The following is a 48,911-nucleotide window of genomic DNA, read 5'->3' as shown; positions in this document are numbered from 1 at the left end:
CCACCCCGGCGCCGGCACCGTGCCGTCGCCACGAAAGGAAGCATGACTCCCGCACGCACGCGCACCACCGCCCGCCGCCGTACCGTCGCCGCTGCCGCCGCCGCGGTCCTCGGCCTCACGCTCGCCGCCTGCGCGTCGGACGCCGACGCCGGCGCCGCGCCCTCGGGCGACGGCTCCGACGAGACGAAGGTCGCGATCGGCATCCCGTCCGGCTGGGACGAGGGCATCGCGGTGTCCCACCTGTGGCAGGCGATCCTCGAGGACGAGGGCTACGACGTGTCGACGCAGACCGCTGACATCGGCGTCGTGTTCACCGGCCTGGCCGGCGGCGACTTCGACCTGCTGTTCGACGCCTGGCTGCCGCTGACGCACAAGTCGTACCTCGACAAGTACGGCGACGACGTCACCGACCTCGGCGTCTGGTACGACGACGCCAAGCTGACGATCGCCGTCAACGAGGACTCCCCCGCGAAGACGCTCGACGACCTCGTGACCATGGGCGACGCGTACGGCAACCGGCTCGTGGGCATCGAGGCGGGCGCCGGCCTCACCGAGGTCACGCAGGACGCCGTGATCCCCGACTACGGCCTCGAGGGGCTCGACTACGTGACGTCGTCGACGCCGGCCATGCTCGCCGAGCTCAAGAGCGCGACGGACGCGGGCCGCGACATCGCGGTGACGCTGTGGCGCCCGCACTGGGCGTACGACGCGTACCCGATCCGGGACCTCGAGGACCCGAAGGGCGCGCTCGGCGAGGCCGAGCAGATCCACACGTTCGGCACCGGCGACTTCGAGGAGCGCTACCCGACGCTCACCAAGCTCGTGGGCGCGTTCGAGCTGACGGACGAGCAGCTGTTCTCGCTCGAGAACCTGATGTTCAACTCGGACGAGCACGCCGACGAGCAGTCCGCGGTCGCCGCGTGGCTCGAGGAGAACCCGACGTTCGTCGACGACCTCAAGGAGAAGGCGGGCGTCTGAGCCCACCCGCACCCTGCAGCACGGCGCGAGGCCGGCACCCCCACGGGGTGCCGGCCTCGGTCGCGTGCGGGGCCACGACGTCAGACGGGGCGGGCCTCGTCGACGAGCAGCACCGGGATGCCGTCGACCACGGGGTACGCCAGCGGGCGCTGCGGGTCGGTCGACACGAGGACCGGGGAGCCGTCGTCCGCGACGGCGTCCACTAGCTCGGCACCCGTCACGGGGCAGCGCAGCAGCGCGCGGGCCCAGGGCTCGAGGTCGGTCGCGGGGCGGTCTGCGGTGGTCATGGCGCCTCCAGGGGGACGGGCGGGTGCGAGCGGGACCGGGCGTCCGCGCGGTGCACGGACCCGCAGGGCCCGGTGCCCCTCGCGCGGCGCACCGGGGTCAGTCGAGGGTACGCGGGGAGCCGTCCGGGCCGAGCGGCGTCCCGTCACCACCCAGGACGTACCACGCGGTGGTCTCGCAGCCGGCGCACGACGCGAAGACCGCGGGGCGCCCGTCGGGCAGCGCGAGGCGCACGCGCGTGAGGTCGGTACCCGCGCAGGCGTGGCACGCCGGGGCGGTCGCACGGTCGTCGACGACGGGCCGCGTCACCGACCCGAGCGGCTCGTCCGCGGGCGGACGCCGGCTGCGTGCCGCGCTCAACGACCGTCACCCGGTGCGGCGCCGGGGACCACGCGCAGGTGGCCGCGGCGACGCGTCGCCTCGGGGGCGGGAGCGGCACCCGCGGCGGGCGCGACGGGCGCCAGGTCGGGTGCGGGCTCGGCGGGCCGACGCCGACCCGCCTCGCGCACGGCCTCCGCGAGCGCCACGAGGTCGTCGTGGCTCGGTGCGGCCGCCTGCAGGTCGGGCAGCAGGCGCACGACCTCCCAGCCGCGCGGAGCGGTCAGACGCTCCGCGTGCTCGACGCACAGGTCGTACGAGTGCGGCTCGGCGTTCTGCGCGAGCGGACCGAGGACCGCCGTCGAGTCGGCGTAGACGTAGGTCAGCGTCGCGACCGCAGCGTGGGTGCACGCCGTGCGCGAGCACTGCCGGACGGATCTCACGTGCTGACCGTACCCTCCGTCGCGCGCACGGAGGCACCCGCCGACGCCGCGTGTCGGGCGGGCCGCACCGCGCGCCACGCCCGCGCCCGCCGCGCGCCCCCCGGCACCCGCGACCGCGCTGGCTACAGTGGCGGGGTGAGACCGTTCGGCCCGCACCGCCCCTCCACGCCCGACGGCGCAAGGCTGCCCTCCGGCCGCCGCCGCGGGGCCGCACCGGCGTCGCCGGCCGCCGCAGCAGCCGGGGTGCGCCGCCGCGACCGCCGCGGACGCGGTCCGCGCGGACCTCTGCTGCCCCTCGGCGCACCCGCGTACCGGACGCGCGCCGAGCGCTTCGACGACCTGGTGCTGGACACGGTCGAGGACCTCGAGCGGCGGTGGGCGCGCGAGCTCGAGGGCGCGGAGTTCGCGGTCGAGGACGTCCCACCGTCGAACCCGGCACCGTGGGAGCACGGCGGCGTCCCGCTCGGTCGGTACTTCCCCGCCGACGCCGGGCTGCCGCACCGCGTCGTGGTCTACCGCCGTCCGGTCGAGTCGCGCGCCGACGACCCCGCCGACCTCGCCGACCTCGTGCACGACGTCGTCGTCGAGCAGGTCGCGCAGCTGCTGGGCCGCAGCCCGCAGGACGTGGACCCGGGCTACGACGACGGGCACTGACCGGCGCGACTAGGGTGGGCGGACGATGAGCACGCCCCCCTCCCCCGGTCCGTCCGCAGCGTCGTCCGCAGCGTCGCACGCCGCGTCGCCCGCAGCGCAGCGCGCCGACGGCACCGACGCCCCGCGCGTCCGCGTGGTCTGCGTCGTCTACCACCCCGGCGACGAGCTGCTGCGGTTCGTCCGGACGCTCGCGGCCGCGTCCGCGCACCCCGTCGAGCTGGTCGTCGTCGACAACGGCACCGAGCACGACGTGGCCCGCGCGGCGACGGCCGAGGCCGGTGGCCGGCTCGTCGTGGCGGGCAGCAACCTGGGGTACGGCGCCGCCGCCAACCGCGGCGCGCAGGGGGCGCGCACCCCATGGCTCGTGATCGCCAACTCGGACCTCGAGTGGACCCCGGGCTCGCTCGACCGGCTGGTCGCCGCCGGCGACGAGCAGCCGAGCGCCGGCTCGCTCGGGCCCATGCTCCTCAACACGGACGGCACGACGTACCCCTCGGCGCGCGCGCTGCCGTCGCTGCGCCAGGGCGCGGGGCACGCGCTGTTCGGGCACGTCTGGCCCGGCAACCCGTGGACCCGCGCGTACCACGCGCGGCAGGAGTCCACGGGCGGCTACCTGCGCGAGGCGGGCTGGCTCTCGGGTGCGTGCCTGCTGCTGCGACGCACCGCGTTCGAGCAGGTCGGCGGGTTCGACGAGTCGTACTTCATGTTCTTCGAGGACGTCGACCTGGGCGAGCGCCTCGGCCGGGCGGGCTGGGAGAACCTCTACGTCCCGGACGTGCAGGTGACGCACGTCGGCGGCACGTCGTGGCGCGAGCGTCCGGCCCCGATGATCCGGGCCCACCACGCGAGCGCGCGCACCTACCTCGAACGGCGGTACTCGCGCTGGTACCAGGCCCCGGTGCGGCTCGCGCTGCGCATCGGCCTCGCCACGCGCGAGCGCGTGCAGCTGCGCACACCCTCGCGCTGACCGTCCACGCCGTGGAGCGGTCGGCGGCGGGCGTCAGCCACGAGCGGCCGACGGGTCCTCCCGGACGTCGCGGGCACCGGCCTGGCCGCTGAGCGGCACGGGCGCGAGCACGGCCGCGAGCTCACCGTCCTGCTGGACGTCCGTGAGCGTCACCCCCCACGCGAGCGGCGACCCCTCCCGCGGCTCGAGCTCGAGCGCGACCGCGGTCGCGGCGACGTCCGCGACGTCCCAGGACCCCGTCGTGCCCGCGTCCACGCTCACGGGCACCTCGGTCAGCACCCGGCCGCCCTCGTCGAACGCACGCAACGTCGCGCGGGCCTCGCCGCGGTCGTCGCCGTCGCGGCCGACCGCGGCGACCACGAGCCGGGCCGCGATCCCCCGCGGGAGGGCGACGACGCCGTGCACGTCCGTCGGCGTCGAGGCCGACCACGCCCGATCCACCCGGGGCTGGTCGTCGAGGTCGCCGGGCGTGCCCGTGCGGGACGCCACCGCGGCGGCCACCACGGGGACGTCGGCGTCGACCACGGCCGTCCACGAGCCGGCCGGCAGACCACCGAGGGGCACGTCCACGACCTCCCCGGCGGTCAGCGGCACCTCGTCGGCACCCGGCAGCGCGACGGGCCCGTCGGAACCGAGCAGCGTCACCCGGGCGGTCGTGTCGCCGTCGCCCGGCGCCAGGAGCCGCAGCACGGGCGCGTCGGGGGCGCCGACCGCCGACGCACGCGTCTCGACGCCCGTCACGACCTGCCGCGTGGCCGGCGCGGCCCCCGGGACGACGAGGTCGGTCCCGGCGGGGGTGAACCCGAGCACCGCGGTGTCCTGGACACGTGCGGAGACCTGGCCCCCGGTGACGCCGACGTGCACCACGAGCGCGGCCTGGTCGGCCGCGGCGCCGCCGAGGTCGACCAGGCGGGTCGCGCCGGGGCCGACGACGTGCTGCGCGGTGGTCTGCTCGACGGGCCCGTTGGGGCCGAACACCTCGAGCGTCACCTGGGCCGCCGTCAGCCCCGGGTTGCTGAGCACGAGCGTCGCGGTCGAGCCGACGCCGGTGGCACCGCCGACGAGCCAGTCGTCGCTCGACGGCGCCCGGCACGACGCGGCGGCGAGCCCGCGCGCGTCGCCGTCCGTGACGACGGACGCACCGGTGGCGGCGGCGACGGGCGCCTCGTCACCGGGCTGCGCGCGCACCACGAACGGCGCCGCGACGTCCGCGAGGTGGACGGCACGACCACCCGCCGCGACCTCGGCGACCGACCCGCCGCCCAGCGCGTGCACCTCGAGCGCGCCGGCGCCCGGACCCGCGGCCGTCACGGCGTCCACGGTGACGACGGGCGCGACCGGTGCGGGGTCGAACGCCGCGTCACCTCGCACCGAGCGCTGCGGCAGCTGCACGGGACCCGGGCACTCCAGCGTCACCGGTGTCGGTGCGACCTCGACGTCGGCGGCCGGCAGCGGGCGGGGCGGGGCGGTGCCCACCTGCGACGCGCCCGCGACCGCACCGGCCGTCAGGCCCAGCACGAGGACGCCGGAGGCGATGCGCAGCGACCGGCCCAGACGGCGCGCACGCCGGTCCGGTCGCGGCGCGGCGGTCTCCGGCGCGGTCGCGGCGCCCGCGGTCGGCTCGTCGACGGTCGGGGTCGGCTCGTCCGTGGTCACGTGCGCACCCCCCGTCGTCGCCGCAGCGGGAGGGCGAGCAGCACCGTCACGAGCGTCGTGAGGCCGAGCGCGACGACCCACGGCGTGCGGATCGGCTGGACGTGACGCACCTCGAGCCACCCGCCGTCCGCCCCGATCTCGAACGCCTGTCGCCAGCCGTCCTCGGCGGCCGGCAGGGGGCGCCCGTCGAGCCAGGCCCGCCACCCCGGGTCGGCCCGCTCCGCGAGCACGAGCAGACGGGCGCCCGCGCCGGGGTCCACGCGCGCGCCGCCGTCCCGGACCTCGGCGGCGACCGGCTCGGCCGGGGTCGTCACGTCGGCGACCTCGGCGTCGACGGGAAGGAGCCGCGCCCACGAGGTGACGGCGGTGCCCTGCGTCGCGCTCACGCGCCACAGCGTGCCGGACCCGTCGTGCGTGACGCGCTCGAGCCCGGCGGTCGCGTCGAGGACCCCCACGAGCGACGACCGGGCCGCACGCGAGGCGGGCGAGTCGTCGCGCGCGCCGGGCACGAGCACGTCCCCGACGCCCAGCGCCGCCACGTCCGGGGCGACGTCACCCGCCGCGCCCTGCGCGAGCCGCGCGGCGAGCGCGTCGACGACGGCCGTGGCGTCGTCGGGGCCGGACGTCGTCGGGGCGTCGAGCGGCCCCGTGAGGGCGCGCGTCGAGACCGCCGCCGCGTGGTCGACCTGCTGGTCGCCGTCGGCCCGCAGCAGCGCCCATCCCACGGTTCCGTCGGCGCGCGCCTCGAGGGACAGCACGCGCGAGCCGGCGTCGGACAGCGCACCCTGCTGTCCCACCACGGGGACCACGGGCGTGGTCGGGGCGCGCAGGGCGACCGCGTCCCCGGCCCGCGCGGTCCAGCCCCACCCGACGAGCGCGGTGGCGACCGCGACGACGCCGACCGCGGTGCCGAGCGCCACGACCGGCTGCCGCCACCCGAACGTCTGCCGCGCGAGCCGGTCGGTCATCCCGTCCGCACCGAGCACGGCCGCCCCGAGCAGCCCCAGGAACGTGAGCGAGACCGCCGCGCCCGTCCACGCGGGCCCCACGACGTCGGGCGCGGCGGACGCGGGCACTGCTGCGACCGCCGCGCCCGTGGCCACCCCCGCGGCAGCGACGACCCAGCACGTGCGCACGCCGCGCGCGACGGCGCGACCACGCAGCAGCGCGAGCGCGGCGAGCGCGAGCACCGCACCGCCGGTGAGGTACGGCCACACCTGGGCGAGCACGGCCGGAAGGCCCGCGGGGACGAGCGTCGCGGCGTCGGCCGGGACGCCCAGCAGCCGGTCCAGCGCCGGAGCCGGCTCGACCGTCGCCGCCGGCCCGGGGGCGGCGAGCAGGAGCCGGATCCCCGCGGACCCGCGCGAACCGGCCTCGACCAGCAGCGGCGCGAGCAGCACGAGCGACGGGACCGCGAGGGCGAGCACCCGCAGGCGCGCACGCGGCACGACGACGGCCACGAGCACGAGCAGCACGAGTGCGGGTACCAGCAGCACGGGGGCGGAGGCCGTGACCACCGCGAGCGCCAGCGCCGCACCGGCCGCGGCGGCCACAGACCCCGTGGGGTCGGGGGCACCGACGAGGGCCACGGTGGCCGACGGCGCTGCGACCGACGGCTCCGCGACCTGCGCCGTCGCCCCCGTGGCCCCACGGGCGGGGGCCGCGGAGACCGACGCGGTGACCGGCAGGGCGCCCGACGTCGGGCCGCGCGGAGAGGGCACCGCGGCCACGCCGCGCACCGGTGTCCGCACGTGCGCCTCGTCGGGGGTCGCCTCGTGGGGCGCGAGGTCGTGGGACGCGGGGTCGTGGGACGCAGGGTCGTCGGACGCGGGGGTGTCGGCCGCGACCTCGACGCGCACGTCCTGCCGGGTCCTGGGGGCGTCGGCCCCGAGGACGTGCGTGGCCTCGTCCCACCGGGCCGCGGCGGCCACCGCCCGTGCCTCCGCCTCGGCGTCGGCGTCGACGCGCACCTCGCGCCGCGCGGTCGACAGGCCGGAGAGCACCTGGTCGACGCGCTGCACCCCGACCGCGCGGACCAGACCGAGCGCGACCCAGGGCAGCGCGGCGTGCGCGAGCACCGCACCGACGCGACCGTCGCCGAGGGCCAGCAGGAGGGTCGGCGCCGACGCCCACACCAGGGCCGCCCACGCGCGCACCCCGACCGAGCGCGTCGCCGCGCCCGCCGCGGCCCACGCACCGAGCCCGGCGAGGACCGGGCCGCCGAGCACGACCACCGCGAGCGCGGCGCCGAGGTCGCCCCCGAGCAGGGCCGCCAGCGGTGTGAGCACCACGACGAGCGGATCGGCGGGCCCGGGGGCCCCGAGACCGGTCGTCACCCAGCCGGAGGTCGCCGCGGTCCACACGTCGTGCAGGTCGGTCGTCGCCCGGGCGAGCGCGGCGCCCACGAGCGGCGCACCCCCCACCACCGGGCCCACCAGGCGGCCGAGGGCGACGGCCGACAGGACCACCAGGCCGGCGGTGACCAGGGCGGCGGTCGTGCGGCGCCGTGAGGCGAGCGCCGCGAGCTCCCGCAGCTCGAGCTCGCTGGGGGCCGACGTGACGCGCCGGGCCTCGCGGCGCGCGAGCCGGCGGTCGCGCGCCTGGCGCCACACGTCGCGCCACCCCGCCTGCAGGGGGCGCAGCGTGCGGCGGGCGACCGCGCGGGTCGCACGCGCGCGGCGGCGCGCACGCACCACGGGGACGGGACGCAGCAGCACGAGCAGCGCCACGCGGAGCTCCGCGAGCGCGAGCCGGGGACGCTTCACGGCGATCTGGCCGAGGCAGCGCAGCAGCGCGGCCGCCACCACCATGACCGCGACGGCCGGCACGAGGGCGAGCGGCGCGCCGGCGAGCCGCGCGTGCAGCAGCGCGGACCGCCGGGCCGCGAACGAGCGGGTGGGGTCGGCCGAGTCGGGTTCGCCGTCCCCGTCGAGGTCCACCTCGTGCGCGGCCGCGTCCGCGGCCTGCGGCGCCCCGCCACGGGCCGGTCGCAGCCCGTGGTAGGCCGCCTGCGCGTGCCGGACGACGGCGGTGGGCACGACGACGACGCGGTGCCCCGCGAGGCGTGCGCGACGCGACAGGTCGAGCCCGTCGCCGAACGGCCCGAGCGCCGGGTCGGTGCCGCCGAGCGCGTCCCACACGTCGCGTCGCACCAGCGCACCGGCGACTCCCACCCCGAGCACGTCGGTGCGGCCGTCGTGCTGACCCTGGTCGAGCTCGCCGGGCTCCACGTCGGCGTGGCGCCGGCCCGAGCGGGTCGTGCGGACCCCCACCTCGAGGAGCCGCTCGGGGTCGGTCCAGGTGCGCTGCTTGCAGCCGGCCACCGCGACGGACGGTGCGTTGGACACGGTGCGCACGAGCCGGGCGAGCGCCTCGGGCGCGGGGGCGCTGTCGTCGTGCAGGAGCCACAGCCACGGCGTGGGACGCTCGTCGAACGCCTCGGCCAGCGTGGCCAGCCCGGCCGAGACCGCCTCGCCGAACGTGCGGGCGTGGGGCGCACGGACGGTCGCGAGCCGCGGCACGGGCTGCGGCGCCGACGCGAACACCTGGTCGAGCAGCAGCCCGACGTGCTGGTCCTCCCCCGGGGCCACGTCGACCACGAGCACGCGCAGGGGTCGCCGTGCCTGCGAGGCGACGGCTCGGAGCGTGGTGGCGAGGTACCCCGTGCGTCCGCGCGTGACGACCACGGCGGTCACCGGGGTCGTCACCGGCACCGCGGCCGTCGTCAGGAGGGGGTCCACGGGGGACAGCGTGTCAGTCATGCTCGCGCCATGATGCGTGACCGCACGTGCGTGGCACGGCAGGCGACCCCGGCGTGGCGGGACGTGCCGCGGCGCGCACGCGTCAGACGACGCGCCGCTTCAGCTTGCGCCGCTCACGCTCGGACAGCCCGCCCCAGATGCCGAACCGCTCGTCGTTCGCGAGCGCGTACTCGAGGCACTCGGAGCGCACGTCGCACTGCGTGCAGACCTTCTTGGCCTCGCGGGTCGAGCCGCCCTTCTCGGGGAAGAACGCCTCGGGGTCGGTCTGCGCGCACAGCGCGCGCTCCTGCCAGCCCATGGGCCCGTCGTCCTCGGGCGTCCCGAAGAGCGACAGCACGTTGCTGGTCGCCGGGGCGGGGGCGGGGGTCGTGGCGTCGGTCGGGAAGCTCTCGTCGTCGAGCAGGTGCCACATACGTGCCTCCGCGGATGTCGTGCTCGGTGCTGCTCGTGCTGGCCGGCGGCCTCGGTCGTCGTCCCTGATCCCGACGAGCCGGCCGGTGCGACCCGGTCCCCCGGCAGCCGCGTGCGACGTGCTCCATGAGTCAGTTCTCAGGGAATTACACGCGTGTCGTTCGCGATCGTCAACCGGAGGCGTGCTAGATGCCCGAGTTGTCCGGGTGAAAGTGCGGCCTGCACGGCGTGGCGTCCACGCGTGTCTAGATTGTGGGTCCATGGGCACACCCGCTGCAGGCCGACCGCTCGACGTCGCCACGGTCCTCGCGATCGTCACGCGCGACCCCGGACGCCCGCGCCTGACCTGGTACGGCGTCGACGGTGAACGCGTCGAGCTCTCGGGCGCGGTCGTCGACAACTGGGTGAGCAAGACGACGAACCTGCTCGTCGAGGAGTTCGACGCGGCCCCGGGGGCGCGGGTCCTGCTGGACCTCCCGCCGCACTGGCGCGCCGTGCTGTGGACGCTCGCGACGTGGCGGGCCGGCGCGTGCGCGACGCGAGCGGGCGACGCCGACGTCGTCGTCACCGACCGGCCGCAGGAGCACCCCGGCGCACCCGACCTCGTCGCCGTGGCGCTCCCCGCGCTGGCACGCGGGTTCCCCGGAGACCTCCCCGCCGGCGCGGTCGACGCGGCGACGGCCGTCATGACGTACGGCGACGCGCTCGGCCCGGTCCCGCCGACCCCGTCGACCGCACCGGCGGTCGACGGCGCCACCGCGGTGACCTTCGCCGACCTGATCGAGCCGCACCCGGCTCCGACGCGTCGGCTCGTGGACGCCGGCGCCCACGACGCCGTGTCGCTGGCCCGGCTCGCGCTGGCGTCGTGGGCGGTCGGCGGGTCGGTCGTCGTCGTCGACGCAGGCACCGCCTCGACGCTCCGGGCGGACCCGACGCGTCGCACGCGGCTCGTGACGGGCGAGAAGGTCGACGAGGACGCCCTCACGGACCGCTGACGGGTCCCGGCGTCGCGTCACGTCGCAGCCGCCGCGCGACCGTCCACCCGACGAGCGCGAGCACGAGGTCGGCCACCGTCTGCGCGACCCGGACCAGGAGCGCCACGGCGATCGCCCCGCCCGCGCCCAGGGCGGCGGGCAGGAGCGCAGCCAGGGCCGCCTCGCGCGCCCCGATGCCCGCGGGCAGGACGAAGACCAGGAAGCCCGCGATCCACGCCATCGCGTACGCCCCCGTGCACGACGCGAGCGCGCGCCAGGACGGCGTGGTGCCCAGCGCCACGGCGAGCAGCCACGTCTGGGCCCCCGCGGACGCCCAGGCGAGCGACGACCACACGGCCGCGCGAGCCACCCCTCCCGCGGTCAGCGGCTGCTCGAGCGGGGGGCGGCGCGCCCACCGCAGCGCCACCGCGAGGAGTCGGTTGAGGACCGGTGGGGCGAGCCCGACCGCCAGCACGGGGATCGCCGCCCACGCCCACGGCGTCACGGCCCCCTCGGCGCCCAGGAGCACCGTGGGCGCGCCGAGCGCGAGTCCTGTCACGACCGAGACCAGCGTCGCGACGGCCATCGCCGCGAGCGACCGCCGCCGCGGGACCGCCAGGTCCGCGGTCAGCTCGGCGACCGCGACGACGTTCCAGACCCCGCCGGGCAGGTACTTGCCCAGCTGGCCCACGAAGAAGGCGGCGAACGCGCGGGACAGCGGCAGGTTCGAGCCGAGGTCGGCGAGCACGGCGCGCCACCCCAGCATGCCGAGCACGAGGAAACCCGCGCCCGGGACCGCGGACGCGACCACGAGGCCCACGTCCGCGCGGCCGAGGGCCGCGCCCACCGCGTCGCGCTCGCGCACCACGGCGACGAGCGCGAGCGCGACCGCCGCGACGACGAGCCCGTGGCGCACCGCGCGCGAGCGCAGCACCGCGACCACGCGCGTCATGCGCCGGCGCCCAGCCGCGCGACGAGGTCCTGCACGACACCTGCCGGGGTGAACGCCGCGCGCGCGTGGTCGAGCGAGGCTCGCCGCAGGTCGCGCAGCAGGTCACGGTCCGCGTCGAGCCGGCGCAGGGCGTCGGCCAGCGCCGCGGCGTCCCCCGGGGGCACCAGCACGCCCGCGGGGCCGAGCAGACGACGCGCAGGGGCGGAGTCCTCGGTCACCACCACGCACCCGGCCGCAGCGCCCTGGAACGCCTTGTTGGGCAGCACCCGCAGCGCCTTGTCGCCGGTGCCGAAGATCCCGAGGCACACGTCGTGCGACGCGACCAGGGCGGGCAGGTCGTCCGCCTCGACCCACGTGTGGCGCACGACGCCGGGCACGCCCGCCAGGAGCGCGTCCACCTCGGCGCTCTGCTGCCCCTGCCCGACGACCGTGGCGCGCACCGCGCCGCCGAGCGACCGCAGCGCCTCACCGACCACCGTCGCGCCCTGCAGGGGCGTGAACGAGCCGAAGAACACCACGGACAGCGGCCCGCCGTCACTCCCCTGCTCGCGGGCCGCCTCGAACCACCGGCGGTCGGCGCCCACCGGCGCGACCACGGCCCTGCCCCGGGGTCGGGGCGGCAGCGTGGCCAGGTGCTCGGGGGTGTCCACGACGACGACGTCGGCCCGGGACAGGGCGAACGCGTCCAGCGCGCGCAGCAGCCGCTGCTTGACCCGGCCCCGCTCACCGCGGTCGCGGGCCGTGCCCGCGCCCGACACGAGGAAGTCGAGCACCACCGGGGCCCCCCGGGCGAGGAGCCGGACCAGCGCCACGTCGAAGTGCCCCAGGTGGCCGACGAGCACCGCGTCGGCACGCGACCGCCGTCGCAGCAGCCGGGGCACGAGGCGTGCGTGGGCCCGCACCAGGGCGACGACGAGACGTCCGACGTGCGACGGTCGCTGCAGCATCTCGACCCGCGCCGCCGTGTCGAGCCCGAGCGGCACGACAGCACGCTCGACCTGCCAGCCGTGCGCCTCCAGCCCCTCGAGCAGGACCCGGGCACGCGGGTGCACGTCCTCGTCGAACGTGCCCGCGGCGAGGACCGTGCGTCGCTCCCCCGTCGTCACCGCGGGTACTGGATCTCCTTGAGGCGCTGCAGCGCGTCCTCGATGAGGATGCGCTGCGTGCGCTGGAGCTCGGAGATCACGCCCAGCGCGGCGGCCAGCAACGCCGCCACCGCCATGATCGCCCCGAAGATGAGCGACTGGACGTGACCGGCGGCCGAGCCCTCGACCATCCACAGGACCAGGAACCGCACCATCGGGACCAGCGCGAGCACCGCGAACGTCGCCGTGAGGACGGCGAACACGACCTGAGGCTTGAACATGAGGTAGCTGCGCGTGATCGCCGAGGCCGAGCGGGCGATGTGGTGCCACATGCTCCGGAACAGCCGCGACTCCCGGGTCTTCGGGTTCGTGGTCACCGGCACGCTGACGATCCGCAGCCGCTTGTGGCCCGCCTGGATGATCGTCTCCATGCAGTAGGAGAACTCGGTGACGACGTTGAGGCGCAGGAGCGACGCGCGCGAGTACGCGCGGAACCCCGACGCGGCGTCGGGCAGCCGGGTGTCCGCCGCGCCGTTGACCACCGCGCTGCCGAGCCGCTGGAGGGCCTTCTTGAGCGGCGAGAAGTGGGCGATCGTGGCCGTCTGGCGGTCGGCGATGACGATGTCGGCGAGGCCCGCCACGATGGGCCCGACCAGGTCGGGGATCCGCTCCTGCGGGTACTGGTTGTCACCGTCGGTGTTCACGACGACGTCCGCGCCGTGGCGCAGCGCGTAGTCGACGCCGTCACGGAAGGAGCGCGCCAGGCCCTGCGTGCGGGTGTGCCGCAGCACGTGCCCGACGCCGTGCTCGCGCGCGACCTCGCTCGTGCGGTCGGACGAGCCGTCGTCGACGACGAGCACGTGGATCTCGTCCACACCCTCGATCGTCGTCGGGATGGACGAGAGCACCGCGGGGAGCGTGGTCTCCTCGTCGAGGCACGGGATCTGGATGAAGACCTTCATGGCTCCTGGTTCGGCTCGCGGCTGATCAGGCGAGGTCCCGACGATACCGGTCCCCGGGTCGACGGCCGTCGTCGGGTGCATGATGCCCCTGCACCGCCGTGCGGCGGGCGGCCCCACCCGAGGACGAGCGGACCCGGAGGACAGGTGAGCACGCAGCCCACGGCGAGCGCGCCGGCACGCGACGGGCTCGACGGCACCCTCACGCTGCTCGTCGGCGTCCTCGCGGCGGTGCTCGCCTGGCTGCGGCTCACGACGGTCACGCGGGACGTGGTGTGGGCGGAGGACGGCGCCGTGTTCCTGCGCGACGGCGTCGACCGGGGCCCGATCGGCGGCGCGCTGGAACCGTACGCGGGCTACCTGCACCTGGTGCCCCGCGTCGTCGCGGGCCTGGTGGTCGACCTCGTTCCCGCGACCTGGTGGGCGACCGCGCTGGCGGCCACCTCCTGCCTCGCCGTGGGCGCCGCGGCGGCGCTCGTGCACCGGTGCGCCCACGACCTGGTCGCGTCGCGCGTCGCGCGCGTCGCCCTCGCGGCGCTGACGGTCGCGGTGCCCACGCTCCCGCTCGAGGTCCTCGGCAACCTCGCCAACCTGCACTGGCTGGCGCTGTGGACCCTCCCCTGGCTGCTGGTGGCCCGCCCGCGGGGCCGCGTGGACCAGGGCGTGCTCGCGGCCGCGACCCTCGTCGCGACGCTCACCGAGGTGCAGTCGGTCCTGCTGGCACCCCTGCTCGCCTGGCGGTGGCGCGACGCGCACCGGCTCCCCACCCGCATCGCCTACTGCCTCGGGGTCGCGGCCCAGCTGGTCACCCTCGTCACCGCCGACCGCCCCGGCAACGGGGGGCTCGCCCCGGGCGCGGACGCGACCCTGCGCGCGTTCGGGCACGACGTGCTGATGACGCTGTGGCTGGGCACCGGCGCGCTCCTGCGCGACGCGCACGCGGGCCTGGGGCTGCTGCCGGCGGCGGCGGTCGCGCTCGTCGTGGGTGCCGCTGCCGTCGTCGTCCTCGTCCGCGGCGACGCGCTGCAGCGCGCGTGGGCCGTCGGCGCACCCGTCCTGGCGCTGGTGCTCTGGGTGGTCGCGGTCCGCCTCAACACGCCGACGCTGTTCGTCCCGGGGCAGGGCTGGGTGCTGCTGCGCTACGCCGTCGTCCCGTCGATGCTCGTCGCGTCGGTCGTCGTGCTGGGGGTCGCGCTCGTGCCGGCGCGCCCGCGGTGGCGCGTGCCCGCCCTGCTCGTCGTCGCACCGGCGCTCGTCGTGGCGGTCCTGGTGTGGCGTCCGCCGGACGGGACCACGCCCGAGGGGCCGCGGTGGTCGACGCAGGCCCGGGACGCGCACCGTGCGTGCGTCACGGACCCGGCACAGGGATCGACGGTGCTCGCGCTGGCACCCGCCCGGTGGTACGTCCGGCTGCCGTGCGAGGCGCTCGGCGGTTGACGCGCCGGGGTTCGGCACATCGGCGCGGATGCGCCACACTGTCTGCCCATGCGAGGAATCATCCTGGCCGGCGGGTCCGGCACGCGTCTGCACCCCATCACGCTCGGCGTCAGCAAGCAGCTGGTGCCGGTGTACGACAAGCCGATGATCTACTACCCGCTGTCGACGCTGCTGCTGGCCGGCATCCGCGACGTCCTCGTGATCACGACGCCGCACGACGCCGACCAGTTCCGGCGCCTGCTGGGTGACGGCAGCCAGTTCGGCGTGTCGATCGAGTACACGGTCCAGGAGGAGCCCAACGGTCTCGCTCAGGCCTTCGTGCTGGGTCGGCAGTTCGTGGGCCAGGAGTCGGTCGCCCTCGTGCTCGGCGACAACATCTTCTACGGGCCCGGCCTCGGCGAGCGCCTCCAGCGCTTCTCCGACATCGACGGCGCGGCGGTCTTCGCGTACCGCGTGGCCGACCCCACGAGCTACGGCGTCGTGGAGTTCGACGACACCGGGCGTGCACTGTCGCTCGAGGAGAAGCCGTCCGCGCCGCGCTCGAGCTACGCCGTGCCGGGCCTGTACTTCTACGACAACCAGGTGCTGGACATCGCGCGGGACCTGCAGCCCTCCGCGCGCGGCGAGTACGAGATCACCGACGTGAACCGCACCTACCTCGAGCAGGGGCGCCTGCAGGTCGAGATCCTGCCCCGGGGCACCGCGTGGCTCGACACGGGCACCTTCGACTCGCTCGTCGAGGCGTCGGACTACGTCCGCACCATCGAGCACCGGCAGGGCCTGAAGGTGGGCTCCCCCGAGGAGGTCGCCTGGCGCCGCGGGTTCCTGTCCGACGACGAGCTCGCCGAGCGCGCCCACAAGCTCGTCAAGTCCGGCTACGGCAGCTACCTGCTCGGGCTGCTCGAGCACGGACGCTGACCGCCGGTGGTCGCGGCCAGCCCCGTCGAGCACCCGCTCGACGTCCCCCGACGCGCCCGCGCCTGGCGCCCCCACCGGCTCGACCCCCGCGACAACTCCCTCAACGCGGTCCGGCTGGTCCTCGCGCTGCTCGTGCTGGTCGCCCACTCGTACTACATCGCGGGCGTGGGCAAGGGCCCCGAGCTGCACGGCGAGAACCTCGGCGGGTTCGCGGTGTTCGGGTTCTTCACGATCAGCGGCTACCTGATCACGGGCAGCCGGTTCAGCAACACCTTCGGGACCTACCTGCTGCACCGGCTCGCACGCCTCATGCCGGCGTTCTGGGTCTGCCTCGTCGTGATCGTCACGGTCTTCGCGCCGCTGGGGTTCTGGCGCGCCCACGGCACGCTCGACGGGTACCTGACCACGCCGCGCACGCCGTTGGACTTCCTGGTCTCGAACTGGTTCCTGCGCATGTCGTTCTTCGACGTGGCGGCCACGCCTTCCGGCGTGCCGTACCCCGGCGCGTGGAACGGCTCGCTGTGGAGCCTGTACGTCGAGTTCGTGTGCTACCTCGTCATCGGGGCGCTCGGCTTCGTCGGGATCGTGCGACGGTCGGCGACGGTCATGGGCGCCCTGTTCGCGCTGTCGGTGCTCGCGCAGGCCAACTCGGCGACCGTCCTGGCCTACTTCGGCGGGAACGGCGACGCCTTCTTCCAGATCAAGCTGCTGCCGTTCTTCCTCGGCGGCGCCCTGCTCCACATGCTGCGCGACCGCGTCCCGCTGCACTGGGCCGGGGCCGCGGTCGCGGCCGTCGGCACGACGCTGCTGGTCGTCAACGTCCAGGGCTGGGGCATGCAGGCGGCCGCACCGCTCGCGGTGTACGTCATCCTCTGGGTCGCGTCGGTCGTGCCCACGCCGTCGCTGATGCAGCGCCACGACGTGTCGTACGGCGTCTACATCTACGCCTTCCCCGTGCAGCAGCTGCTCGTGATCCTCGGGCTGCACACCCACGGCTTCCTGCTGTACAACCTGCTCGCCGTCGCGGTGACCCTGCCTTTCGCGATCGCCTCGTGGCTGCTCGTGGAACGACCGGTCATGCGGCGCGCACGGCGCGCCACCCGAAGGCCCGGTCCCGAGCCGGCGGCCCCGGTCGTCCCGGAGCGCGGCGCCGACGAGGTCCCGGCCCGGGCCGCGAACGAGCCGGTCGCGACGCCCTCCGCCTCGTCGGGCGGCTGACGGCGGGCACGCCCCGCCGTCGGGCGCGGCACGCCACGGCACGTCACAGCGGGGGCAGGTCCTGCGTCGCGATCCAGTCGACGAGCCGACCGACACCCGTCTCGAGGTCGTGCTCGGCGCGCCAGCCGAGCACCCGCGACGCCACCTCGGCGTCGGCCCAGGCGTGGCGCACGTCGCCCTCGCGGAACTGCCCCGTGACGTGCGGCGCCGGAGCCCCGTACCGCTGCGCCACCAGCCGTGCGACGCGCCCGACCGTCTGGTGCTCCCCGCTGCCGATGTCGACGGCGTCGTCACCCGGGTCGGGTGCGGTCGTCGCGGCGACCAGCGCACGGGCGACGTCGTCCACCAGGACGAAGTCCCGACGCACCTCCCCGTCCTCGTACAGGGGGATCGAGCGCCCCGCGTCCGCGAGCCGGCAGAAGAGCGAGACGATGCCGGTGTACGGGTTGGCGAGCGACTGGCCCGGCCCGTAGACGTTCTGCAGCCGCAGCACGACGGGCAGCACCCCGACGGCGCGCGCCCACGACCGCAGCACGTGCTCCTGGGCGAGCTTGGTGGCGCCGTAGACCGACACCGGTGCGGGCGCCACACGGTCGGCCCGCATGGCGGTGGGCTCCGCGTCCGGGAAGTCCCAGCGGCCCTCCCCCAGCGTCGCCGCCGTGCGCTGCGCGGGGTGGAACAGGGTCCCGTCGGCGCGTCGCCACACACCCTCGCCGTACACGGCGCGGCTGCTGGCCAGCACGACCCTGCGTGGCAGCGCGTCGTGCCGGACCAGGGCGTCCAGCATGCGCGTCGTGCCGACCACGTTGACCGACGCGTGCCGCGTGGCCTCGGTCAGCGACTGCCCCGTGCCCGTCTCCGCGGCGAGGTGGACGACGACGTCGGGACGCACGTCCCGCAGGAGCTCGTCCCACGCCGCCTCCTCGGTGACGTCACCGCGACGCAGCTCCACGCCGGACGCCAGGGCGGCCGGACGGCTCCGGCTCGGGTGCACCTGGGGGTGCAGCGAGTCGAGCGCGACGACGCGCTGGTAGCGCGCGACCAGCGCCGCGGACATCGCGCACCCGATGAACCCGGCACCCCCGGTGACCAGGACGGTGCCGCCCGACGCGCTCATCGCCGACCACCGGTGCGCACCGCGGGTGCGGGGCGGAACGCGTGCGCGAGCAGCGCGGGCACCTGGCCGCGGTGACTCACGATCGCCTGCGGGACGAGCGAGAGGGCGTGCAGCCGCGAGGTGGAGTGCCACGCCGCGGCCCGGCGCGCGCGGCGCCAGCCCCGACGCTCCATCTGATCGGCCGCCGCCGCGAAGTAGTCGCGCTCGCCGCGCAGGCGTGCCCCGTCGCCGCCGCCCGTCGACGAGGCGCTCGCGCCGTGGCGACGGTAGGAGAAGCAGACGGTCGGCTCGACGAGCAGCGCACCGCCCGCGGCGACGACGTCGATCACCAGCGCGAGGTCCTGGATGAGCGGCCGGTCGTCGTGGAACTCCGTGCGCTCCAGCACGTCGCGCCGGAACGCGAGCGACGGCCAGTACAGCCAGTCGCCGCGCAGCAGGCTGACGGCCAACGGCTCCCCGCGCAGCACCGTGGGACGTCGGACGTGCGGGGCGATCCAGGACTTCACGCGGTCGCCCAGCGGCCGCACGACCTCGCCGCGCCCGTCGATCACCCGGACACCGGGCTGGATGATCTCCACGTCGGGGTGCGCGGCGTGCGCCGCCAGCACGACACCCACGTAGTCGGGCAGCAGGACGTCGTCCGAGCCGAGGATCACCACGCGGTCCTGCGTCGCGAGCGACACGCACGTGCGGTAGTTGGCGGTGATCCCCTCGTTGCGGTCCTTGCGGACGTAGCGCACGCGCGGGTCGTCGATCGTCGCCATCCACTCGCCGAGGGCCCGGTCGGGGTACGCGTCGTCGACGACGGTCAGCAGCCAGTCGCCGTCACGCTGGTCGAGGACGCTCTGCACCGTCTGGCGCGCGAGAGCGGGGTCGCCCCAGTACGGGACGAGGATGTCGAGCGGCACTTGTCCTCCTCGGTCCCCCGGTCACGGTGGGACGCGGTGGGATGGTCGGGTCAGCGAGCGCGGGCGGCGGCCTCGTAGGCCGTCACGTGCGCACGAGCCGCAGCCTGCCACGTGAAGGTGCGGGCGCGGGCGAGCCCCGCGGCGGCCAGGGCGGACCGGCGCTCGGGGTCGTCGAGCAGCGCCCCCAGCGCGAGCGCGATGTCGTGGGCGCCGGTGCCGCAGTACGCGACCGCCTCGCCGCCGACCTCGGGCAGCGACAGCTCCCGGGTGGTCAGCACGGTCGCGCCGCACGCCATCGCCTCGAGCACCGGCAGGCCGAACCCCTCGCCGAGGCTCGGGTAGGCCACCACCCGCGCACCGGAGAGAAGGCCCGCCAGGTCGTCGAGCGGCAGGTACCCGGGCCGGCGGACGACCAGTCCGTCGGGGACCTCCGCGAGCGCGGCGTCGACGCCGTCGTCCCAGCCGGCGCCCCCGGCGAGCACGAGCGCGGGCGCGTCGGACCGCCCGCCGCACGCCTCGACCCACCCGCGCACGAGCGCCGGGACGTTCTTGCGCGGCTCGATCGTCCCGAGGAACGCGACGTACGGCCGGTCGCCGATGTCCAGCGTGCGGCGCACCCGCGCGCGGTCGGCGTCCCCGACCGGTCGGAAGCGCTCGGTGTCCACGCCGTGGTACGCGACCGTGAAGCGGCCCGCCGGCGCCCCCGTCCACCGCACGACCTCGTCACGCGTCGCCAGCGACGGCACCACCACGCCTGCGGCCCGCCGGACGGCGACGCGCGTGGCCGCGCGGAAGAACCGGGCCTTGGTGGCCACGTGCAGCCCGGGGTGGGAGAAGAACGTCGCGTCGTGCAGGGTCACCACGACCGGCGACCGCGACGCGAGCGGCACGGTGTAGTGCGGGCTGTGCACCACGTCGGGACGGCGACGCGCGATCACCAGGGGCAGGCCCGTCTGCTCCCACGCGAGGCGCACGGGGCGACGGCCCAGCGCCGCCGGTGCGGGCAGGACGCGCGCTCCCGGGGCGAGCGAGCGGAGCAGCTCGACGTCCCGCGGCTGTGCGACGACCTCGAGGTCCACGCCCTCGCGCACCAGCGCGGGCACGATCTCGTCGGTGTACCGACCGACACCACCGCGGTCGGCCGGCACGGCCGTCGCGTCGAGCAGGACGCGCACCGTCTCACCCCGTCCTCGTCCTCGGCGTCGGGACCGCGCGCCCCGACGGGCCGCTCGGCGAGCGCCCCAGGACGGCTAAGGTACTGGCTCGTGGCCGGACGAGATGAATCCAGGCTCCTCGTGATCGTTCCCGCGTGGAACGAGGAGGAGTCCCTCCCCGCGGTCCTCGCCGAGCTCAGGAGCTCGCTGCCCGAGGCGGACGTGCTCGTCGTCAACGACGGCTCCACCGACCGGACCGCGGCGGTGGCGCGCGCCGACGGTCGCACGATGGTGCTCGACCTCCCCCTCAACCTCGGGGTGGGCGGGGCGATGCGCGCCGGCTACCGCTTCGCGCTGCGACGCGGGTACTCGCGGACGGTCCAGGTCGACGCCGACGGCCAGCACGACCCGGCCGACGTGCGACGCGTCGTCGACGCGCTCGACGCCGAGGGCGCCGACGTCGTCATCGGCGCGCGGTTCGCCGGGCTGGGGACGTACGCGGTGCGTGGACCCCGCCGGTGGGCGATGACGGTGCTGTCGTGGTCGCTGTCGCGCGTGGCAGGGACACGCCTGACCGACACCACGTCAGGGTTCCGGGCGTCCAACCGGCGCGCGGTCGAGCTGTTCGCCCGCGAGTACCCCGCGGAGTACCTCGGCGACACCGTGGAGTCCCTGGTCATCGCGTGCCGCGCCGGCCTGCGGGTGCGCCAGGTGGGCGTCGAGATGCGGCCACGCTCCGCCGGGACCCCCTCGCACTCCCCCGCCAAGGCCGCGCTGTTCCTCGGGCGGGCGCTCGTGGCGCTGGTCATCGCCCTGTCCCGCCCGATGGGCCGACCCGTGAGCGAGACCCCCTGATGATGACCGGATACGCCTTCGCGCTCGGCGCGTGCCTCCTGCTCGTCGTGCTCCTCGTGGTGCTGCTGCGGACGCGGCGGCTGCGCGAGAAGTACGCGATCACCTGGATCGTCCTCGGTGCGGGCGTCTGCATCCTGGGCGCCTTCCCCCAGGCCGTCGCCTGGCTGTCGTCGCTCGTCGGGGTGCAGACGCCGAGCAACCTGCTGTTCGCGGTGGCCCTGGTCGTCCTGCTGTGCGTCTGCGTGCAGCTGAGCGTGGAGATCACGGCGCTCGAGGAGGAGACCCGGACGGTCGCGGAGGAGATCGCCCTGCTGCGGCTGGACGTCGAGACGGCCCTCGGACGGCACGATGGCGCCGTCACCGGGTCGCGTCCGGACCCCGCGGCCGCCCCGACGGCGACGGACGACGGCCCGACGCCCGTCTGACGGGCGTCGGTCAGCGCGCCGGCCGGCCCCGTCGCGCGCCGGAGCGGCGCAGGCGGCGCCGCAGCTCGACCACGCAGCGCACCAGCAGCAACCGCGACCGCAGCGCGGCCACGACGCCGCGGGGACGGTCGGGGCTGGCGTTGTCCCGGTGGTAGCGGCGGAGCACGACGACGTCGTCGACGTGCGCGATGCTGCCGGCGAGGTTCCCGTACAGCGCGAACCACAGGTCGTGCGACTCGCGCAGGCCGGCCGGGAACGGGGTCGCGACCTCCAGGGCCTCCCGGCGCAGGCCCATGGCGCATCCGAAGTACGGGCGGGCACCGGCCAGGACCCCCAGGACGTTGCGGACGTGGTGCCCGGAGTCGGACGCGCGCAGCCGCCACCCGGGACGACCGAGCGGGGAGTGGATCGAGTCGGGCCCGCCGAGCGTCGCCAGGTTGCCCGCGACGACGTCGTGGTCCTGCAGCGCGGCCAGCATCACCTCGACGCGACCCGGGACCCACACGTCGTCCTGGTCGCTGAGCAGCAGGTAGGCGCCCCGCGCGTGCTCGAGCGCGGTCGCGAACGCGCGTACGTAACCACCGTTGACGGCCTGCTCGACGATCCGCAGCCGAGGGTCGTCGATCTGCCGCAGGACGTCCGTCGTGCCGTCGGGCGACGCGTCGTCGACCACGACCAGCTCGTCGTCGGGGCCGATCTCGGCGAGCACCGAGGTCACCTGCTCGGCCACCCAGCGCTCGCCGCGGTAGGTCGCCATGCAGACGCTGACGCGGACGGCCGGGCGGGGTGCGGGGCTCATCGGGCGCTCCGGGGTCGGGTGAGGCGGGCGAGATGGACGACCAGACCGGCCGCGGGGCCGCCCAGGAGGGCGACCACGCACCGGGACTCGAGCGAGCCGGGCAGCAGGAGCAGCAGCAGCGTCACCGCGACGGCGACCAGCCACCCCGCGACGAACGCCGCGTGCTCCGTCAGCGCCTGGCTCAGCGCACCGGTCAGGGTCAGCGACGCCACGAGCACGGCGGCCGCGGCGAGCCCGGCGAGCACCGCGCCTCCGACCTCGTACTCGGGGCCGAGCACGACGCGCAGCAGCAACGGCCCCAGCAGGTAGGCACCCACCGCCACCACCGCACCGACGGCCGCGACGACGCGGACGATCGGGACGAGCGCACGCAGCCCCGCGTCGCGGTGCGCGACGAAGTGCGCGACCGCGACCCCCTGGTACGCGTTCAGCGGCACGAGCAGCGGCGCTCGGGTCAGCGCGACCGCCATGAGCAGCGGGGCGGCCTCGGCGTACGCGCCGGGGGGCGTCGTGAGCGAGAGCAGCACGGGGAAGCCCACCACCAGCAGCGAGCTGGCCCCTTGCGCGACCGACGTCGCGAGCACGCGACGGGCGAGCACCGGCACGGGCTCGTCGGTGCGCGCGAACGCGGCGTCCCGTGCGACGCGCGAGGTCAGCAGGACCAGGAGCCACGCGCTGGACCCGGCCACGACGCCACCGGCCAGGCCCGCGACGCCGGAGCCCGCCAGCGCTGCGGCGATCACGACGGCGGCACGCAGCAGCGCGTCGGCGCCGATCAGGCGCGTGTAGGTCCCCCAGGCCCGGCGGCCTGCGAGCGCCCCGACGACGACCGCGTGGCAGGCGTACGACGCCACCGCCAGGCTCACGAGCAGCGCGAGCCGGGGGCCACGCCCCGGAGGGAACACGGCCGCGCCCCACCACGTCGCCGTGGCGGCGCCCACCGCGCCGAGCAGCACGCCCGCGACCACCCCCACGGCCAGCACCCGGGGCCCGCCGCCACCTTCGCGCGGCGCCGCGCCCGCGGCGGCGGACGCGGTCGTGCGTGTCATCTCGACGGACAGACCGCTCAGCACGCCGAAGCACGCGAAGACCGTCGACCAGAACGTGACGAAGACGGTGTTCTCGGCCACCGGGAGCAGCCAGGTGGCGACCAGGAGCACGAGATAGCCGGTGCCGGCCGAGAGCGCCGCCGCGACGGCCACGCGCACCGAGTCGCGCCGCCCGATCGTCGTGCGCTCCCCCGCCGGTTCGGGTGCCACGTCCGGGCTGGTCATGTGGTCCTCTCGGTCGGCCGGGCGTGGTCGCCCCGGGCGGCACGTAGTGTACGTTGACGCCGTGACCCGCCAGCCCGACGACGGAGCGGACCGGGTCGACCACGGGACGGGCCGAGTGCCTCGGGTGGCCGCGGTGGTCACCGCCTTCCGACCGGGCTCCTCCCTGCCCCTCGTGTGCGAGAGCGTCGTCGAGCAGGTGGACGTGCTGGTGGTCGTGGACGACGGCTCACCCGCGGACGACGGCTCGACGCAGCGCCTGCTGGACGCGTGCCGTGCGCTCGGTGCGCACGTCGTGCGGCACGACGCGAACGAGGGCATCGGTGCCGCGCTCAACACCGGGACCCGCAGGGCGACGGAGCTGCTCGACGGCGAGGGGTACCTCCTCACCCTCGACCAGGACTCGACCGTGCCGCCCGGGTACGTCGCGTCGCTGGTCGAGGCCGGGCGGGCGGCGGGCCGGCACGGGTTGCGGGTCGGCCTGGTCGGCCCGGCGACCGTCGAGGGCATCGGGTCGATGGCGGCCCGCCGGACGCCTGCGGGCGACGTGGTGGGCGACGAGCCGATCCAGTCCGGGCTCCTCGTCCCCCTCGCGGCGCTCGACGCGCTGGGCGGCTTCGACGAGGGCCTGTTCATCGACGGGGTCGACTCGGACTTCTACCTGCGGGCGCGAGCGAGCGGTTGGGTGACCGTCGTCGCGCCGGGCACGCACCTGGGCCACCGCCTGGGGGCCGACCACGAGGTCGGGGGCGTGCACCTCACGCACGCCGCCGCGTTCCGCTACTACTACATCGCCCGCAACCGGGTGCTGCTGCTGCGGCGGTACGCGCGTACGGCCCCGGCGTGGTGCACGCGTGCCGTGCTGAAGGACCTGCGTCACCTCGCGGTCACGACGCTCGCGGTCCCCGGGCGCGGGGCACGGTGGAGGGCGACGCTCGCGGGTCTGCGCGACGGCGTGCGCGGCGTCACCGGACGCCGTCCCGGATTGCCCTGATACGTCGTCGGCCGGACGGGTGAGCCGCGGCGGACACGCCGCACGGGGCCCCGGACGGACCACCTCTCCCGGGTGACACTGGTCGCCCCTCGTCCCTTCATCGGAGCTGTCTCATGCGTGCCAGGTCGGTCGTGCTCGTGGTCCTCGGCGTCGCCGCCCTGGTCGGTGTCGGCGCGTGGGCCGCCGTGGTCGCTCTGCAGCCCGGCAACGAGCCCGGTGGCGCCACGGCGTCACCCACGCCGTCCGCGACCACGAGGGCCCCCGGCGCCACCACGACCCCACGCACCACCACCACGCCCTCGGCAGCCACGCCGTCGCCCGACGCGACGGACCCGGCGGCCCCCGACGACGGGACCACCCCGACGGCGGCGCCGTCCGCGCCGCCCACCGGCGCGCCCGACCAGCGACAGGAGACCGCCGTGACGATCGTGACGGCCGACACCGCACCGTCCGGCGACCTCGAGGTCGGCGCGTTCGTCGCCGCGATCGACGACGGCGGCACCTGCACCCTGACCGCCACGTCCGGGGCGCGCACGCTGTCGGCCACGACGTCGGCCGTGCCGGACGCGACGACCACGAGCTGCGGTGCGCTGTCGCTCGCGGCCGCGGACCTCGCACCCGGGACCTGGCGCCTGGCGGTGGCCTACGAGTCCGCGACGCTGCGCGGCACGTCGGCGCCCGTCCAGGTCACGGTCCGATGAGGCGGACGGCGGCCCTCCTGGCCGCGCTCACCACGATGCTCGCCACGCTGACCGTCGCCGCGCTCACGGCGACGTCCGCGACGGCCGCCCCCGTGACCGACTTCGAGCCGGGGCACATCATCAGCGACAGCGTGATGTACGACACCGCGACCATGACGCCCGAGGCGATCCAGGCGTTCGTCGCCGACAAGGGCTCGGGCTGCCGCGCGACCCAGTCCGGGTGGACCTGCCTCAAGGACTACCGCGAGACCACCCCGAGCCGCCCGGCGGACGCCCTGTGCGGACGCGCGTACGACGGCGCGCCCAACGAGTCCGCGGCGTGGATCGTCTGGAAGTCGGCGGTGGCCTGCGGGATCAACCCGCAGGTCCTGCTCGTCACGCTCCAGAAGGAGCAGGGCCTCGTGACGGCGACGGCGGGCAAGTCGGCGGCGACCTACTCGCGCGCGCTGGGCTTCGGTTGCCCCGACAACTCCGGCGGAGTCTGCAACCCCGAGTACGCGGGCTTCGCGAACCAGGTCTACTCGGCCGCCAAGCAGCTGCGCCGGTACGCCGCCAACCCGCAGAACTACGCGTACAAGGCCGGTCGGGACAACGCCGTGCTCTTCCACCCCGACCGGGCCTGCGGGTCCTCGGTGGTGCGGATCCAGAACCAGGCGACCGCGAGCCTGTACAACTACACGCCCTACCAGCCCAACGCGGCCGCACTGGCGGCGGGCAGCGGCTCGGGCGACGCGTGCTCCTCCTACGGGAACCGGAACTTCCACCTGTTCTTCACGTCGTGGTTCGGCTCGCCCAAGCAGCGCACCCCCCTCGGCGTGATCGACGTCGTGCGCCCGTTCGGCGCGGGCGCCGTGCAGGTCGCCGGCTGGGCGTTCGACCCGGACGTCGAGACCGCGATCGGCGTGCACGTCTACGTCGACGGCGTCGCGACCGCCGCCACGTCCGCCTCGGGCGCACGTCCCGACGTCAAGGGCATCTACGGCAAGGGCGCGATCTCGGGCTACGACGCCCGGTTCCCGGTGTCTCCCGGACGTCACGAGGTCTGCGTCTACGGCATCGACGCGAACGGGGGCACGAACGTCCTGCTGGGCTGCCGCTCGGTCGACGTCGTGAACCACACCCCGCTGGGCGTGGTCGACGTGGTGCGCGACCTCGGCAGCGGCACGGTCCAGGTGGCCGGGTGGGCCTTCGACCAGGACGTGACCACCGCGATCGACGTGCACGTGTACGTCGACGGCGTCGCCACGACCGGCGTCGCCGCGTCGGGCGCCCGTCCCGACGTCCAGGCGATCTACGGACACGGCGCCGTCAGCGGGTACGACGCGCGGTTCACGGCCGCCCCCGGGCGCCACGAGGTCTGCGTCTACGGCATCGACGCCAACGGCGGCATCAACGTGCTGCTCGGCTGCCGCACGCTCGACGTCGCCGGCAACCGCACGCCGCTGGGCGTGCTCGACGTCGTGCGCGACGCGGGCGGCGGCAACCTGCAGGTGGCCGGCTGGACGTTCGACCCCGACCTCACGACCCCGATCGGCGTGCACGTGTACGTCGACGGTGTCGCGACGATGGCGGCGCAGGCGGCCATCGCCCGCCCCGACGTCCTCGGCATCTACGGCAACGGCGCGACGAGCGGCTACGACCTGCGCGTCCCCGCCGCGCCCGGCCGCCACTCGGTGTGCACGTACGGCATCGACGGCAACGGCGGCATGAACGTGCTGCTGGGCTGCAAGGTCGCGGACGTCGCCGCGCCGTGAGGCACTAGGCTGTGCGCGCTCGTCCGTCGTCTGGAGCCCGTGTGAACCTGCCCGTACGCCTGCGGTCCCTGCCGTGGCGCATCGTCGGCCCCCTGCTCGCCTACCTCGTCCTGGTCCTGCTGGGGGTGAGCACCTCGTCGATCGGCATCGGGCCGATGCGGCAGGACCCGGCCCACCCGACCGGGATCCAGCTCGGCGAGTCGCTGTCCGTCCGGTCGGACGAGTTCCTCACCGGGACGCCGATGAACCTCGGGGTGCTGGCGACGGGCGAGGTGGACTCGCTCAACCCGCTCGTCGCGCCGCACGGGTTCACGTCCCAGCTGTCCTCGGGCGCCGTCTCGTCGGTGGTCTTCTTCGACAGCACGGTGCTGCGGCTCGGCCCGTTCCTGCCGGACGCCATGCTGCTCGCGGCGCGGTGGTGGCTGCCGTTCCTGCTGCTGGCGCTCGGCGCCCCGGCGTTCTTCCGTGCCGTCACGGGCGACCCCCGCATCGGCTGGTTCGCCGCTGCCCTGATGGTGACCTCACCGGGCGCCGCGTGGTGGTCGTTCGGGCCCATCAACATGCTCGGGTTCACGCTCGCCGGGACGGCCGCGCTGCAGAACGCCGCGGCACGCTGGGACGAGCGCCGCAAGGGCGTCGCCGTGGCGTGGGCCGCGGCTTCCGCCGTGCTGCTCGCGCGCACGCCGCTGCACTACCAGCCCTGGGCCATCGTCGTGGCCACCGCCATCCTGCTGGTGGGTGTGCTCGCGCTCGTCGTGCCTGCCGGGTCGCGGCGCACCCACCTGGCCGTGGTCGGTGCCACGGGCGCGTCCGCGGTGGCGCTCCTCGCCGGCGTGGTGCTCGAGAACCGCGCGTCGATCGAGGCGACGCTGGCGACCGTCTACCCGGGTGCACGCGTCGCGACGGGCGGACCGGTCTCGCTCGGGGAGATCTTCGGGGCGACCTCGCTCGGCAGCCTCGAGTACATGCCGATCGCGGGTGCGACCAACAACTCCGAGGTGTCCTCCTCGTTCGCCGTGGCCGCCGTCTGGGTCGTGCTGCTCCTGGCGCGGGGCATCCGCCCCGCCTCGGTCGGCCACCGCGTGGCGGTGTGGGCGGCCGGCGCCGCGTCGGCGTTCTGGTTCGCGTGGTCGCTCGTGGACTTCGGTGGGCTCGGCGAGCGCATCCCGATCGTCTCGATGGTGCCGCCGCAGCGCTCGGCCGACGTCCTGGGCTTCCTCTCGATCGTCCTGCTGTGCCTGGTCCTGCCGGCTGCGGCCGACCGTTCCCGCTGGACGTTCGCCGCGCTGTGCGGCGGCACGGTGGGCCTGGTCGCGGCGCACGGCGCGTCGATCCTGGCGGGTTCCTCGCTCCCGGAGCTCTCGACGAAGGCGATCTGGCTGACGAGCGCCGCGACGGCGCTCTGCGTGGGCCTCGTGACCTTCCGGCGCGCGTGGTGGGGCGGGTACGCCCTCACCCTGGTGCTCACGACGTTGCTCGTGTGGCGCGTCAACCCGATCCTCGTGGGGCTGGGCGACCTGCGGGGCACGCCCGTCGCCGAGGAGATGATCGCGACCGGGGCGCAGCTGCGCGCCGAGGACGAGGTGTGGGCGACCGACAGCCCGTACGTCGACAGCCTCTTCATGGCGACCGGGGTGCCGTCGCTGTCGGGCCGGCAGCTCTCGGGGCCCGACGTCGACGCCTGGCGCACCCTGGACCCGGACGGCGACGAGGTCGTCTGGAACCGTGGCGGCTCCTTCATCTGGTTCGACTGGACCGACGACGAGGACCTGAGCTTCAGCAACCCCAGCCCGGACATCATCAGCGTCACCGGCTCGCCCTGCACGGTCGCCGAGCGGGTGCCCGAGCTGACGGCCGTCGTCTCCGGCGAGCGGCTCGACCTCCCGTGCCTCGTCGAGGACGAGACCTTCCAGTGGGGCGGCGCCGAGCACCGGGTCTACGACGTCGTGCGCTGACCGCCGACACGCGCGGTGCCTGCCTCACGGGCGACACCGCCTGTGGGACCGTGTCTCCGTGGCCGCGCAGGGCGCGTCGACCATCGAAGGGGATGCACGATGACGCGAGGCACGACCGCCCGGACCGTCTCGAGGGGCGTCGTCGCCGCCCTGCTCGTCGCACTGGCCCCGGCCGCGGCGTCCACGAGCGCCGTCGCCGCCCCGGCGGGACCGTCGGTCGTCGAGCTCGACCTCGCCGGCGTCGACGAGGCGACGCTGCCGACCCTGCCGGACCCCGCGGCCGTGCCGCTGGCCGAGGCCGAGCCGGCGGCGCCGTCCGCGGCCGCCCCGGCGGCCGGTCCCGACGCACCGGTGCCGACACCCGAGCCGGCCGGCGCCGCCTCGCCGGAGGCAGCGGGCGACGCCCTCCCGGGCACCACGAGCGCCACGGACGCCACGGACGGCCCGACCGCCGAGACCACGCCCGACGCGGCCACGGACACCGACGCCACGGCCGCGGAGCCGCCGGCCGACGGCGCTCCGGCCGCGCGGACGATGCGCTCGGCCGCAGCGCCCGCGGCGACCGACGACGAGGCCCGGCCCGACGTGCTGACGCGCGAGCTCGACACGGCCCCGTTCTCGGTGCTCGGGATCACGTGGGAGTCGACCCCCGAGCTCGAGGACGTCGTCGTGCGCTACCGCGTGCGGGTGGACGGCACGTGGAGCACCTGGTCCGGGGTCGAGGGCACCGACGTGGCTCCGGACGCCGGCACCCGCGACGACGTCGACGGCCGCGACGGCACCGACCCGCTGGTCGCGGTCGGGGCGGACGGGCTGCAGGTGTGGGCCGAGGCCGCGAAGGGTGACGTGCGCGGCCTCAAGGCCGTGCTGGTCGACCCGGGCACCGACGCGGCCGCGGGAGCCGACGCCCGGCTGCTCGCCGCACCGGCGGCCCCCGGGCAGCCCGCGATCATCAGCCGCGCGGGCTGGGGCGCCGACGAGTCGCTGCGCACGTGCCAGCCCGACTACTCGCCGCAGATGCTCACGGCCGCGGTGCACCACACCGCCTCGACCAACAGCTACTCGGCCGCCGACGTCCCGGGCCTCCTGCGCGGGTTCTACGCGTACCACACCCGCCCGGAGTCCGCGGGTGGGCGCGGGTGGTGCGACATCGGCTACAACTTCCTCGTCGACCGGTTCGGCCGCGTGTTCGAGGGCCGTGCCGGGGGCGTCGCCAGCACCGTGGTCGGCGTCCACACCGGAGGCTTCAACAGCCGGACGATCGGGGTGGCCGCCATCGGGAACCTCGACACCGCCGCCCCCTCGAACGAGATGGTGGTCGGCATCGCGGACCTCATCGCCTGGAAGTTCTCGGTGCACGGGATCCTCGCCAACACGAGCGTGTCGATGGTCTCGGGCGGGGGCGCCTCGCGGTACCCCGCGGGGACACGCGTCACCTTCCCCACCGTGTACGGGCACCGTGATGCGGCCTTGACGTCCTGCCCGGGCCAACGGCTCTACGACCTGCTGCCGGCGATCCGCGACCGGGTCGCGGCACTCGCGAACGCCTCGGTCGCGCGCTCCCCCCAGGCGTCGCTCGACGTGCTGCGCGGCACCTCGACCGGCGTCGTGGTCAGCGGGTGGGCGTTCGACCCGGACTCGGCGGCCGCCCTGCGCATCGACGTCTCGGTCGACGGGGCCGTGACCTCGCTGACCGCCGACCGGCCGCGCCCCGACGTCGCCGCGGCGTTCGGCGTCGGTCCCGATCACGGCTTCTCCGGCACGGTGCCCGCCGGTGCCGGCCGGCACGTGGTCTGCGTGACCGCCGTCAACGTCGGCAGCGGTGCGGACGTGGTGCTCGGCTGCGACACGGTCCGTGTCGACAACGCGACACCGTTCGGCTCGCTCGACGTCGTGCGCTCGACGGGCACCGGGGTGCTCGTCGCGGGGTGGGCGCTCGATCCCGACACGCTCGACCCGATCGACGTCCACGTGTACGTCGACGGCGTCGGCTCGGTGCTCCGGGCGAGCGGCAGCCGGCCCGACGTGGCCGCCGCGTACGGCCGTGACGACCACCACGGGTTCTCGACCGTGCTGCCGACGAGCCAGGGCGACCACCAGGTCTGCGTCTACATGATCAACTCACCCACCGGCGTGAACCCCTTGCTGGGGTGCCGCACCGTGTCGGTGGGCAGCACACCCGTGGGGTCCCTCGACCTCGTCCGCGCGACGCCCGACGGGGTCGTCGTGGGCGGCTGGGCGTTCGACCCCGACACGAGCGACCCGATCGACGTCCACGTGTACGTCGACGGTCGACCGACCGTCGTCCGGGCGGCCGGCTCGCGACCCGACGTGGCGGCCGTCTACCGCCGGGGCGACCGGGCCGGTTTCGATGCGCGCATCACGGCGGACGCCGGCCGGCACGACGTGTGCGTGTACATGATCAACGCACCCAGCGGGGTCAACCCGCTGCTCGGCTGCCGGACGGTGGAGGTCGTCAACGCGACGCCGATCGGCTCCTGGGACGTCACCGTCGGCACGGCGGGTGGAGTCCGGCTCGCGGGGTGGGCCCTCGACCCGGACACCACGCGTCCGATCGACCTCCACGTCTACGTGGACGGCCGGGTGAGCGTCGTGCGGGCCGACCGGTCGCGTCCCGACGTCGCGGCCGTCTTCGGCCTGGGGCCCTCGCACGGCTTCGACGCCGTGGTCCCGGCGTCCGCCGGCAGCCGTTCGGTGTGCGCCTACATGATCAACACGCCGGCGGGGACCAACCCCCTGCTCGGCTGCCGGGTCGTGACGACCCGCTGAGCCGGACGTCGCGCCCGGACGCCGCGCGGGCGCGACGTCCGGGCGGCGGACCTGAGCCGGGTCAGGCCAGGACGTCGCTCGCGGCGACGCGCCACCGCTCGGCCCAGTCGCCGATCGGCTCGACGCCGACCGCGCGGAGCGCGTCGTGGCCCAGCACCGAGTACGCGGGACGAGGCGCGGCACGGTCCAGCGCGACGCTCCGGCTCGGGCTGACGATCTCGGGGTCGAGACCCGCCGCCGCCACGACCTCACGCGCGAACCCGTACCAGGACGTGCTCCCGCCCGAGGTCCCGTGGTAGGTGCCGCCGGGCGCGTCCGCGTCGACGAGCCGGACGACGAGCGTGGCGAGGTCGCGCGTCCACGTCGGCTGCCCGACCTGGTCGTCCACGACCTGGAGCGCCCCCCGCTCGGCACCGGCCCGTGCGATGGTGCGCGGGAAGCAGCGCCCCGCGGCGCCGTACAGCCACGCGGTCCGGACCACCAGGTGGTCGGGACCCGCCGCGCGCACGGCCCACTCGCCGGCCGCCTTGGTCCGACCGTAGGCCGACCGGGGCGCCATCGGCGCGTCCTCGGCGTAGGGCGTGCTCGCGCCCCCCTCGAAGACGTAGTCCGTCGAGATCTGCACGAGCCGGGCACCCGCCCCCGTGCACGCGGTGGCCAGGACGTGCGGCCCGACCGCGTTCACCGTGAACGCCTCCGGCTCGTGGTCCTCCGCGGGGTCGACCGCCGTCCACGCGGCGCAGTTCACCACGACGTCCACCCCCGCGACGGCCTCCCGCGCTGCGGCGACGTCGGTGATGTCGAGCGTGTCCCGGTCGGTGGCGACGACCTCGTCGCCACGCTGTCGCAGCACCTCGAGGAGATCCGTCCCGAGCATCCCGGACGCTCCTGCGACCAACCAGCGCACGTGATGCTCCTTCTTGTCGTGGCACGAGGACGCCCCAGCGTACCGGCGCGACTAGCATGTGGCGGTATCACCCCCGATCCCCCGAGGAGCACCACGTGCAGGTCCGCGAGCTCTCAGTCGCCGGAGCGCTGGAGATCACCCCGAGGCAGTTCCCCGACGATCGCGGGGTGTTCCTCGAGTGGTTCCGCTCGGGCCTGTTCGAGGAGCACGTGGGTCACCCGCTCGACCTGCAGCAGGCGAACATCTCGGTCTCGGCCGCGGGCGTCCTGCGCGGCGTGCACTTCGCCGACGTCCCCCCCGGCCAGGCCAAGTACGTGACGTGCCCGCAGGGCGCCGTGCTGGACGTGGTGGTGGACATCCGCGTCGGTTCCCCGACGTTCGGCGCGTGGGACAGCGTCCTCCTCGATGACACGGACCGTCGTGCGATCTACCTGCCGGAGGGTCTCGGGCACGCCTTCATGTCGCTGGAGGACGGCTCGACCGTCGCGTACCTGTGCTCCGCGGGCTACGCACCCGGGCGCGAGCACGGGATCAACCCGCTCGATCCGGCGCTCGGGATCACCTGGCCCACGACCGACCGCGCCGGCCGCCCCGTGACGCCTCTGCTGTCGACCAAGGACGCGGAGGCGCCGACCCTCGAGGAGGCTCGCGCGCAGGGCCTGCTGCCGTCGTACGACGACGTGCTCCGGTACCTCGCCTCGCTGTCCGACTGAGGGCCGTGCCCCCCGCACCGCCCGCCACGCCACGCGTGGCCGTCACGGTCGAGCAGTGCTGGCAGCCTGTGCCGGGAGGCTCGGGCACGTACGTCGTCGAGCTCACGCACGCGCTGGCGTCGCTCGCCCCGGGACGCGTCGTGGGTGTCGCGGCTCGGCACGGAGGGCCCGCCCCGCTGGACTGGCGCCCGGGGGTCCCGGTCCGCCACTCGCGACTCCCCCGCCGCGTGCTGTACGACGCCTGGCAGCACCTGCCTGCGCCACGCGCCGAGCGCCTCGTCGGAGGCGCGGACGTGGTCCACGCCACGACCTGGGCGGTGCCCGCGACCAGGCGCCCGCTCGTGGTCACGGTCCACGACCTGGCCTTCCTGCACGACCCGACGCACTTCACGGGCCGCGGCAACGCCTGGTTCCGCCGCGCGCTCGAGCAGACGCGGCGTGCGGCGGACGTCGTCGTGGTGCCGTCCGAGTCCACCGCGGCGGACTGCGTCGCGGCGGGCCTGCCGGGCCGCTCCGTGCACGTCGTCCCCCACGGCGTGCACCGCAGCGACGTGACGAACGCGCAGGTGGCCGACTGGCGCGCCCGGTACGGGGTCGACCGCGACTACGTCCTGTGGTGCGGCACGGTCGAGCCCCGCAAGGACCTCCCCACGCTGCTCGCCGCGTTCGCTCGAGCGGCACGCGAGCTCCCGGACGTCGATCTCGTCCTCGTGGGGCCGCAGGGCTGGGGGAGCCTGCCACGCGTGCCGGCAGGCCTTCCCGAGGACCGCCTCCACGTGCTGGGCCACCTCCCGCGCACCGACCTCGAGGTCGCCTACGCGGGGGCGAGCGTCTTCTGCTTCCCGTCGGTCCGCGAGGGCTTCGGGCTGCCCGTCCTCGAGGCCATGGCCGCCGGCGTCCCCGTCGTGACCACGCGCGGCACGGCCTGCGCCGAGGTCGCGGGCGACGCGGGCCTGCTCGCCGACGCGGGCGACGTGGCGCAGTTCGCGGCCGGGCTCGTCGAGGCGCACCGGAGCCGGGCCGACCTCTCGCGGCTGGCGCGGGAGCGCGCCGCCGGCTACTCCTGGGCGGAGGCCGCCCGGCGCACGCACGAGCTCTACGTGACCGCCGCGAGCGACCGGAGGACGAGTCGATGACCACCCGCAGCACCCCCCTGCCTCCCCTGACGTTCTGGGGCGCGATGCGTTGGGACCTGGTCCGCACCCTGCTGCCGAGCCGGCTCGGTGGCGTCGTGGAGTACGGGTGCGGCCAGGGCTCGTTCGGCGCCCGGCTCGCGGCGCGCTCCGCGGCCTACGTCGGCATCGAGCCGGCGGCGGCCTCGGCGGACGTCGCGCGCTCGCGGGTCACCCCGTTCGGGGGCACCGTCGTGCCACGGTGGGAGGACCCCGCCAACCCCGTGACCCCCGCGGACGTCGAGCTGCTGTGCGCCTTCGAGGTCCTCGAGCACATCGAGGACGACGAGCGCGCGCTGCAGGGGTGGGTCGCGCCGCTGGCACCCGGCACCCGGGTGATCGTCTCGGTGCCCGCCGAGCCGGAGCGCTTCGGCCCGTGGGACGAGAACGTGGGCCACTTCCGCCGCTACTCGAGCGACGGGCTGACCGACCTGCTCGCGAGCGCCGGCCTCGTGGGTGCGCGCGCCGCACACTACGGCTACCCGTTCGGCTACGCGCTCGAGGGCGCGCGGAACGCGATCGCGCGGCGACGCCCGGTGGACGACGGCGTCGACATGTCGTCACGGACCGAGGGCTCGGGCGCGCTGCGCCAGCCGCGCGCCACGTTCGGCGTCGACCCGCGCTGGTGCGCCACGGCGCCGTTCCGCGCCTGGCAGCGCGCGGTCCCGGGACGCGGGCCGGGCCTCGTCGGCTGGGCGCGCGTCCCCGGCTGACTGCCCGTCAGCCGGCGACGGTTCCCACGTCCTCCGCCGGCGCGGGACGCTCGACCTCCGGGGCGCTCCGTGCACCCTGCGGGGGCACGAGCCCCACGGCCAGCGCCAGGAGCACCGTGCCCGCAGCCGCGGCCGTGAGCACCACCCCCAGCCCCCCGGTCGGCGCCCACGCCTGCTCCTGCGTGACGAGCGGGACGGGCGGGAACCTGCCTTCCACGTACCCGATGCCGTAGGCGTAGCGCAGCGCGCTCCACGTCAGAGCGCCCAGACCCACCGTCAGCAGCACGGCGCTCGCGGTGACGACGGTGCGCCGCATCCGCGCGGGCGGCAGCGCGCGGCCGTGCATCGCGGGGACGAGCAGCACGGCGGCGGCGGCGAGCACCGGCAGCCAGTAGCGCCCCTGCCACCCGAACGCGTCGGCGTACGACTGCACGGCCACGACGAGCGCCGCCGTGGCGGTGAACCCCGCGGCGAGGCCCGCGCGGGGCTCTCCCGGGCGCGCACCGACGAGCTGCGCGGTCAGCACGACGGCCGTCGTGACCACCAGCGCGAAGATCGCCAGCTCGGGCAGGACCACCTCGCCCCAGTCGAACGAGCTCGCGCCCGTGCGCAGCATGTCGCCGAGCTGGAGCACGATGAGCACGACACGACCCAGCGGTCCCGAGCTCTGCCACGCGTCGCCCACCCCGTTGGCGTCGCCACGGAACCGGGCCGCGTACAGGACCCAGGCGACCGCCGCCGCGAACGCCGCGACACCCGCCCCGACGGTCCACCACGAGAGGCTCCGAAGGGGCAGCACGCGCCGGCCCTCGACGCGCGACGGCACGAGGAGCAGCAGGGCCAGCGTGCCCGCCCAGGCGACGCCGAGCGGGCGGGCCGTCACCAGCAGCACCGCGGCCACGACCAGGAGCCACTGCGTGGCGCGCGCGACGCCCGCCGGCGTCGTCGCGTCGTGCCGGACCGCGACGACCGCCGCGGCCATGAGCACGCTCGCCGCGATCTCCCAGCCGTTCGGGTTGATCGCCGTGGCCAGGGACATGGTCACCGGGGTCGCGACCACCACGACGGCCGTCACGACCGCGAGCGCGGGGAACCGACGGCTCAGCACGCGCGCGGCGACCGCGACCAGCGCGGCGCACATCAGCCCCGACAGGATGCGTACGCCCAGCAGCGTGAGCGACCCGGGCAGGCCGAGCCACATGCCGGCCCGCAGAGCCGTGCCCACCACGGCGTAGTAGAGCGGCGGGTACCGGGTCATGTAGGTCTCGGCCTCGATGCCGGTGCTGGTGCGCGGCACCGGGTCGCACGACACGGGCTGGCCCGGGCTGAACGCGTAGCAGTGGAAGTCCGGGTAGTCGAGCAGCGCCGTGGGGATCTGGACCGTCGTGTACGGCACGCGGTCCACCACCTCGGACCGCTCGGCGCCCGGCAGCGTCTGCCCGGTCGCCACGCCGTAGGCGTAGATGATGTGGGCCTCCTCGTCGGGGGCGGAGCCCACGGGCCCGGAGGCCGCCCACGCCCCGAGCAGCAGCAGCAGACCCGCGACGACGAGACCGGTCAGGACGTGCCGCCGCGCGCGGCGCTCCGGCCGCGCCGCGACGTCCTCCGGGCCCGCGGTCACGGCCCTCCCACGAGCGTGCGCCGCAGGCGCCCCCGCACGCGACGGGCCAGCTCGACGGGTCCCCCCTCGGACAGGTACTTGCCGACGAGCGCGATGTCGGAACGCAGCCCGCCGTGCGGCTGCTCGTAGCGCCGGGCGACGGCGGTGTCGTCGCCCAGGCGGTACTGCAGGTCGGCGGCGCGTCGGGGTGAGCGGCAGAACTCCACGAGCGGCGCCAGCGTGCGCGACCACCGGAACTCCTCGGCCACCGTCGCCACCTGCACCCGCGCGGCGTCGCGCGCCGCGTCGTCGAACAGCAGGATCTCCAGCGCCTCCTCGAGGGCGGCGACGTCCTCGGCGGGGACGGCGCTCCCCAGCCCGCGGCGGGCGACGATCTCGCCGAACGTGTCGCCCTCGGTCGACACCACGGGCAGGCCCGCCCAGAGGTAGTCGAGGATGCGGGTGCGGAACGAGAACGCCGTCTCGACGTGGGTGAAGTGCGTGGAGACGCCCACGTCGGCGTCGAGGAGGTAGTCGGCCCGCTCGGCGTACGGCACCCAGCCCTCGTTGAAGAACACGTGGACGCCCGTCAGGCCCAGCTCGTCGGCGAGCCGTCGGGTCTCGACCGCGACCCGCATCTGCGGCACGTCGGGGTTGGGGTGGCGCAGGCCCATGAAGAAGAGCCGGACCTCCGGGCGCCGTCGACGCAGGCCGTCGATCGCGCGGATGAGCGTGAGCGGGTCGAACCAGTTGTAGACGCCGCCGCCCCACAGCACGACCTTGTCGTCGGGCCCGATGCCCGGCACCGTCCCCTTGATGGCGTGACGCCGCTGGACGGGCGCCTCGTCCGGGATGCCGAACGGCACGACGCCGATGAGGGACCCCAGGCTCTGGTCCTCGTCGTAGACCAGAGGGTTGACCCGCCCCTGGCCGGCCAGCTGGCCGAGCCAGAAGTCGCGCTGCTTGTCGGACGCGCACAGCAGGTAGTCCGCGCGGGCCAGCTGCTCGTTCAGCACGCGCGTCGTCTCGCGGACGGCGAGCTCCCGCCCGGCCGGTCCCAGGTCCTTCGCCTGCTCCAGCTGCTCGAGGTGCATCGGGTCGTAGACGTCGGCGACGAGGATCTTGCCGCTCTCGGCGAGCCAGGGCGCCGCGTCGAGCAGGAAGCCCTGGAACACGATGACGTCGGCCCAGTCGGTGTGCTCGCGCAGCGCGCGGCCGCGGCCCGACACCACGGGGAAGTCCCCCTGCACGCCGTCGACGCCGTGCAGGGACATCAGGCGCACGTCGTGCTCCCCGTGCAGGGCGTTGGCGATCTCCCACGCGCGGATGGCAGGCCCGGCGAGCCGCGCGGCGATCGGCTCGCCCGTGACGACCAGGACGCGCACCCGGGACACGAAGTGGGTGTCGATGCCGAAGGCGCGCACGAGGTCGTCGTGGCCCTTCACGTACGTCTCGTGGGGGTACGCGGGCTCGATCGCGTGACGGAACAGCGGGAACAGCTCCCGGTCGGTACGGCGGCGGCGTGCCTGCAGGTCCGCGCGGTCGCGCGCGAGCGAGTCGATGTGCTCGACGAGGTAGTCGATGGCCCACGGACCGGTGAGCGCCATCTTCGGCACGGTGACGTCGAGGTCGCCGTCGCCCCCCGGCGAGCGCTGCAGGTCGAGCACCGTCACGTCGGTCTCCGTGCGCGCCACCGAGCGACGCACGGCGAGCGCCATCGCCGCGGGCAGCGCACGCGCGAGCGACTCGTCGTCGAGGTTCTTGTACATCGACATCAGCGCGTTGCGCTCGAGGAGGTAGCTCTCGCGGTAGCTGCCGAACTTGTTCATGGTCGCGTGGTGGCGGTGGTACGCCACCGACCTCGGCTCGTACCTCACGCGGTAGCCGAGCAGGTTCAGGCGCCAGCCGAGGTCCACGTCCTCGTAGAACATGAAGAACCGCTCGTCGAACCCGCCGACCTCCCGGTACAGGTCGGTCCGCATGAACATCGCCGCGCCGGTCCCGAACAGCACGTCCTTGGGCTCGTCGTACGAACCGTCGTCGGGGCGCTCGGCCTCGCGCTTGTAGCCCATGCCGAACCACGTGAGCGAGCCGTCGACGTAGTCGACGAGCGTCCCGTCCCAGTCGAGCACCTTGCACGCGACGGCGCCGATGCCCGGGTCCGACTCCAGCGTCTGCACGGCGGCCGCGACCCAGTCGTCGCCGGGACGGGCGTCGTTGTTCAGGAAGGCGACGAACTCACCGGTCGCGTGCGCCACGCCGAGGTTGCAGCCGCCCGCGAAACCCGAGTTCGTCGGCGACTCGACCACGACCGCGTGAGGCACCGCCGCGCGGATCCTCTCGGCCGACCCGTCGCCCGACGCGTTGTCGACCACCACGAGCTCGAGCCGGTCACGGTCCCACGCGACGTCGTCGAAGGCGCGCAGGCACGTGATGGTGTCGTCGGCCCCCTTGTAGTTCACGAGGACCACGGAGACGACCCCGGTCCTCGTCGGCTGGTTCGTCGCCGTGCTCACGCGTCCCTGCACCTCTCCCGTGGCCGTTGCCGTGCGCCGCGGCGGCCCGGTGGGACGCCGCGCGACGGCCCTCGATGGTACCCGGACGCGGCACGGCCCCGTGGGTCGCACGGATGACCGCACCGGGCGTCGTACTGTGTACCGTGCTCCTGGCCGAGACGATCAGCGCCCCGGCCACGACGACGAGGAAGCACATGACAGACATCGTCGAGGAGCGGGCGGCGGTGCTGGCCCAGCAACCGATGCGGCCGGCAAGTCCGCGCCCCGGATTCGCCCGCGGCACGGCCACCTCCCTCCGCGACGTGCTGGCCCACCGCGAGCTGCTCGGGCTGCTCGTGCGGCGCGAGCTCAAGGCCCGCTACAAGGACAGCGCGCTCGGGTTCGTGTGGAGCCTCGTGCGGCCGCTCGTCCTGCTGCTGATCTACTACGTCGCGCTCGGCCAGTTCCTGGGCGCCGCACGCCAGATCGACTCCTTCGCGATCTTCATCTACTCCGGGCTGACCGCGTGGACGCTGTGGAGCGAGATCGTCTCCGTGGGCACGTCCTCGATCGTGGCCAACGCCGGCCTGATCAAGAAGGTCTACCTGCCGCGCGAGGTCTTCCCGCTCAGCGTCGTCGGCTCGGCGCTCTTCGGGTTCTGCATGCAGCTCATCATCCTGGTGGGCGCCACGCTCGTGGCGCGGCAGTTCCCCGTCGGGACCCGATGGGGATGGTTCTTCCTCTCGCTGGCCGTGCTGCTGGTGTGGGGCCTGGCCCTCGCGCTCGTGCTGTCGGCGACCAACGTGTACCTGCGCGACATCCAGTACCTCGTCGAGGTGTGCATGCAGGTGTTCTTCTGGCTGTCCCCGATCGTCTACTCCTGGAAGCTCGTCCACGGCGTCATCCAGGGCACCGTCTGGGAGACGATCTACCTGCTGAACCCGATGACCCTGGTCACGCTGGGCTTCCAGCGCGCCTTCTGGGTCGCCGGCGACGGCACGGCCTACCCGCCCGACCTCGAGTCGAACCTGTGGCTCGCCCTGGGGGTCGGCGTGCTCGCGCTGTGGCTCTGCCAGCGCGTCTTCGCCCGACTGCAGGCCAACTTCGCTCAGGAGCTGTGATGGCGCGCATCCCCGTCGTGCAGGTCGACGACGTCTCGAAGCGGTTCGTCATCCGCAAGGAGAAGTCGCTCAAGGAGAGGCTCGTCAACTTCGGCCGCTCGAACCTCCACAAGGAGGACTTCTGGGCGCTGCGCAACGTGGACCTCGAGATCGAGTCGGGCACGACCGTCGGCCTGGTCGGACCGAACGGCTCGGGCAAGAGCACGCTGCTCAAGACCATCGGCGGGATCGTCCAGCCCACGTCCGGCGAGGTGCGCCTGCGGGGCCGTCTCGCCGCGCTCCTCGAGCTCGGCGCGGGCTTCCACCCCGACCTCACCGGGCGCGAGAACGTCTACCTCAACGCGGCGATCCTCGGCCTGAGCAAGGAGCAGACGGACCGCCACTTCGACGCGATCGTCGACTTCTCCGGCATCGAGCGCTTCATCGACACCCAGGTGAAGTTCTACTCCTCCGGCATGTACGTGCGTCTCGCGTTCGCCGTCGCGATCCACGTCGACCCCGACGTGCTCCTCGTCGACGAGGTGCTCGCGGTCGGTGACGAGCCGTTCCAGCGCAAGTGCCTCGAGCGGATCCGCACGTTCCAGCACGAGGGACGCACGATCGTCCTGGTCACCCACGGGCTCGACCAGGTCGCGGAGTTCTGCGACCGCGCCGTCGTCCTCGAGGCCGGGACCGTCGCGGCCGACGGGCCGCCGCTGGAGTCGCTGCGCGTGCTGCGCGCCGACTTCGAGGCCACGCGGCGCGAGGAGCGGGAGCGGCAGATGCAGGCCGACGAGTCGCGTCCTCGCGCGCAGATCGTCGGGGTCGCGCTCCGCACGAGCGGAGGTGCCGTCGGGCGCCCGGTGCTGCGCGCCGAGGAGGACCTGACCGTCGCGGTCGAGATCGAGTCGCCGACGACCCTGCGCGACTGGAGCCTCGGCATCGGCATCGCGACGCCGATGGGCACCGTGCTCTACCAGACGAACACCGAGCTGCTCGGCACGCCGATGGGCCCGCTGGACGGCACGGGTCGCTTCGAGTTCACGCTTCCGGACCTGCGGCTCGGCTCGGGCGACTACACGGTCGTCGCCGGGATCACGGGGGTGGACGGCTCCGAGGTGCACCACGTGCCCGAGGCGGCGCACTTCGCGGTCGAGGCCGACGGGTCGTCGCTCGGGCCGCTGCGCACGTCGGCCCGGTTCGCGCCGGTCGGCTGACCCGCGCGCGGGCAGGCTCCGGCGCCGCACGGCTCCGGCGGTGCCCCGTCCCGCGGGACGGGCACCACCTGAGCCGTGCGCCCGGGGATCAGCGCAGGTAGACGTCCTCCGACGGGATCGTCCAGCGCTCGACGACGAAGTCGTACTCCCACTGGTGGACGACGGGCACGCGCGTCTGGGACTCGAAGTGGAAGAGGCGGACGTTCGCGAGCCACACCAGGCGCAGGCCCGCGGCGCGCACCTTGAACGACAGGTCGACGTCGTTGAAGTTCGCGACCAGCACCTCGCAGAGCCCGCCCACCTGCTCGAACGTCTCGCGCCGCATCGCGACGCAGGCGGCGGTCAGGCCGGAGGCCTCCCGGCTGACGCGCAGCGCGCCGAACGGACCGGGATCGTCGGAGTCGGCCCGGAGGAACGCGTGCTGCAGCTCGCCGTCGGCGTAGCTGTGGCCCGCGTGCTGGAACCGGCCGTCCGCGAACCGCAGCAACGCTCCCGTCATGCCGACGTCGGGCTCCTCGAGGGGCGCGACGAGCTGTGTGATGAAGTCGTCCGACTCCGCCTCGACGTCGTCGTTCAGCAGCACGACGACGTCGCCGCGTGCGGCCAGGAACCCCAGGTTGCACTTGGCGCTGAAGTTGAACGGCTCGTCGTACCGGACGAGCGTGAGCCGGTCCTCGCCCACGACCGAGCGCAGGTCGTCCAGGACGTCGGGCGGCGTGGCGGTGTCGTAGACGACGACGATCTCGACGTCGTCGTGCCCCCCACGCTCCAGGACGCTCCGGGCGGCCTCGACCACGAAGGTGCGCTCCTCGCCCCACACGAAGCCCCGACCCCCGCGGGTCGGGATCACGACCGACACCGTGCAGGGCTCGCGGAGCCGCCGCTCGACGACGTAGGTCCCGGGCACCGAGCCCAGGCCGACCGTCGCCGGGAGCCCGAGCCTGTCCATGTGGTCCTGCACGGCACGGCGGCCCGCGTCCCACGCGTAGGGCTTGGCCCCGTGGTCGCCGGCGGTCGAGCCCGGCACGACGCGCCAGTGGTAGAGGACCTCCGGCACGTGCGCCACCGTGCGCGCGCGCTCGGTCACGCGCAGGACCAGGTCGTGGTCCTGGGAGCCGTCGTACCCGTCACGGAACCCGCCGACCTCGCGCACGAGCGACGCGCGCAGCACGGACAGGTGCGAGGTGTACATCTGGCTGCGCAGCCGCTGGGGCGACCACGCCGGCTTGCGGAACTCGTCGTAGAGGACGCCGTCGGCGCCGATCTTGTCCTCGTCGGAGTAGACGTAGTCCACCTCGGGGTCGAGGACGAGGACGTCGTGGACGCGCTCGAGCGCCGTCGGCACCAGGAGGTCGTCGTTGTCGAGCAGGACCAGGAACTCGCCGGTCGCGGCCGCGATCGCGTCGTTCGAGGCGGCGACGATGCCGCCGTTGCGCTCGCGCTCGACGACCCGGACGCGCGGGTCCGCGGCGGCGGCCGCACGCAGCACGTCCCGCACCTCGTCGGACGGGGAGAGGTCGTCGACCAGGACGAGCTCCCAGTCGGAGAACGTCTGCTCGCGGACCGAGGCGATCGCCTCGCGCAGGGCGTCCAGCGGCGGCTCGTAGACCGGCGTCAGGACGGAGAAGGTCGGTGCCACCGGCTCAGCTCCCCCGGACGACGCGCTTGACGCGGGCCAGCGGCGAGACGATCTTCGTGCCCACCCGCCACGACGCGGTGCTCTTGATCTCGGCCAGCTGCCGCTCGAGCTCGGCGCGCGCGTGCCGCTCCGCCGCCTGGGCGCGTGCGACCGAGTTGCGCGCCGCCCCCACCGACGCCTCGGCGCCCACCGCGTGGTCGCGCAGCGTGAGCACGCGGTGCCGCAGCTCGATGACCTCGTCCACGATGTCGCCGCGACCCACGGTCGGCGCGTGCAGCGCGGCCTCGATCCGCCCACGCTCGGTGTGCGCGTCGTCCCGCTCCGGGAGCGGGACCGCCGGCACGGGCTCCGGGAACGGCGTGCCGTCGTCCTCGCCGGGCACCGCGCGGAGCACGAACTGGTACGTGTAGGCGTCGGGCTGCTTCCGGACCCAGTCGACGACCGCCCAGGGCAGCGCGTCGGCGTCGACGTCGACCTCCACCTCGAGGGGGTCGAGCACGACGGCCCGCACGTCGACGGGACGCAGCCCGGCGGCGCGCAGCAGGTCCGCGACGCCCTGGCGCGTGAAGAACCGGACGTGGGTGCGGTCCAGCAGGCCCGTCTCGCGGTAGTCCCACCGTCCCTGGAGCAGCGCCAGCCGCAGCGAGCCGTGCGCGACGTTGGGCACGGACACCACGACGGAGCCGCCGGGCGCGAGGAGTCGCACGGCCGAGGCGAGCACCTGCTCCGGGTGCATGAGGTGCTCGAGCACGTCGCCGAGCACGACGACGTCGAACGTGCGCCCGGGGAAGAGCTCGGTCAGGTCGGAGCGCTCGAGGTCGGCGACGACGACCTCGCTCATGACCTCGCGGGCCCGTTCGGCCGCCTCGGCGTCGTACTCGACGCCGGTCACGGTGCACCCCTGCTCGGCGAGGGCGCTGCCGAGGTAACCGGTCGCGCACCCGATGTCCAGGACCTCGCGGTCGGCCCCGACGAGCTCGAGCTCGATCACCTGGCTCGAGTTGACGGCGCTGCGATCGACGTCTGCGATCTCGTACTGCGACACGTTCGCCTGCTTCCTGCGTGAGCTGCTGCGGGGCCGGCAGCCTTCCGCGGCCGAGGTGCCCGATCTGTGGCAGCGTCGAAATCTACCCGACCTCGCCGGGGGTGCGCCGTGAGAGGATCCGGCGGTGCGCATCACGCTGGACGCGACCCCGCTGCTGGGCCGCCGGACCGGGATCGGCCGCTACGCCGAGCACCTGCTGGCAGAGCTGCCCGCGGCCCTGGAGCGGGCCGGCGTGCAGGCCGAGGTGACCGTGACGACGTGGACCGCGCGGGGCGGCGCCCTGCGCGACCTGCCGCCCGGCGTGAGCCAGCGCGGCAGGCGCGTCCCGGCCCGGCTGCTGCGCGCGGTGTGGCGACGTCTGGACGTGCCGCCCGTCGAGCTCCTGAGCGGCCGGACCGACGTCTTCCACGGGACGAACTTCGTCTCCCCGCCGACCCGCGGGGCGCGTGAGGTCGTCACGGTCCACGACCTGGCGTTCCTGCACCACCGAGGCACCGTCGCCCCCGCCGAGCAGGTGCTGGCGGAGCTGGTGCCGCGCGCGCTGTCCCGCGGGGCGCTGGTGCTGTGCCCGAGCGACGCCGTGCGAGGGCAGCTGCTCGAGGCGTACCGCCTGCCGGACGAGCGGGTGCGGGTCACGCCCCTCGGCGTCGCGCCGCGGTGGTCGGCCGCGCTGCCCCTCCCCCCGGCCGCCCTCGCCGCGCGCGGCCTGCCGTCGGACTACGTCGTGTTCGTCGGCTCCCTCGAGCCGCGCAAGAACCTGCGGCGCCTGGTCGCGGCGCACGCGCTGGCCCGCACCCGGGCAGCGGTGCCGGACCTCGTCCTCGTCGGTGCCGGCGGACGCGAGCCGGGGCCGGCGGGTCCCGGGGTGCACCGCGCCGGCTACGTCCCGGACGACGAGCTGCGCAGCCTGGTGGCCGGCGCCCGGATCGTCGCCATGCCGTCGCTCGACGAGGGGTTCGGCCTGCCGCTGCTGGAGGCGGCCGCCTGCGGCCGCCCCGTCGTCGCGTCCGACCTGCCCGTGATGCACGAGGTCGCGGCCGCGGGCACGACGTTCGCGGACCCCCGCGACGAGGAGGCGCTCGCGCACGCGCTGGTCGACGCGCTCGCGGCCCCCGACGGCCCCGAGGAGCGGGCGGCCCGCCGGGCCCACGCCGGTCGGTTCACGTGGTCGCGGACGGCTGACGCGACGGTCGCCGCGTACCTGGCGGCGCTGCGGTGAGCGCCGAGGTCACGGTCGTCACCGTCTCCTGGGAGGCCGCCGACCTCACGCTGGAGTGCCTCGCCGGACTCGCCGCGCAGCAGCTCGACGACGTGCGCGTCGACGTCGTCGTCGTCGACAACGGCTCCACCGACGGGACGGCGGCACGCGTGGCCGCGGCGCACCCGGGGGTGCACGTCGTGCGCTCGTCGACCAACCGCGGGTTCGCGGGCGGCAACAACCTGGCGCTGCGCGACGTGCGCACGCCCTGGGTGCTCCTGCTGAACAACGACGCGGTGCCCGACCCGGACGCGATCCGCACGCTGGTGCACGCCGCCCGCCGGGCACCGGCGGACGTCGCCGCGCTCGCACCCACCGTGCTGCTGGCCGAGCGGTTCCGGGCCGCCGCCGCCGGCGAGGCCCCGGACGTCGTGGGGCCGGACGGGCGCTGGGTCTCCGACCCCGACGGCGACGTGCGGCTCGTGAACTCCACGGGGAACGAGATCCGCACCGACGGCTTCGGGGTGGACAGGGGCTGGCTGGCGGACGCCACCCGGCACGACCCGCCGTCCGAGGTCTTCGGGTTCAGCGGTGCGGCGGCTCTCCTGAGGACCGCGGCGCTGCGCGACGTGGGACTCTTCGACGAACGCTTCTTCATGTACTACGAGGACTCCGACCTGTCGTGGCGGCTGCGCCTCGCGGGCTGGCGGGTGCTGCACTGCCCCGGGGCCGTGGTGTCGCACGCGCACGCGGCCTCGTCGCGGGAGGGCAGCGACTTCTTCGTTTTCCACGACGCGCGCAACCGGCTCGCCATGCTGACCAAGGACGCCACGACCGGGCTGGTCGTGCGCTCGTTGGTCCGTTTCGTGCTCACGTCGGCCTCGCTCGCGCTGCGCCGGCGACGTCCGTGGCGCGAGACCCGCGTGCGTCTGCGGGTGCTCGTGTCGTACGCGCGGATGGCACCGGGGCTCGTCGTGTCCCGGTGCCGGTTGCGACGCGACGCGCGGGTCGCGCGCCGCGTCGTGGAGTCGCTCCTCGTGCCGCCGCGTCCCACCGGGGGCTACCGCCCCGCCGACGCACCGACCGCGAAGAAGGGCGCGCGCTAGCATCGGGGGCCGCCCCTGACACCTCGAGAAGGAAATCGCCATGCGCATGCTCGTGACCGGCGGAGCCGGCTTCATCGGCTCCAACTTCGTGCACCAGACGGTGCGGGAGCGTCCTGACGTGCACGTCACGGTGCTCGACGCCCTCACGTACGCCGGGGACGAGCGCAGCCTCGAGCCGGTCGACGGCAAGGTCGTCTTCGCCAAGGGCGACATCGCCGACCCGGACATCGTCGACCAGCTGGTCAAGGACGTCGACCTGGTCGTGCACTTCGCCGCCGAGTCGCACAACGACAACTCGCTGCACGACCCGTGGCCCTTCGTCCGCACGAACGTCATCGGCACCTACCAGCTCCTCGAGGCCGTGCGCCGGCACGACGTGCGCTACCACCACGTGTCGACCGACGAGGTCTACGGCGACCTCGAGCTCGACGACCCGGCCAAGTTCACGCCCGACACGCCGTACAACCCCTCGAGCCCGTACTCGTCGACCAAGGCGTCCTCGGACCTGCTGGTCCGGGCCTGGGCCCGCAGCTTCGGCGTGCGCGCGACGATCTCGAACTGCTCGAACAACTACGGGCCGTTCCAGCACGTGGAGAAGTTCATCCCGCGCCAGATCACGAACGTGATCGACGGCGTGCGGCCCAAGCTCTACGGCACCGGCGAGAACGTGCGCGACTGGATCCACGTCGAGGACCACAACTCGGCGGTGTGGCGCATCATCGAGGACGGCCGGCTGGGCGAGACGTACCTCATCGGCGCGGACGGCGAGAAGGACAACAAGACCGTCATCGAGATGATCCTGAGCCTCATGGGCCAGGCACCCGACGCGTACGACCACGTCAACGACCGCCCCGGCCACGACCTGCGCTACGCGATCGACGCCACCAAGCTGCGCACCGAGCTCGGCTGGGAGCCGCGCTACACGACGTTCGAGGACGGCCTCGCGGCGACGATCGACTGGTACCGGTCGCACGAGTCGTGGTGGCGTCCCCAGAAGGACGCCACGGAGGCGAAGTACGCCGTCCTGGGCCGCTGACCGTCGCATTCGTGGAGATGGCGCCGTCCGTCGGCGCCATCTCCACGAATCCTCCACGGCGCGGTCGCGGCAGTCCCCCGCCTCGTCCGACCTCCTCTCCTACGATCGGTCCGTGACCATCCGCCACGCCGCTGGACGGCGCCTCCGAGCGCCCCGACACGCGCGGACCCTGCGCAGCCACTCGGTGCTGCGCGGCGTCGCGCTCACCGTGACCGGCGTCGTGGTGTTCGGCGTCGCGGGCGGAGCGGCGTTCGCGGCACGTCTGACCACCAACGTCGGAGGGCTCGACCTCGGCGACCTCGTCGCAGCGGCCCCGACGCCGACGACCGCTCCCGACCCCGACGACCTGCACGCGGGCTCGCCCGTCAACATCCTCATCCTGGGCTCCGACCAGCGCGACGGCGAGAACGCCGAGATCGGCGGCCAGGAGGAGGGGATGCGCTCCGACACGACGATCGTCGCGCACGTCTCCGCCGACCGGACCCGCATCGAGATGGTGTCGATCCCGCGTGACTCGCTCGTCGAGATCCCGTCGTGCACCCTCACGAACGGCAAGACCACACGCGCCCAGGCCAAGGCGATGTTCAACGCCGCGTTCGCGATCGGCTGGGACAACGGCGGCGACCTGGAGTCGGCCGCGGCGTGCACGGTCAACACCGTGCAGGCGAACACGGGCATCCCGATCGACAACGTGGTGGTCGTCGACTTCGCCGGGTTCCAGAACATGATCAACGCCATCGGCGGGGTGTCGATGTGCATCCCGCACGACGTGTCCGACCGGTACACGGGGCTCGACCTCAAGGCCGGTGAGCAGATGCTCGATGGGACGACGGCGCTGCAGTACGCGCGCGCCCGGCACGGCACGGGCTTCGACGGGTCGGACACGATGCGGGCGGGACGCCAGCAGGTCCTCATCGCCCGGGTCGCCGACGAGGTCCTCTCCAAGAACCTCCTCACCGACGGCGCCCAGCTCATGCAGTTCCTGTCGGCGGCGACCCAGTCCGTCACGACGAACCTCTCGGTCACGGACCTCACCGGCCTGGCCTTCAGCCTGCGCGGCGTGGACCGTGACAACATCACGCTCATGACCGTGCCGTGGGCTCCTGCGCGCAGCGACAAGAACCGCGTCGAGTGGACGTCGGAGGCCGACGCGATCTGGGCGAACATCGCCGCCGACGTGCCGATGCTCGGCCAGCCGGAGCCGCCCGCCGCACCGGAGACCCCTGCCGCA

At 75.0% G+C, this 48,911-nt stretch carries 42 protein-coding genes; 23 read left to right on the top strand and 19 right to left on the bottom strand.

Annotated features, from left to right (window positions below):
• Positions 1-42 precede the first annotated feature (42 nt).
• Positions 43-978: a glycine betaine ABC transporter substrate-binding protein gene (locus ATM99_RS05765; RefSeq protein ID WP_062101970.1), complete on the top strand. Its 936-nt coding sequence runs from the start codon at positions 43-45 to the stop codon at positions 976-978.
• Positions 979-1,058: 80 nt separating this feature from the next.
• Here ATM99_RS05765 and ATM99_RS05760 read toward each other — a convergent pair whose 3' ends face one another.
• The 3 genes from ATM99_RS05760 to ATM99_RS05750 all read right to left on the bottom strand — a co-directional run bounded on the left by ATM99_RS05760 (position 1,059) and on the right by ATM99_RS05750 (position 2,024).
• The gene (locus ATM99_RS05760) at positions 1,059-1,265 is read right to left on the bottom strand and encodes a Trm112 family protein (protein ID WP_062101969.1); all 207 of its coding nucleotides are present in this window, start codon (positions 1,263-1,265) and stop codon (positions 1,059-1,061) included.
• 97 nt (positions 1,266-1,362) lie between these two features.
• Positions 1,363-1,623: a hypothetical protein gene (locus tag ATM99_RS05755; RefSeq protein ID WP_062101968.1), complete on the bottom strand. Its 261-nt coding sequence runs from the start codon at positions 1,621-1,623 to the stop codon at positions 1,363-1,365.
• Positions 1,620-2,024: a DUF3499 domain-containing protein gene (locus ATM99_RS05750; protein ID WP_062101976.1), complete on the bottom strand. Its 405-nt coding sequence runs from the start codon at positions 2,022-2,024 to the stop codon at positions 1,620-1,622. The genes ATM99_RS05755 and ATM99_RS05750 overlap by 4 nt, the downstream gene beginning before the upstream one ends.
• 243 nt (positions 2,025-2,267) lie before the next feature.
• On the opposite strand from ATM99_RS05750, the gene ATM99_RS05745 reads away from it, so the two are divergent.
• Both ATM99_RS05745 and ATM99_RS05740 read left to right on the top strand, forming a co-directional pair.
• Entirely contained in the window at positions 2,268-2,678 is a 411-nt protein-coding gene (locus ATM99_RS05745; protein WP_223304820.1) for a metallopeptidase family protein, read from the top strand.
• Between the two features lie 25 nt (positions 2,679-2,703).
• Positions 2,704-3,645 carry a glycosyltransferase family 2 protein gene (locus tag ATM99_RS05740; protein WP_082659317.1) on the top strand — a complete coding sequence of 314 codons (942 nt, stop codon included), beginning with the start codon at positions 2,704-2,706 and terminating at the stop codon, positions 3,643-3,645.
• A 33-nt stretch (positions 3,646-3,678) separates the two neighbouring features.
• Here ATM99_RS05740 and ATM99_RS05735 read toward each other — a convergent pair whose 3' ends face one another.
• The 3 genes from ATM99_RS05735 to ATM99_RS05725 all read right to left on the bottom strand — a co-directional run bounded on the left by ATM99_RS05735 (position 3,679) and on the right by ATM99_RS05725 (position 9,474).
• Positions 3,679-5,301: a DUF5719 family protein gene (locus ATM99_RS05735; RefSeq protein WP_062101967.1), complete on the bottom strand. Its 1,623-nt coding sequence runs from the start codon at positions 5,299-5,301 to the stop codon at positions 3,679-3,681.
• Positions 5,298-9,041 carry a glycosyltransferase gene (locus ATM99_RS05730; RefSeq protein WP_223304819.1) on the bottom strand — a complete coding sequence of 1,248 codons (3,744 nt, stop codon included), beginning with the start codon at positions 9,039-9,041 and terminating at the stop codon, positions 5,298-5,300. Before ATM99_RS05730 ends, ATM99_RS05735 begins: the two co-directional genes overlap by 4 nt.
• A gap of 103 nt (positions 9,042-9,144) precedes the next feature.
• Positions 9,145-9,474 (bottom strand): WhiB family transcriptional regulator, encoded by a 330-nt coding sequence (locus tag ATM99_RS05725; protein ID WP_062101965.1) that lies wholly within the window; start codon positions 9,472-9,474, stop codon positions 9,145-9,147.
• A 259-nt stretch (positions 9,475-9,733) separates the two neighbouring features.
• Here ATM99_RS05725 and ATM99_RS05720 point away from each other — a divergent pair, with 259 nt between their 5' ends.
• Positions 9,734-10,468 carry a TIGR03089 family protein gene (locus tag ATM99_RS05720; protein WP_062101964.1) on the top strand — a complete coding sequence of 245 codons (735 nt, stop codon included), beginning with the start codon at positions 9,734-9,736 and terminating at the stop codon, positions 10,466-10,468.
• Here ATM99_RS05720 and ATM99_RS05715 read toward each other — a convergent pair.
• From ATM99_RS05715 to ATM99_RS05705, 3 genes are read right to left on the bottom strand one after another with little or no spacing between them, the layout of a single operon-like run.
• On the bottom strand, positions 10,455-11,399 hold the full coding sequence (locus ATM99_RS05715) for a lysylphosphatidylglycerol synthase domain-containing protein (RefSeq protein ID WP_062101963.1): 945 nt from the start codon (positions 11,397-11,399) through the stop codon (positions 10,455-10,457). The genes ATM99_RS05720 and ATM99_RS05715 overlap by 14 nt on opposite strands.
• Entirely contained in the window at positions 11,396-12,505 is a 1,110-nt protein-coding gene (locus ATM99_RS05710; RefSeq protein WP_150118164.1) for a glycosyltransferase, read from the bottom strand. Before ATM99_RS05710 ends, ATM99_RS05715 begins: the two co-directional genes overlap by 4 nt.
• A complete protein-coding gene (locus tag ATM99_RS05705; RefSeq protein ID WP_062101962.1) occupies positions 12,502-13,446 on the bottom strand; it encodes a glycosyltransferase family 2 protein in 945 nt (314 codons plus the stop codon). Before ATM99_RS05705 ends, ATM99_RS05710 begins: the two co-directional genes overlap by 4 nt.
• A 144-nt stretch (positions 13,447-13,590) precedes the next feature.
• Between ATM99_RS05705 and ATM99_RS05700 the strand changes: the two genes are divergently transcribed.
• The 3 genes from ATM99_RS05700 to ATM99_RS05690 are packed head-to-tail and all read left to right on the top strand — an operon-like array spanning position 13,591 to position 17,016.
• Entirely contained in the window at positions 13,591-14,880 is a 1,290-nt protein-coding gene (locus ATM99_RS05700) for a hypothetical protein (protein WP_062101961.1), read from the top strand.
• Positions 14,881-14,928: 48 nt separating this feature from the next.
• Positions 14,929-15,798: a glucose-1-phosphate thymidylyltransferase RfbA gene (gene rfbA / locus ATM99_RS05695; RefSeq protein WP_062101960.1), complete on the top strand. Its 870-nt coding sequence runs from the start codon at positions 14,929-14,931 to the stop codon at positions 15,796-15,798.
• A 6-nt stretch (positions 15,799-15,804) separates the two neighbouring features.
• Positions 15,805-17,016 carry an acyltransferase gene (locus ATM99_RS05690; RefSeq protein ID WP_062101959.1) on the top strand — a complete coding sequence of 404 codons (1,212 nt, stop codon included), beginning with the start codon at positions 15,805-15,807 and terminating at the stop codon, positions 17,014-17,016.
• A 43-nt stretch (positions 17,017-17,059) separates the two neighbouring features.
• Here the strand turns inward: ATM99_RS05690 and ATM99_RS05685 are convergent, their stop codons facing one another.
• Genes ATM99_RS05685 through ATM99_RS05675 form a run of 3 tightly spaced genes read right to left on the bottom strand, consistent with a single transcriptional unit; the run spans position 17,060 to position 20,216 of the window.
• Complete coding sequence (locus ATM99_RS05685; protein ID WP_062101958.1) at positions 17,060-18,133, bottom strand: NAD(P)-dependent oxidoreductase; 1,074 nt, start codon at positions 18,131-18,133, stop codon at positions 17,060-17,062.
• Entirely contained in the window at positions 18,130-19,041 is a 912-nt protein-coding gene (locus tag ATM99_RS05680; RefSeq protein ID WP_062101957.1) for a glycosyltransferase, read from the bottom strand. The genes ATM99_RS05685 and ATM99_RS05680 overlap by 4 nt, the downstream gene beginning before the upstream one ends.
• A 50-nt stretch (positions 19,042-19,091) precedes the next feature.
• Entirely contained in the window at positions 19,092-20,216 is a 1,125-nt protein-coding gene (locus ATM99_RS05675; protein WP_062101956.1) for a glycosyltransferase family 1 protein, read from the bottom strand.
• Between the two features lie 120 nt (positions 20,217-20,336).
• On the opposite strand from ATM99_RS05675, the gene ATM99_RS05670 reads away from it, so the two are divergent.
• Together ATM99_RS05670 and ATM99_RS05665 are read left to right on the top strand one after the other, a co-directional pair.
• Entirely contained in the window at positions 20,337-21,050 is a 714-nt protein-coding gene (locus ATM99_RS05670; protein ID WP_255356806.1) for a glycosyltransferase family 2 protein, read from the top strand.
• Positions 21,050-21,475 carry a DUF2304 domain-containing protein gene (locus tag ATM99_RS05665; protein ID WP_223304818.1) on the top strand — a complete coding sequence of 142 codons (426 nt, stop codon included), beginning with the start codon at positions 21,050-21,052 and terminating at the stop codon, positions 21,473-21,475. The genes ATM99_RS05670 and ATM99_RS05665 overlap by 1 nt, the downstream gene beginning before the upstream one ends.
• A gap of 10 nt (positions 21,476-21,485) precedes the next feature.
• Here the strand turns inward: ATM99_RS05665 and ATM99_RS05660 are convergent, their stop codons facing one another.
• Entirely contained in the window at positions 21,486-22,274 is a 789-nt protein-coding gene (locus ATM99_RS05660; protein ID WP_062101953.1) for a glycosyltransferase, read from the bottom strand.
• Positions 22,271-23,548 carry a hypothetical protein gene (locus tag ATM99_RS05655; RefSeq protein WP_150118163.1) on the bottom strand — a complete coding sequence of 426 codons (1,278 nt, stop codon included), beginning with the start codon at positions 23,546-23,548 and terminating at the stop codon, positions 22,271-22,273. The genes ATM99_RS05660 and ATM99_RS05655 overlap by 4 nt, the downstream gene beginning before the upstream one ends.
• 61 nt (positions 23,549-23,609) lie before the next feature.
• On the opposite strand from ATM99_RS05655, the gene ATM99_RS05650 reads away from it, so the two are divergent.
• The 5 genes from ATM99_RS05650 to ATM99_RS05630 all read left to right on the top strand — a co-directional run bounded on the left by ATM99_RS05650 (position 23,610) and on the right by ATM99_RS05630 (position 31,739).
• Entirely contained in the window at positions 23,610-24,539 is a 930-nt protein-coding gene (locus tag ATM99_RS05650; protein WP_223304817.1) for a glycosyltransferase, read from the top strand.
• Between the two features lie 113 nt (positions 24,540-24,652).
• The gene (locus ATM99_RS19260) at positions 24,653-25,240 is read left to right on the top strand and encodes a hypothetical protein (protein ID WP_190278782.1); all 588 of its coding nucleotides are present in this window, start codon (positions 24,653-24,655) and stop codon (positions 25,238-25,240) included.
• Entirely contained in the window at positions 25,237-26,994 is a 1,758-nt protein-coding gene (locus ATM99_RS05640; protein ID WP_062101949.1) for a hypothetical protein, read from the top strand. Before ATM99_RS19260 ends, ATM99_RS05640 begins: the two co-directional genes overlap by 4 nt.
• Positions 26,995-27,035: 41 nt before the next feature.
• Positions 27,036-28,949 (top strand): hypothetical protein, encoded by a 1,914-nt coding sequence (locus ATM99_RS05635; RefSeq protein ID WP_062101948.1) that lies wholly within the window; start codon positions 27,036-27,038, stop codon positions 28,947-28,949.
• 99 nt (positions 28,950-29,048) lie between these two features.
• Positions 29,049-31,739 (top strand): N-acetylmuramoyl-L-alanine amidase, encoded by a 2,691-nt coding sequence (locus ATM99_RS05630; protein ID WP_062101947.1) that lies wholly within the window; start codon positions 29,049-29,051, stop codon positions 31,737-31,739.
• Positions 31,740-31,800: 61 nt separating this feature from the next.
• Here the strand turns inward: ATM99_RS05630 and rfbD are convergent, their stop codons facing one another.
• Positions 31,801-32,646, bottom strand: coding sequence for a dTDP-4-dehydrorhamnose reductase (rfbD, locus tag ATM99_RS05625; RefSeq protein ID WP_062101946.1), 846 nt, complete (start codon positions 32,644-32,646; stop codon positions 31,801-31,803).
• Positions 32,647-32,741: 95 nt separating this feature from the next.
• Here rfbD and ATM99_RS05620 point away from each other — a divergent pair, with 95 nt between their 5' ends.
• Genes ATM99_RS05620 through ATM99_RS05610 form a run of 3 tightly spaced genes read left to right on the top strand, consistent with a single transcriptional unit; the run spans position 32,742 to position 35,244 of the window.
• Positions 32,742-33,359: a dTDP-4-dehydrorhamnose 3,5-epimerase family protein gene (locus ATM99_RS05620; protein ID WP_062101945.1), complete on the top strand. Its 618-nt coding sequence runs from the start codon at positions 32,742-32,744 to the stop codon at positions 33,357-33,359.
• Between the two features lie 5 nt (positions 33,360-33,364).
• On the top strand, positions 33,365-34,495 hold the full coding sequence (locus ATM99_RS05615) for a glycosyltransferase family 1 protein (protein WP_062101944.1): 1,131 nt from the start codon (positions 33,365-33,367) through the stop codon (positions 34,493-34,495).
• Complete coding sequence (locus ATM99_RS05610; protein WP_062101943.1) at positions 34,492-35,244, top strand: bifunctional 2-polyprenyl-6-hydroxyphenol methylase/3-demethylubiquinol 3-O-methyltransferase UbiG; 753 nt, start codon at positions 34,492-34,494, stop codon at positions 35,242-35,244. The genes ATM99_RS05615 and ATM99_RS05610 overlap by 4 nt, the downstream gene beginning before the upstream one ends.
• A 7-nt stretch (positions 35,245-35,251) precedes the next feature.
• Here the strand turns inward: ATM99_RS05610 and ATM99_RS05605 are convergent, their stop codons facing one another.
• Both ATM99_RS05605 and ATM99_RS05600 read right to left on the bottom strand, forming a co-directional pair.
• Complete coding sequence (locus ATM99_RS05605) at positions 35,252-36,865, bottom strand: DUF2142 domain-containing protein (protein WP_062101942.1); 1,614 nt, start codon at positions 36,863-36,865, stop codon at positions 35,252-35,254.
• Positions 36,862-39,360, bottom strand: coding sequence for a glycosyltransferase (locus ATM99_RS05600; RefSeq protein WP_062101941.1), 2,499 nt, complete (start codon positions 39,358-39,360; stop codon positions 36,862-36,864). The genes ATM99_RS05605 and ATM99_RS05600 overlap by 4 nt, the downstream gene beginning before the upstream one ends.
• A gap of 194 nt (positions 39,361-39,554) precedes the next feature.
• On the opposite strand from ATM99_RS05600, the gene ATM99_RS05595 reads away from it, so the two are divergent.
• Both ATM99_RS05595 and ATM99_RS05590 read left to right on the top strand, forming a co-directional pair.
• Positions 39,555-40,460, top strand: coding sequence for an ABC transporter permease (locus ATM99_RS05595; protein WP_062101972.1), 906 nt, complete (start codon positions 39,555-39,557; stop codon positions 40,458-40,460).
• Positions 40,460-41,656: an ABC transporter ATP-binding protein gene (locus tag ATM99_RS05590; protein WP_062101940.1), complete on the top strand. Its 1,197-nt coding sequence runs from the start codon at positions 40,460-40,462 to the stop codon at positions 41,654-41,656. The genes ATM99_RS05595 and ATM99_RS05590 overlap by 1 nt, the downstream gene beginning before the upstream one ends.
• Before the next feature lie 88 nt (positions 41,657-41,744).
• Here the strand turns inward: ATM99_RS05590 and ATM99_RS05585 are convergent, their stop codons facing one another.
• Positions 41,745-43,295, bottom strand: coding sequence for a glycosyltransferase (locus ATM99_RS05585; protein WP_062101939.1), 1,551 nt, complete (start codon positions 43,293-43,295; stop codon positions 41,745-41,747).
• A 4-nt stretch (positions 43,296-43,299) separates the two neighbouring features.
• On the bottom strand, positions 43,300-44,340 hold the full coding sequence (locus ATM99_RS05580) for a bifunctional 2-polyprenyl-6-hydroxyphenol methylase/3-demethylubiquinol 3-O-methyltransferase UbiG (RefSeq protein WP_062101938.1): 1,041 nt from the start codon (positions 44,338-44,340) through the stop codon (positions 43,300-43,302).
• A gap of 124 nt (positions 44,341-44,464) precedes the next feature.
• On the opposite strand from ATM99_RS05580, the gene ATM99_RS05575 reads away from it, so the two are divergent.
• From ATM99_RS05575 to ATM99_RS05560, 4 genes are all read left to right on the top strand, one after another.
• Positions 44,465-45,559 (top strand): glycosyltransferase family 1 protein, encoded by a 1,095-nt coding sequence (locus tag ATM99_RS05575; protein ID WP_223304816.1) that lies wholly within the window; start codon positions 44,465-44,467, stop codon positions 45,557-45,559.
• Positions 45,556-46,644, top strand: a complete 1,089-nt coding sequence (locus tag ATM99_RS05570) for a glycosyltransferase family 2 protein (protein ID WP_062101937.1) — start codon at positions 45,556-45,558, stop codon at positions 46,642-46,644. Before ATM99_RS05575 ends, ATM99_RS05570 begins: the two co-directional genes overlap by 4 nt.
• Positions 46,645-46,684: 40 nt before the next feature.
• A complete protein-coding gene (gene rfbB / locus ATM99_RS05565) occupies positions 46,685-47,680 on the top strand; it encodes a dTDP-glucose 4,6-dehydratase (RefSeq protein WP_062101936.1) in 996 nt (331 codons plus the stop codon).
• Positions 47,681-47,792: 112 nt separating this feature from the next.
• The coding region (locus ATM99_RS05560; protein ID WP_223304815.1) for an LCP family protein at positions 47,793-48,911 on the top strand (1,119 nt) is incomplete at its 3' end.

This window comes from Cellulomonas sp. B6, assembly GCF_001462455.1.
Taxonomy (GTDB): domain Bacteria; phylum Actinomycetota; class Actinomycetes; order Actinomycetales; family Cellulomonadaceae; genus Cellulomonas.
Note: the sequence above shows the minus strand (reverse complement) of the source record. Positions and strands in the feature narration are given on the sequence as shown.

Excerpts from the sequence above, each read along its gene's own strand:
- ATM99_RS05765 (WP_062101970.1), top strand. The coding sequence starts at position 43 with ATGACTCCCGCACGCACGCGCACCACCGCCCGCCGCCGTACCGTCGCC.
- ATM99_RS05760 (WP_062101969.1), bottom strand. The coding sequence starts at position 1,265 with ATGACCACCGCAGACCGCCCCGCGACCGACCTCGAGCCCTGGGCCCGC.
- ATM99_RS05740 (WP_082659317.1), top strand. The coding sequence starts at position 2,704 with ATGAGCACGCCCCCCTCCCCCGGTCCGTCCGCAGCGTCGTCCGCAGCG.
- ATM99_RS05725 (WP_062101965.1), bottom strand. The coding sequence starts at position 9,474 with ATGTGGCACCTGCTCGACGACGAGAGCTTCCCGACCGACGCCACGACC.
- ATM99_RS05720 (WP_062101964.1), top strand. The coding sequence starts at position 9,734 with ATGGGCACACCCGCTGCAGGCCGACCGCTCGACGTCGCCACGGTCCTC.
- ATM99_RS05715 (WP_062101963.1), bottom strand. The coding sequence starts at position 11,399 with ATGACGCGCGTGGTCGCGGTGCTGCGCTCGCGCGCGGTGCGCCACGGG.
- ATM99_RS05705 (WP_062101962.1), bottom strand. The coding sequence starts at position 13,446 with ATGAAGGTCTTCATCCAGATCCCGTGCCTCGACGAGGAGACCACGCTC.
- rfbA (WP_062101960.1), top strand. The coding sequence starts at position 14,929 with ATGCGAGGAATCATCCTGGCCGGCGGGTCCGGCACGCGTCTGCACCCC.
- ATM99_RS05685 (WP_062101958.1), bottom strand. The coding sequence starts at position 18,133 with ATGAGCGCGTCGGGCGGCACCGTCCTGGTCACCGGGGGTGCCGGGTTC.
- ATM99_RS05665 (WP_223304818.1), top strand. The coding sequence starts at position 21,050 with ATGATGACCGGATACGCCTTCGCGCTCGGCGCGTGCCTCCTGCTCGTC.
- ATM99_RS05660 (WP_062101953.1), bottom strand. The coding sequence starts at position 22,274 with ATGAGCCCCGCACCCCGCCCGGCCGTCCGCGTCAGCGTCTGCATGGCG.
- ATM99_RS05655 (WP_150118163.1), bottom strand. The coding sequence starts at position 23,548 with ATGACCAGCCCGGACGTGGCACCCGAACCGGCGGGGGAGCGCACGACG.
- ATM99_RS19260 (WP_190278782.1), top strand. The coding sequence starts at position 24,653 with ATGCGTGCCAGGTCGGTCGTGCTCGTGGTCCTCGGCGTCGCCGCCCTG.
- ATM99_RS05640 (WP_062101949.1), top strand. The coding sequence starts at position 25,237 with ATGAGGCGGACGGCGGCCCTCCTGGCCGCGCTCACCACGATGCTCGCC.
- ATM99_RS05630 (WP_062101947.1), top strand. The coding sequence starts at position 29,049 with ATGACGCGAGGCACGACCGCCCGGACCGTCTCGAGGGGCGTCGTCGCC.
- ATM99_RS05610 (WP_062101943.1), top strand. The coding sequence starts at position 34,492 with ATGACCACCCGCAGCACCCCCCTGCCTCCCCTGACGTTCTGGGGCGCG.
- ATM99_RS05595 (WP_062101972.1), top strand. The coding sequence starts at position 39,555 with ATGACAGACATCGTCGAGGAGCGGGCGGCGGTGCTGGCCCAGCAACCG.
- ATM99_RS05590 (WP_062101940.1), top strand. The coding sequence starts at position 40,460 with ATGGCGCGCATCCCCGTCGTGCAGGTCGACGACGTCTCGAAGCGGTTC.
- rfbB (WP_062101936.1), top strand. The coding sequence starts at position 46,685 with ATGCGCATGCTCGTGACCGGCGGAGCCGGCTTCATCGGCTCCAACTTC.